This is a genomic window from Sphingomonas sp. UNC305MFCol5.2, from assembly GCF_000712135.1.
GTDB lineage: Bacteria > Pseudomonadota > Alphaproteobacteria > Sphingomonadales > Sphingomonadaceae > Sphingomonas.
Genome location: NZ_JOOE01000002.1, coordinates 799,698 through 854,426, shown reverse-complemented (window position 1 = coordinate 854,426; position 54,729 = coordinate 799,698). Strand labels below are relative to the sequence as shown.

General features: G+C 66.5%; 59 protein-coding genes and 1 tRNA gene (2 of these 60 running past the window's edge). 21 read left to right on the top strand and 39 right to left on the bottom strand.

Annotated elements, in window-relative coordinates:
- The 4 genes from BR78_RS0111335 to map all read right to left on the bottom strand — a co-directional run.
- A protein-coding gene (locus BR78_RS0111335; RefSeq protein WP_231478234.1) for a TonB-dependent receptor crosses the window boundary here: on the bottom strand, positions 1-1,208 show its start. 1,519 nt of this gene lie to the left of the window's left edge; 1,208 of the gene's 2,727 nt are visible here — the first part of the coding sequence; it begins with the start codon at positions 1,206-1,208; its stop codon lies off the left edge, out of view.
- A 243-nt stretch (positions 1,209-1,451) separates the two neighbouring features.
- Positions 1,452-2,864 carry a type I glutamate--ammonia ligase gene (gene glnA, locus BR78_RS0111330; protein ID WP_025560681.1) on the bottom strand — a complete coding sequence of 471 codons (1,413 nt, stop codon included), beginning with the start codon at positions 2,862-2,864 and terminating at the stop codon, positions 1,452-1,454.
- A gap of 93 nt (positions 2,865-2,957) precedes the next feature.
- Positions 2,958-3,296 carry a P-II family nitrogen regulator gene (locus BR78_RS0111325; RefSeq protein ID WP_025560682.1) on the bottom strand — a complete coding sequence of 113 codons (339 nt, stop codon included), beginning with the start codon at positions 3,294-3,296 and terminating at the stop codon, positions 2,958-2,960.
- Positions 3,297-3,750: 454 nt separating this feature from the next.
- On the bottom strand, positions 3,751-4,575 hold the full coding sequence (map, locus tag BR78_RS0111320) for a type I methionyl aminopeptidase (protein ID WP_025560683.1): 825 nt from the start codon (positions 4,573-4,575) through the stop codon (positions 3,751-3,753).
- Positions 4,576-4,628: 53 nt separating this feature from the next.
- On the opposite strand from map, the gene BR78_RS0111315 reads away from it, so the two are divergent.
- Positions 4,629-5,384 (top strand): competence/damage-inducible protein A, encoded by a 756-nt coding sequence (locus BR78_RS0111315; RefSeq protein ID WP_025560684.1) that lies wholly within the window; start codon positions 4,629-4,631, stop codon positions 5,382-5,384.
- Between the two features lie 180 nt (positions 5,385-5,564).
- Here the strand turns inward: BR78_RS0111315 and BR78_RS0111310 are convergent, their stop codons facing one another.
- From BR78_RS0111310 to BR78_RS0111300, 3 genes are all read right to left on the bottom strand, one after another.
- Entirely contained in the window at positions 5,565-6,956 is a 1,392-nt protein-coding gene (locus tag BR78_RS0111310) for a M20/M25/M40 family metallo-hydrolase (protein ID WP_025560686.1), read from the bottom strand.
- A 231-nt stretch (positions 6,957-7,187) separates the two neighbouring features.
- Positions 7,188-7,763 (bottom strand): hypothetical protein, encoded by a 576-nt coding sequence (locus tag BR78_RS0111305; RefSeq protein ID WP_025560688.1) that lies wholly within the window; start codon positions 7,761-7,763, stop codon positions 7,188-7,190.
- A 288-nt stretch (positions 7,764-8,051) separates the two neighbouring features.
- A tRNA-Gly gene (locus BR78_RS0111300) sits at positions 8,052-8,125 on the bottom strand.
- Between the two features lie 107 nt (positions 8,126-8,232).
- Between BR78_RS0111300 and BR78_RS0111295 the strand changes: the two genes are divergently transcribed.
- The 3 genes from BR78_RS0111295 to BR78_RS0111285 are packed head-to-tail and all read left to right on the top strand — an operon-like array spanning position 8,233 to position 11,348.
- Complete coding sequence (locus tag BR78_RS0111295) at positions 8,233-9,720, top strand: DUF5597 domain-containing protein (protein ID WP_025560689.1); 1,488 nt, start codon at positions 8,233-8,235, stop codon at positions 9,718-9,720.
- Between the two features lie 36 nt (positions 9,721-9,756).
- Complete coding sequence (locus BR78_RS0111290; RefSeq protein ID WP_025560690.1) at positions 9,757-10,605, top strand: diacylglycerol/lipid kinase family protein; 849 nt, start codon at positions 9,757-9,759, stop codon at positions 10,603-10,605.
- Complete coding sequence (locus BR78_RS0111285; protein WP_025560691.1) at positions 10,602-11,348, top strand: metallophosphoesterase family protein; 747 nt, start codon at positions 10,602-10,604, stop codon at positions 11,346-11,348. The genes BR78_RS0111290 and BR78_RS0111285 overlap by 4 nt, the downstream gene beginning before the upstream one ends.
- Positions 11,349-11,481: 133 nt before the next feature.
- Here the strand turns inward: BR78_RS0111285 and BR78_RS0111280 are convergent, their stop codons facing one another.
- From BR78_RS0111280 to BR78_RS20950, 3 genes are all read right to left on the bottom strand, one after another.
- The gene (locus BR78_RS0111280) at positions 11,482-11,922 is read right to left on the bottom strand and encodes a bleomycin resistance protein (protein ID WP_025560692.1); all 441 of its coding nucleotides are present in this window, start codon (positions 11,920-11,922) and stop codon (positions 11,482-11,484) included.
- A 61-nt stretch (positions 11,923-11,983) separates the two neighbouring features.
- The gene (locus BR78_RS20955; protein ID WP_025560693.1) at positions 11,984-13,363 is read right to left on the bottom strand and encodes a DUF1501 domain-containing protein; all 1,380 of its coding nucleotides are present in this window, start codon (positions 13,361-13,363) and stop codon (positions 11,984-11,986) included.
- Positions 13,364-13,372: 9 nt separating this feature from the next.
- Entirely contained in the window at positions 13,373-15,055 is a 1,683-nt protein-coding gene (locus tag BR78_RS20950) for a DUF1800 family protein (protein ID WP_081855734.1), read from the bottom strand.
- 228 nt (positions 15,056-15,283) lie between these two features.
- Between BR78_RS20950 and BR78_RS0111265 the strand changes: the two genes are divergently transcribed.
- From BR78_RS0111265 to BR78_RS0111245, 5 genes are all read left to right on the top strand, one after another.
- On the top strand, positions 15,284-15,823 hold the full coding sequence (locus BR78_RS0111265) for a GbsR/MarR family transcriptional regulator (RefSeq protein ID WP_231478233.1): 540 nt from the start codon (positions 15,284-15,286) through the stop codon (positions 15,821-15,823).
- A gap of 62 nt (positions 15,824-15,885) precedes the next feature.
- Positions 15,886-16,566, top strand: a complete 681-nt coding sequence (locus tag BR78_RS0111260; protein WP_025560696.1) for a DUF4166 domain-containing protein — start codon at positions 15,886-15,888, stop codon at positions 16,564-16,566.
- Positions 16,563-16,958, top strand: coding sequence for a thiol-disulfide oxidoreductase DCC family protein (locus BR78_RS0111255; protein ID WP_025560697.1), 396 nt, complete (start codon positions 16,563-16,565; stop codon positions 16,956-16,958). Before BR78_RS0111260 ends, BR78_RS0111255 begins: the two co-directional genes overlap by 4 nt.
- Positions 16,955-18,604, top strand: coding sequence for an SDR family oxidoreductase (locus BR78_RS0111250; protein WP_025560698.1), 1,650 nt, complete (start codon positions 16,955-16,957; stop codon positions 18,602-18,604). Before BR78_RS0111255 ends, BR78_RS0111250 begins: the two co-directional genes overlap by 4 nt.
- A gap of 9 nt (positions 18,605-18,613) precedes the next feature.
- Positions 18,614-19,042, top strand: coding sequence for a hypothetical protein (locus BR78_RS0111245; RefSeq protein ID WP_025560699.1), 429 nt, complete (start codon positions 18,614-18,616; stop codon positions 19,040-19,042).
- A gap of 61 nt (positions 19,043-19,103) precedes the next feature.
- Here BR78_RS0111245 and rpsI read toward each other — a convergent pair whose 3' ends face one another.
- The 15 genes from rpsI to BR78_RS0111170 all read right to left on the bottom strand — a co-directional run bounded on the left by rpsI (position 19,104) and on the right by BR78_RS0111170 (position 30,635).
- Positions 19,104-19,643, bottom strand: a complete 540-nt coding sequence (rpsI, locus tag BR78_RS20495; RefSeq protein WP_037566468.1) for a 30S ribosomal protein S9 — start codon at positions 19,641-19,643, stop codon at positions 19,104-19,106.
- A complete protein-coding gene (rplM, locus tag BR78_RS0111235) occupies positions 19,643-20,122 on the bottom strand; it encodes a 50S ribosomal protein L13 (protein WP_037566466.1) in 480 nt (159 codons plus the stop codon). Before rplM ends, rpsI begins: the two co-directional genes overlap by 1 nt.
- Before the next feature lie 136 nt (positions 20,123-20,258).
- Complete coding sequence (locus tag BR78_RS0111230; RefSeq protein WP_025560702.1) at positions 20,259-21,098, bottom strand: hypothetical protein; 840 nt, start codon at positions 21,096-21,098, stop codon at positions 20,259-20,261.
- Complete coding sequence (gene cutA / locus BR78_RS0111225; protein WP_025560703.1) at positions 21,099-21,413, bottom strand: divalent-cation tolerance protein CutA; 315 nt, start codon at positions 21,411-21,413, stop codon at positions 21,099-21,101.
- Positions 21,410-22,423 carry a COX15/CtaA family protein gene (locus tag BR78_RS0111220; protein WP_029725387.1) on the bottom strand — a complete coding sequence of 338 codons (1,014 nt, stop codon included), beginning with the start codon at positions 22,421-22,423 and terminating at the stop codon, positions 21,410-21,412. Before BR78_RS0111220 ends, cutA begins: the two co-directional genes overlap by 4 nt.
- 41 nt (positions 22,424-22,464) lie before the next feature.
- Positions 22,465-22,869 carry a PIN domain-containing protein gene (locus BR78_RS0111215; protein WP_025560705.1) on the bottom strand — a complete coding sequence of 135 codons (405 nt, stop codon included), beginning with the start codon at positions 22,867-22,869 and terminating at the stop codon, positions 22,465-22,467.
- Positions 22,866-23,099, bottom strand: a complete 234-nt coding sequence (locus BR78_RS0111210) for an AbrB/MazE/SpoVT family DNA-binding domain-containing protein (RefSeq protein ID WP_025560706.1) — start codon at positions 23,097-23,099, stop codon at positions 22,866-22,868. The genes BR78_RS0111215 and BR78_RS0111210 overlap by 4 nt, the downstream gene beginning before the upstream one ends.
- Positions 23,100-23,161: 62 nt before the next feature.
- On the bottom strand, positions 23,162-25,084 hold the full coding sequence (gene dxs / locus BR78_RS0111205; protein WP_029936506.1) for a 1-deoxy-D-xylulose-5-phosphate synthase: 1,923 nt from the start codon (positions 25,082-25,084) through the stop codon (positions 23,162-23,164).
- Between the two features lie 77 nt (positions 25,085-25,161).
- The gene (locus BR78_RS0111200; protein WP_025560708.1) at positions 25,162-25,620 is read right to left on the bottom strand and encodes a Fur family transcriptional regulator; all 459 of its coding nucleotides are present in this window, start codon (positions 25,618-25,620) and stop codon (positions 25,162-25,164) included.
- A gap of 41 nt (positions 25,621-25,661) precedes the next feature.
- Positions 25,662-26,048 (bottom strand): MerC domain-containing protein, encoded by a 387-nt coding sequence (locus tag BR78_RS0111195; RefSeq protein ID WP_331280242.1) that lies wholly within the window; start codon positions 26,046-26,048, stop codon positions 25,662-25,664.
- Positions 26,049-26,285: 237 nt separating this feature from the next.
- Positions 26,286-26,963 carry an RBBP9/YdeN family alpha/beta hydrolase gene (locus tag BR78_RS0111190; RefSeq protein ID WP_025560711.1) on the bottom strand — a complete coding sequence of 226 codons (678 nt, stop codon included), beginning with the start codon at positions 26,961-26,963 and terminating at the stop codon, positions 26,286-26,288.
- Between the two features lie 283 nt (positions 26,964-27,246).
- Complete coding sequence (gene lpdA, locus BR78_RS0111185) at positions 27,247-28,647, bottom strand: dihydrolipoyl dehydrogenase (RefSeq protein ID WP_025560712.1); 1,401 nt, start codon at positions 28,645-28,647, stop codon at positions 27,247-27,249.
- 39 nt (positions 28,648-28,686) lie between these two features.
- Entirely contained in the window at positions 28,687-29,082 is a 396-nt protein-coding gene (locus tag BR78_RS0111180) for an acyl-CoA thioesterase (protein WP_025560713.1), read from the bottom strand.
- Positions 29,075-29,302 (bottom strand): hypothetical protein, encoded by a 228-nt coding sequence (locus BR78_RS0111175; protein ID WP_025560714.1) that lies wholly within the window; start codon positions 29,300-29,302, stop codon positions 29,075-29,077. Before BR78_RS0111175 ends, BR78_RS0111180 begins: the two co-directional genes overlap by 8 nt.
- 10 nt (positions 29,303-29,312) lie before the next feature.
- The gene (locus BR78_RS0111170; RefSeq protein WP_029936505.1) at positions 29,313-30,635 is read right to left on the bottom strand and encodes a pyruvate dehydrogenase complex dihydrolipoamide acetyltransferase; all 1,323 of its coding nucleotides are present in this window, start codon (positions 30,633-30,635) and stop codon (positions 29,313-29,315) included.
- A 172-nt stretch (positions 30,636-30,807) separates the two neighbouring features.
- On the opposite strand from BR78_RS0111170, the gene BR78_RS0111165 reads away from it, so the two are divergent.
- A complete protein-coding gene (locus tag BR78_RS0111165; RefSeq protein ID WP_029936504.1) occupies positions 30,808-31,263 on the top strand; it encodes a universal stress protein in 456 nt (151 codons plus the stop codon).
- Positions 31,264-31,425: 162 nt separating this feature from the next.
- Positions 31,426-32,718 carry a M20/M25/M40 family metallo-hydrolase gene (locus BR78_RS0111160; protein WP_029936503.1) on the top strand — a complete coding sequence of 431 codons (1,293 nt, stop codon included), beginning with the start codon at positions 31,426-31,428 and terminating at the stop codon, positions 32,716-32,718.
- 193 nt (positions 32,719-32,911) lie between these two features.
- On the opposite strand, the gene BR78_RS0111155 is transcribed toward BR78_RS0111160, so the two are convergent.
- From BR78_RS0111155 to BR78_RS0111135, 5 genes are all read right to left on the bottom strand, one after another.
- On the bottom strand, positions 32,912-33,796 hold the full coding sequence (locus BR78_RS0111155; RefSeq protein ID WP_051683302.1) for an RcnB family protein: 885 nt from the start codon (positions 33,794-33,796) through the stop codon (positions 32,912-32,914).
- Between the two features lie 113 nt (positions 33,797-33,909).
- Positions 33,910-34,395, bottom strand: a complete 486-nt coding sequence (locus tag BR78_RS0111150; RefSeq protein ID WP_029936501.1) for a GAF domain-containing protein — start codon at positions 34,393-34,395, stop codon at positions 33,910-33,912.
- A 9-nt stretch (positions 34,396-34,404) separates the two neighbouring features.
- The gene (locus BR78_RS0111145) at positions 34,405-34,878 is read right to left on the bottom strand and encodes an SRPBCC family protein (protein ID WP_029936500.1); all 474 of its coding nucleotides are present in this window, start codon (positions 34,876-34,878) and stop codon (positions 34,405-34,407) included.
- A complete protein-coding gene (gene arfB / locus BR78_RS0111140; protein WP_029936499.1) occupies positions 34,878-35,279 on the bottom strand; it encodes an alternative ribosome rescue aminoacyl-tRNA hydrolase ArfB in 402 nt (133 codons plus the stop codon). The genes BR78_RS0111145 and arfB overlap by 1 nt, the downstream gene beginning before the upstream one ends.
- Positions 35,272-35,922, bottom strand: a complete 651-nt coding sequence (locus tag BR78_RS0111135) for an RluA family pseudouridine synthase (protein WP_029936498.1) — start codon at positions 35,920-35,922, stop codon at positions 35,272-35,274. Before BR78_RS0111135 ends, arfB begins: the two co-directional genes overlap by 8 nt.
- Positions 35,923-36,047: 125 nt before the next feature.
- Between BR78_RS0111135 and BR78_RS0111130 the strand changes: the two genes are divergently transcribed.
- The gene (locus BR78_RS0111130) at positions 36,048-36,851 is read left to right on the top strand and encodes a M15 family metallopeptidase (RefSeq protein ID WP_025561275.1); all 804 of its coding nucleotides are present in this window, start codon (positions 36,048-36,050) and stop codon (positions 36,849-36,851) included.
- Here the strand turns inward: BR78_RS0111130 and wrbA are convergent.
- Together wrbA and BR78_RS0111120 are read right to left on the bottom strand one after the other, a co-directional pair.
- Positions 36,782-37,408: an NAD(P)H:quinone oxidoreductase gene (gene wrbA, locus BR78_RS0111125; protein WP_025561274.1), complete on the bottom strand. Its 627-nt coding sequence runs from the start codon at positions 37,406-37,408 to the stop codon at positions 36,782-36,784. The two genes, BR78_RS0111130 and wrbA, sit on opposite strands and share 70 nt — an antisense overlap.
- A gap of 93 nt (positions 37,409-37,501) precedes the next feature.
- The gene (locus BR78_RS0111120; protein ID WP_025561273.1) at positions 37,502-38,200 is read right to left on the bottom strand and encodes a pirin family protein; all 699 of its coding nucleotides are present in this window, start codon (positions 38,198-38,200) and stop codon (positions 37,502-37,504) included.
- Between the two features lie 222 nt (positions 38,201-38,422).
- On the opposite strand from BR78_RS0111120, the gene BR78_RS0111115 reads away from it, so the two are divergent.
- From BR78_RS0111115 to arsC, 6 genes are all read left to right on the top strand, one after another.
- Positions 38,423-39,337: a LysR family transcriptional regulator gene (locus BR78_RS0111115; RefSeq protein WP_025561287.1), complete on the top strand. Its 915-nt coding sequence runs from the start codon at positions 38,423-38,425 to the stop codon at positions 39,335-39,337.
- A gap of 175 nt (positions 39,338-39,512) precedes the next feature.
- Positions 39,513-40,226 carry a response regulator transcription factor CtrA gene (gene ctrA, locus BR78_RS0111110; RefSeq protein ID WP_025495731.1) on the top strand — a complete coding sequence of 238 codons (714 nt, stop codon included), beginning with the start codon at positions 39,513-39,515 and terminating at the stop codon, positions 40,224-40,226.
- Between the two features lie 181 nt (positions 40,227-40,407).
- Positions 40,408-40,827, top strand: a complete 420-nt coding sequence (locus BR78_RS0111105; RefSeq protein ID WP_029936497.1) for an ArsI/CadI family heavy metal resistance metalloenzyme — start codon at positions 40,408-40,410, stop codon at positions 40,825-40,827.
- Entirely contained in the window at positions 40,827-41,168 is a 342-nt protein-coding gene (locus BR78_RS0111100) for an ArsR/SmtB family transcription factor (protein WP_029936496.1), read from the top strand. Before BR78_RS0111105 ends, BR78_RS0111100 begins: the two co-directional genes overlap by 1 nt.
- Positions 41,120-41,830 (top strand): MIP/aquaporin family protein, encoded by a 711-nt coding sequence (locus BR78_RS0111095; RefSeq protein WP_051683301.1) that lies wholly within the window; start codon positions 41,120-41,122, stop codon positions 41,828-41,830. Before BR78_RS0111100 ends, BR78_RS0111095 begins: the two co-directional genes overlap by 49 nt.
- Positions 41,827-42,234 carry an arsenate reductase (glutaredoxin) gene (arsC, locus tag BR78_RS0111090; protein ID WP_029936494.1) on the top strand — a complete coding sequence of 136 codons (408 nt, stop codon included), beginning with the start codon at positions 41,827-41,829 and terminating at the stop codon, positions 42,232-42,234. The genes BR78_RS0111095 and arsC overlap by 4 nt, the downstream gene beginning before the upstream one ends.
- 3 nt (positions 42,235-42,237) lie before the next feature.
- On the opposite strand, the gene BR78_RS0111085 is transcribed toward arsC, so the two are convergent.
- Positions 42,238-42,921 carry an HPP family protein gene (locus BR78_RS0111085; RefSeq protein WP_029936493.1) on the bottom strand — a complete coding sequence of 228 codons (684 nt, stop codon included), beginning with the start codon at positions 42,919-42,921 and terminating at the stop codon, positions 42,238-42,240.
- A gap of 1 nt (position 42,922) precedes the next feature.
- The gene (locus tag BR78_RS0111080) at positions 42,923-44,581 is read right to left on the bottom strand and encodes an amidohydrolase (protein WP_029936492.1); all 1,659 of its coding nucleotides are present in this window, start codon (positions 44,579-44,581) and stop codon (positions 42,923-42,925) included.
- 60 nt (positions 44,582-44,641) lie between these two features.
- On the opposite strand from BR78_RS0111080, the gene BR78_RS0111075 reads away from it, so the two are divergent.
- Both BR78_RS0111075 and BR78_RS0111070 read left to right on the top strand, forming a co-directional pair.
- Positions 44,642-45,886: a threonine ammonia-lyase gene (locus BR78_RS0111075; RefSeq protein WP_029936491.1), complete on the top strand. Its 1,245-nt coding sequence runs from the start codon at positions 44,642-44,644 to the stop codon at positions 45,884-45,886.
- Between the two features lie 472 nt (positions 45,887-46,358).
- Positions 46,359-47,144: an arginyltransferase gene (locus BR78_RS0111070; RefSeq protein ID WP_029936490.1), complete on the top strand. Its 786-nt coding sequence runs from the start codon at positions 46,359-46,361 to the stop codon at positions 47,142-47,144.
- A 1-nt stretch (position 47,145) separates the two neighbouring features.
- Here the strand turns inward: BR78_RS0111070 and BR78_RS0111065 are convergent, their stop codons facing one another.
- The 4 genes from BR78_RS0111065 to BR78_RS0111050 all read right to left on the bottom strand — a co-directional run bounded on the left by BR78_RS0111065 (position 47,146) and on the right by BR78_RS0111050 (position 52,466).
- Entirely contained in the window at positions 47,146-47,946 is an 801-nt protein-coding gene (locus tag BR78_RS0111065) for a transglutaminase family protein (RefSeq protein WP_029936489.1), read from the bottom strand.
- Complete coding sequence (locus BR78_RS0111060; RefSeq protein WP_029936488.1) at positions 47,946-48,881, bottom strand: alpha-E domain-containing protein; 936 nt, start codon at positions 48,879-48,881, stop codon at positions 47,946-47,948. The genes BR78_RS0111065 and BR78_RS0111060 overlap by 1 nt, the downstream gene beginning before the upstream one ends.
- Positions 48,882-48,891: 10 nt before the next feature.
- Positions 48,892-50,355 (bottom strand): circularly permuted type 2 ATP-grasp protein, encoded by a 1,464-nt coding sequence (locus BR78_RS0111055; protein ID WP_029936487.1) that lies wholly within the window; start codon positions 50,353-50,355, stop codon positions 48,892-48,894.
- A gap of 71 nt (positions 50,356-50,426) precedes the next feature.
- Complete coding sequence (locus BR78_RS0111050; RefSeq protein ID WP_029936486.1) at positions 50,427-52,466, bottom strand: protein-disulfide reductase DsbD family protein; 2,040 nt, start codon at positions 52,464-52,466, stop codon at positions 50,427-50,429.
- 77 nt (positions 52,467-52,543) lie between these two features.
- Here BR78_RS0111050 and BR78_RS0111045 point away from each other — a divergent pair, with 77 nt between their 5' ends.
- Entirely contained in the window at positions 52,544-54,184 is a 1,641-nt protein-coding gene (locus BR78_RS0111045; RefSeq protein WP_029936485.1) for an alkaline phosphatase family protein, read from the top strand.
- A 291-nt stretch (positions 54,185-54,475) separates the two neighbouring features.
- Here the strand turns inward: BR78_RS0111045 and BR78_RS0111040 are convergent, their stop codons facing one another.
- Positions 54,476-54,729 carry the end of a hypothetical protein gene (locus BR78_RS0111040; RefSeq protein WP_029936484.1) on the bottom strand. The gene runs 667 nt beyond the window's last position, so only the last 254 of its 921 coding nucleotides appear in the window; the start codon falls outside the window, past its right edge — the gene reads right to left on this strand; the stop codon is at positions 54,476-54,478.

Genomic DNA, 54,729 nt, shown 5'->3' with positions numbered 1-54,729 from the left:
AAATTGCGATCGCTGAAATCGTAGCTGACGGTCGGGCGCAGTGTGCGCGTACTAGGGCTGTCCCAGGCGATTTCGCCCACGACCGAGCGGTTGTCCTTCGATTCGGTGTAGTTCGCCACCCAGTTCAGGTTCCAGCCTTCGGCGAAGTCGTGATCGCCGGCCAGCGTATTGGTGAAGATCGACTGGCGGAACGCGCGCAGCGTCGAGCGCTGGCGGATGTCGATGCCGTAGATCGTGCCCTTTTGCGGCGTGTTGCCGATGCAGACATCGGCATAGCCGGTGGTGGTCGGCGTGGTATTCACCGTCGTTGGGCAGGCGGCGGTGTTGGCGACGAGATCGGCCTGGCGGTCGTCAAGGTCGAAGCGGTAATTGTCGCGCGCCTCGTCGTCGGTGAAGATCGTATAGATCGAACGCAGCGAGATCGTGTTGCTGTCGTCGGGTTTGTAATCGAGCCTGCCCGAGACCGACCAGTTGCGGCGCGTCAGGCGATAGAGCTTGTTCTCGGCCTCATGCGCCCAGAAGCGCGTTCCGAAGCCGGGGCGCGTATCCTGGGCCACGCGCTCGTAATCGGTCTCGAAATTGTCGGTGACCATCGCGCGCTGATAATAGCTGCCCGAGACGAGCACGCCGAGCTCGCCGCCGCCCACGTTGAAGCGGTCGGAAAGAACCGCCGAGCCTTCATATTGCTTGCGGTCGCCCAGCTCGGCGATGCCGATGCCGGCCTTGCCCGCGAAGTGGAGACCGCTGTAGTCGAACGCCGATCGGGTGATGACATTGACGTTGCCCGCCACTGTCTCGCCCGGCATTTCCGGAGTCACTGCCTTGGAGACGACGATCTGCGAAGCGATCGCCGAGGGGATCGAATCGAAGCGCGCGTCGCGGCCCTCGGGGCTCACTACGTTGATCCCGTCGAACGACAGGGTCGTCCAGTAATTGGGGGCGCCGCGCAACGAGATGTACCGCGCCTGGCCCTGATCGCGCTCGACGGCGACGCCGGGCAAGCGGCCGGTCGCCTGCGCGATATTCTGGTCGGGCAGGCGGCCGACGCCATCCGCCGCTGCGACGGTGATCAGCGAATCGGAATTCTTCTGCACCGCAAGCGCCGAGGCTTCCGATTCGGCGATGGGGCGCGAGCCTTTGACGACGATCTCGGCGCTTTCGGCGGGGCCCTGCTCGGTCTGCGCGAAGGCGGGTGCTCCGATTGCCAAAGCGACCGTGCCCAAACTCGCGGTCAGAAGAAATTTGAAGCCCGATGTCATAACGCCCCCGAATTGATCTGTTTGTTGGGGGCGGCTCTAGGGACGCCGTTTGACAGTTCGATGCGTTACGAATGACTCTTCGGCGTCAGAAAAATTACAATTGCGCAACGCAGCATTTTCGCCACGGTGGCGCAACGGAAAGGGCGTCCGGATCGATCCGGACGCCCCTCGATGTCGGTTTCGCGGGTGCGATTACGAGCTGTAGTACATGTCGTATTCGACCGGGCTCGGCGTCATCTCCCAGCGGGCGACGTCGGCGCGCTTGATCTCGACATAGGCCGCGATCTGATCCTTGGTGAACACGTCGCCCTTGAGCAGGAAGTCCATGTCCGCCTCGAGGCTGTCGAGCGCTTCGCGGAGCGATCCGCACACCGTCGGCACCTGCTCCAGCTCGGCCGGCGGCAGGTCGTACAGGTTCTTGTCCATCGGATCGCCCGGGTGGATCTTGTTCTGGATGCCGTCGAGGCCGGCCATCAGCAACGCCGCATAGCAGAGATACGGATTGGCGAGCGCGTCCGGGAAGCGGAACTCGACGCGCTTGGCCTTGCTGCCCGCACCATAAGGAATGCGGCACGAAGCCGATCGGTTGCGCGACGAATAAGCGAGCAGCACCGGCGCTTCGTAACCCGGGACCAGCCGCTTGTAGCTGTTGGTCGACGGGTTGGTGAAGGCGTTGAGTGCCTTGGCGTGCTTGATCACGCCGCCGATGAAATACAGGCACATGTCGCTCAGGCCGGCATAGCCGTTACCGGCGAAGAGCGGGTTCTTGCCATCCCAGATCGAGATGTGGGTGTGCATGCCGGAGCCGTTATCTTCCTTGATCGGCTTGGGCATGAAGGTCGCGGTCTTGCCATAGGCATGCGCGACCTGGTGCACGACGTACTTGTAGATCTGCATGCGGTCGGCGGTCTGCACCAGCGTGCCGAAGGTCAGGCCGAGCTCGTGCTGCGCGGCGGCGACTTCGTGGTGATGCTTGTCGCAGGGCAGACCCATTTCGAGCATCGTCGCGACCATCTCGCCGCGGATGTCGACGGCGCTGTCGACCGGCGCCACGGGGAAGTATCCGCCCTTGGCGCGCGGACGGTGGCCGAGATTGCCGGCTTCATATTCTTTGCCCGAATTGCCCGGCAGCTCGATGTCGTCGATCGCGTAATACGACGTCGAATAGCTGTTCTCGAAGCGGACGTCGTCGAACATGAAGAACTCGGCCTCGGGGCCGACATAGACGGTGTCGCCGATGCCGAGCGTCTTGAGATACGCTTCCGAGCGCTTCGCGGTCGAGCGCGGGTCGCGGCTGTAGAGCTCGCCGGTCGAAGGCTCGACGATGTCGCACACCAGGATCAGCATCGGCGTGGCCGAGAACGGATCGATCCACACTGCGTCCAGATCCGGCTTGAGGATCATGTCCGATTCGTTGATCGCCTTCCAGCCTTCGATCGACGAGCCGTCGAACATCAGGCCGTCGGTAAGCTCGTCCTCGCCGATCACCTTGGCGACCATGGTGAGGTGCTGCCACTTGCCCTTGGGATCGGTGAAGCGGAGGTCGATCCACTCGATCTCGTTGTCCTTCACCATCTTCAGGATGTCACTGGCCGAATTCGCCATCGTAAAAACCCTTTCGCTCTCTTTCGTCTGCCCACCGAATCGGGCAATAAAATTACTTTTGCGGGCGCAGCACTAGAAGGTTGCTGCGCCGCGTCAAATCGCGTTTTCGTTGCGCTCGCCTGTGCGGATGCGCAGCGCGGTCTCGACCGGGATCACGAAAATCTTGCCGTCGCCGATCCGGCCGGTCTGCGCCGCGGTGGCGATCGCCTCGACCACGCGGTCCGCCAGGCTGTCGTCGACCACGACCTCGAGCTTCACCTTGGGGAGGAAATCCACCACATATTCTGCGCCGCGATAGAGCTCGGTATGGCCCTTCTGGCGGCCGAAGCCCTTGGCTTCGGTTACGGTGATCCCGCTGACGCCGACCTCGTGCAGCGCCTCCTTCACTTCATCGAGCTTGAACGGCTTGATGATCGCTTCGATCTTTTTCACGTGTTCCCCCAACAGGAATGAGGCAGTCCCCGTAGCGCGCGTCTGGCAACATCCGTGCCAGAGGCAGAGTCGGGGATGCCCCTCGGGTCGCACGCCGCGCGAAGCTTAACAAGTGCCTGCCAAATGGGCAGCGGCGGAATGAATGCCTTATTCGGGGGCACGGCGCGGGAGTGAATGGCGGGCGTTGAGTACCGACATCCCCGCTCCCGTCGGGAGAGGGTGCGCAGACTTGGGTCCACTTCTTCGGCGGGGCTTAGGTTGAAGCCCCAAACAGGCCGCTGATATATTTCGTCATCCCGGCCTTGAGCCGGGATCCCGCTTCTTCTGCTCAGCCAAAGGCAGCGGGACCCCGGCTCAGGGCCGGGGTGACGTGAGTACTTCACTTTATCTCTGCTTGGCAGCAAGCTGTGCCACTTCTCCCACCGGCAGAAGGAAGGGGGATGCGGCTTCGCTATCAATAAGGCGGGTTGTGGAGTCCCTTGGGGCTGGTCGTGAAGATCTCGCAACCGGTCTCGGTAATGCCGACCGAATGTTCGAACTGCGCGGAGAGCGAGCGATCGCGGGTCACGGCGGTCCAGCCGTCATCGAGCAATTTCACGTCGGGACGGCCGATATTGATCATCGGCTCGACGGTGAAGAACATGCCCGGGCGCAGCTCGGGGCCGGTGCCGGGGCGCCCGACATGCACCACTTCGGGCGCATCGTGGAACACCTGGCCGAGGCCGTGGCCGCAGAAGTCGCGGACGACGCCGTAGCGGTGCTTCTCGGCATGGTGCTGGATCGCGTGGCTGATGTCGCCGAGATGGTTGCCCGGCTTCGCCTGCTCGAGCCCTAGCATCAGGCACTCATAAGTCACGTCGACCAGCCGGCGCGCCTTGATCGGCACGTCGCCGACCAAATACATGCGGCTGGTGTCGCCGTGCCAGCCGCCGAGCATCGGCGTGACGTCGATATTGACGATGTCGCCGTCCTTGAGCGTGCGCTCGGACGGGATGCCATGGCACACGACATGGTTGATCGAGATGCAGCAGCTGTGCGTGTAGCCGCGATAGCCGAGCGTCGCCGGCACACCGCCGCCCGCAATCGTCATGTTACGGACGATGTCGTCCAGTTCCTCGGTCGAGACGCCGGGCACGACGTGCGGCACCAGCGCGTCGAGGATCTCGGCGGCGAGGCGGCCGGCCTTGCGCATGCCTTCGAAGCCCGCCGGCCCGTGGAGCTTGATCGCGCCGTCGCGCGCCTGCGGCATGTCTTCGGTGACGGTGACATATTCGGTCATGGCGGACGATATAGGCGTTTGCACCGCGGTTTGCGAGGCTCTAGTCCGGGCAAATGAGCGAGCGCATCTGGACCGCGGCACTGGTGGTGATCGGCGACGAGATCCTCTCGGGGCGCACGCAGGACAAGAATGTCGCGCAGTTCGCGAGCTGGCTCAACGTGCAGGGCATCAGGCTCGCCGAAGTGCGGATCGTGCCCGATGTCGAGAGTGCGATCGTCGAGGCGGTCAACACGCTCCGGGCGCGCAACGACTATCTGTTCACCACCGGCGGGATCGGGCCGACGCACGACGACATCACCGTCGACGCGATCGCCGCGGCGCTGGGCGTTTCGGTCATCGTGCATCCCGAAGCGCGGGCAATGCTCGAGCATTATTACGAGACCCGCGGCGGCCTCACCGATGCGCGGTTGCGCATGGCGCGCGTGCCCGAAGGCGCCGACCTGATCCCCAATCGCATGTCGGGCGCACCGGGGATCCGCATCGGCAATCTCTTCATCCTCGCCGGCGTACCGCATATCACTGCGGGCATGCTGGACGCGCTTACCGGCACGCTCGAAGGCGGGCTGCCGGTGCTGTCGCGCACCGTCGGGGCGTGGGTCGCGGAGAGCGAGATTGCCGAGATGCTGCGCGAGACCGAGCACGCGCATGAAGGCGTGGCGATCGGCAGCTATCCCTTCTTCCGCGATGGGCGCGTGGGCGCGAATTTCGTCGTGCGGGCGACGGAGCAGGCGCTGATCGACACGACGGTCGTGGCGCTGATCGCCGGCCTGCGCGCATCGGGCAGGGAACCGGTCGACGGCGGGATCTAGCCTAATTCCCCTCCCTGCGAGGGAGGGGTTAGGGGTGGGTAGCGTTGGGCAGGGCTCGATGCCCTGCTCGACGCTCGGTGCCAGGCGAGGAGTTTTTTGGCGCGCAGACGCGCGCACCCACCCCCAGCCCCTCCCTGCAAGCAGGGAGGGGAGCTAAATGCCGAGGCGCTGGATCCGCCGTTATTTCGAGAGCGCGCTGATCACTGATTTGTAGAAAGTGATCGCGGGCCCGATTTCGCCCACCGGGATCCGCTCGTTGAGCCCGTGCGCGAAGCTGTCGCTCGACTTCATGAAAAGCGGGCTGACACCGTAGCTCGGCACGCCGCGCCCCCGGAACCACATGCTGTCGGTGGCGCCCGCGGACATTACCGGCACTACCGATACTTCGGGAAAGCGCGCGTGCACTGCCCTGGTGATCACCTTCATCAGATCGGGGCGCAGCGGCGACGCGTCGCTCGGCACCGATCCGCTCTCGACCTTGGTCACTTTCACGGTCGGATCTGCGATCAGCGCGGCGAGCTTCTCGCGCACCTCGGGGATCGGTGTGCCGGGGAATATCCGGCAATTGACGTTGGCGGTTGCGCGCTGCGGCAGCGCATTGGTGGCGTGGCCGGCATTGACCATCGTCGCGACGCAGGTCGTGCCGGTCTGGCCGACAAAGCCAGGATCGGCGCGCAGCATCGCGCGGGCCCGGGCATCCTCGGGATTGGCGGCGAAGCGGCGCATCGCGTCCGCGAGCGCGGGGTCCGCGGTCCGGGCGGCAGTGGCGGCCCAGCTCGCCTTGGTGATCTCGTTGACCTGGCCGGGGAACTCATAGGCCTCGATCTTCTGCAGCGCGGCGGCGAGCTGGTAGATCGCATTGGGCTTGCGCGGGGCGCTCGAATGGCCGCCGGGGTTGGTGACGCTCAGCTCGAAATCGGCATAGCTCTTCTCGGCTCCCTGCACGCCGAACATCAGCGGCTTGCCGCTCTCGTCGAGATCGCCGCCGCCGCCGTCGATGTTGAGCAGCAATTCGGCGTCGTGGAACTCGCCGGCGAGCGCGGCGGTGGTCTTCATCCCCGTCTCCTCGTCACCCGAGAATAGCATCACGATATCGCGGCCCGGCTTGAACCCCTCGCGCTTGAGCTGGATCATCGAAGCGACGAAGGTCGAGACGTCGAACTTGTTGTCGCTCGCGCCGCGCCCGAACAGATAGCCGTTCTCGACCACCGGCGTGAACGGATCGCGCTCCCAATCTGCCGGCTTCGCCTCCACCACGTCCATGTGCCCGGAAATCAGGATCGGCTTCGCGCCATTCTTCGCCTTGCCCGTGCCGCGATAGCGCGCGACCAGAAAGGCGGTGTCGCCGAGCCTCTCGACGCGGACGTCGGCGTCGGCGAACCCGCCCGCGACGAGCTGGGACTTCAGATAGTTCGCATAATCGAAGGTCTGGTTGCCCGGCCCCGCTACGCTGCGGAAGGCGATGCCGCGCTTGAGCAATTCGAGCGCCTGCGTCTCGGCCTGCGGATTGTTCCGCGCCTGCGCCGAACCGGCGGCGAGCGCCACTGCGAGGAAAACCGCGAGGTGGCGCATAAGGCGGGGCTCCGATCAAGAGGCTGGAGCGGGTGGGGGATATGCTCGTTATCCCGCCTTCGGCTCCACCGGATTAATTTCCGGATTTTCGCCAGTAGCGAGGCACAGCGCTTCGTCAATCCGCCGCTCCACTTTCAAGGAGGGCACCGCGGGCATTCGGGTCAGGCGATGGCGCGGTGCGGCTGACCGGCGCGCGAAGCCGGGTTGCCGCTGGCCTCGAGGCCTGTTGCACTATTCCCTGGCACCCTGCGGCGACCCGACCGGCGTCTCAAATTTCACCAGCAGCTCCGCTGCGGCTTTCTGGATCTTGGGGAGGTAGTCCGACCCTGCCAGTCGCGGGACGATATCGTTTCCCAGTGTGATGAGGTTCCGCATCCTCGTTGCCAGAGTGCGGTAAAAGCCCACCGCGGCAGGTGCGGGGATGCCCACTTGAACTGCCGCGCCTTCGGACGAAAAGGTGTCGATCAGGGCACTTGCGCCCTGGTAGAACGACACGATCGACATCGCCAATTCCTCTGACAGGTCGCCGATCGAGCTGGCCGATGCTTCATAGACCTTGAAATACCCCTCGCGGGCGGTGATCACGAAGGGATCAACGACCGCTTCCGGGGCATCGGGCGCAGCGTATAATTGGGCGTGATCCTCAAGAAGGCCGATATAGCCGTTCGCTTGGATCAATTGAACGATGGTTGCGATTTCCGTCGCCAGAGCGAGCCGAGTGGCTTTTCTGCGCCTGTGGCGCTCAAATTCGCCATAGCAAGCGGCGAATATGAAGGCGAACACTGCGCCCGCGAATCCCTCCAGCAACTCCGTTCCCCCCCACAAATGACAAAGGCAGGCCGAAGCCCGGTCCTGTCCTCACGACATAAGGAGGAAGCCGAGGCAGAGTGCCCGAAGGCAGACTGCAAGGTCGACCTTGACGTCGATCGTAATCGCCACCGTCTTTTTCGTTTCTGACTCTGGGGCGTGGTGCCACAATCCCTGCGCGCTGTGCAACGCCCGGGGGCAACCCGTTCGGCGCGGTCGCGCGCATCTCCCGCGGCCAATGACGAGTCGCCGCGAAGGTTGTCGGGACAAGGCCAGGTATGACAGTGCTGGAGCGGGCGAAGGGAATCGAACCCTCGTCGTAAGCTTGGGAAGCTTCTGCTCTGCCATTGAGCTACGCCCGCGCGGCAGCCCGGTTGCCACAGGGCGGGGCGGCCGGTCAATCCGCGAATGCGATGTCTGGCAAAGGGTGCGGCTTGACGGCTTTGCTCGCCGCAGGAGATGGAGGGGCATGATCCGTTGGCTCGCTTCGCTCTTCCTGCTGCTCATCGCAGTCCCCGCCGCGGCGCAAATCCCGCACCTGAAGGACGGCCAGCTGATCGTCGACGGCAAACCGTTCCTCATACTGGGGGGCGAGCTCGGCAATTCCAGCGCGTCGGAGCGGGAATGGCTCGGACCACATTGGGCGCGGCTCAAGGCGATGCACTTGAATACCGTGCTCGCGCCGGTGAGCTGGGAGCTGATCGAGTCGCAGGAGGGCCGCTTCGACTTCACGACGGTCGACTGGCTGATCGAGGATGCGCGCGCGCACGATCTGCGGCTGGTGTTCCTGTGGTTCGGCAGTTGGAAGAACTCGATGTCGACCTATGTGCCGGCATGGGTGAAGCGCGATGAACGGCGCTTCCCGCGCACGATCGGCGCCGACGGCAAGGCGCAGGAGATCCTCTCGGCCTTCGGCCCCGCCACCCGCGATGCCGACGCCAGGGCCTTCGCCGCACTGATGCGGCATCTGAAGCAGGTCGACGGCGCCCGGCATACCGTGATCATGATCCAGGTCGAGAACGAGATCGGCTTCCTGCCCACCGTGCGCGAGCGCGGGGCAGCCGCGGACGCGGCGTTCGCGAAGTTCAAGGGATCGGAGGAGGCATTCACCGCCGACGCTTATGCGCGCTTCACCGAAGCGGTGACGCGCGCGGGCAAGCGCGAATACCCGTTGCCGATGTACGTCAACGGCGCGCAAGGGCGTCCGGGCAAGCTGCCGGGAGAGTATCCGAGCGGCGGTCCGCTCGCGCATCTGATGGACGTGTGGCGCGAGGCGGCACCGTCGCTCGATTTCCTCGCGCCCGACATCTATTTCCCCAACTTCGCCGACATCGTCGCGGGCTATGTCCGGCCCGGCAATCCGCTGTTCGTGCCGGAGGCGAACAATGCCGGCGATCCGCGCGCCGCGGCCAATGCCTTCGGCGTGATCGCCCGGCATCGCGGCATCGGTTTCAGCCCGTTCTCGATCGAGAGCGTCGACGGCGCCGGCGCGGCGAAGCTGGGCGGACTATATGGATTGCTGGAGAGCATGGCGCCGGAGATCCTCCGCGCCCAGGCGACCGGTCGCATCCTCGGTTTCTCGCCGCCGGTGACGTTCGCGGGGGCAGTGGACGAAACGCCGCAGATACAGACGCTCGGTGGCTATCGCTTCACCGTCAGCTTCGTCGATCCGTGGACGCCGAAAGACAAGCAGGTTCCCGCGGAGCATGGCGGGATGATCCTGTGGCTCGGGGGCGAGGACTATCTCATTGCCGGGACCGGGATCACCGTCACCGTCGAACCCGCGGACGGAAAGGGGCGTGCCGGGCTCGATCGGGTCGAGGAGGGCAGGTTCGTCGACGGGAAATGGGTATCGGGGCGCGTACTCAACGGCGATCAGACGCATCAGGGGCGTCATGTCCGGCTGCCGCCCGATACACAGGGCGTCCAGCGCGTGCGGCTATATCGTTACGGCTGAGAAGCGACCAAAAAGCCGCTCGCGCGTTGCGGCGACATGCAGAATCTCTGGTTCATCACCAATCCCAATTCCGGAACCGCCACCCGCGCCAAATGCGAGGCCCTCGAGGCATTGTTCGAAGAGAGCGGGCTCGAGCTGGCCGGGCGCACCGAATTTCCCGAGCAGAAGCTGCCCGAAGCAGCGAAACTCGATGGCGCCGGGGTCGACACGGTGGTGCTGTTCGCCGGCGACGGCACGATCAATGCCGCACTCTGCGCGCTGGAGACTTGGGAAGGCGCCTTCCTCATCCTCCCCGGCGGCACGATGAACCTGCTCGCCAGGGGGCTGCATAGCGAGACCGATCCGCACAAAATCCTCCACGCCGCGCGCACATGCGATCGCCGCGTCGCGCTGCCTTATGTGCAGGCGGGCAGGCATCGCGCCTTTGTCGGACTCATCCTCGGCCCCGCCGCTTCGTGGTTCCGCGCGCGCGAGGCGATGCGCAGCGGCACCTTCCGGCGGCTGATCGCCGCGGCGCGCGGGGCCTTGCGCAAGACTTTCGGCGAGCGCGGCATCCGCGTCGAAGGCGCGAAGGGTCTCGGCGATCACTATCAGGCGGTGTTCGTCACTCCCGATCTGCGCGGACTCGAGGTCGCCGCGGTCGACGCGCGCGACTGGAAGTCGATCGTCCAGCTCGGCTGGGAATGGCTGAGCGGCGACTGGGTCGCGGCGCACGCAGTGAGCGAGGCGTGGACCGAGGAACTGCGCGTGCGCGGCGGCAAGCCGGTGCTGGCGCTGTTCGACGGCGAACCGGTGACGCTCGCCCCGCGCGTGCCGATCCGATCGGGCAAGAGCCTCGAAACGTTCATCGCCACCCGCAAGGACGAGGAGGTGCCTGCGACATGACCCGCTTGTTTCACGTCAGCGACGTCCATTTCGGGCGCGAGGATCGCGAGGCGATCGATTGGTTCGGCCGCAAGGTGAAGGAAGAGCAGCCGGATGCGGTGATCATGACCGGCGATCTCACCATGCGGGCCCGATCGCGCGAGTTCACTGCCGCGGCGAAATGGCTGGAGAGCCTAAGGCGGCCGGTGACGGTCGAGGTCGGCAATCACGATCTGCCTTATTTCAACCTGTGGGCGCGCTTCTTCACGCCGTACAAACGCTACCAAGCGCTCGAACACATGATCGAAAAACCGCTCGACGTGAAGGGCGTGAGCGTCGTGCCGCTCAAGACCACTGCGCGTTTCCAGTGGCGGCTCAATTGGGCGAAGGGCTATGTCAGCGCGCGCGCGCTGCAGGAATCGCTGGCGCTGGTGGAGGCGGTGCCGAAGGACGACCTGGTCTTCGTCGCCGCGCATCACCCGCTGGTCGAGGCCGGGACGATGGCCACGTCGATGACGCGGCATGGAAGACGAGCGCTGGAGGCGCTGGCGACGGCCGGCGCGCACGCGGTGCTCACGGGGCATGTCCACGATCCGTTCGACATCGCGCATGAAGTGGACGGGCGCACGGTGCGGTTGATCGGTGCGGGTACTCTCTCCGAGCGCGTCCGGGCGCATCCGCCGTCGTTCAACGAGATTCGGATCGACGGCGCCAGCTTCGAGACGGTGGCGCGGTTCAAGGGCGAGGGGAGCGTGGCGCTTTAGGAATCTCGTCATCCCGGCCGAAGTGCCGGGATCCACCGTGCGGCGAACGACACCCTCGACGCCTCTCGTCTCTTCCCAAGCGGCCTGGTGGACCCCGGCACAAGGCCGGGGTGACGTTGAAGATGCAGAGGCGTCAGCTCCGCGTCAAATCCTGTCCGAACACCAGCAGGTTCCCGTCGGGCGCCATCACCATCAATTCCCGCTGGCCATAGATCTGGTCGATCGGGCCGTAGATGTCGCCGTCGTTGAGCAGCGGGATTTTTGGCCGCAGCTCCTCCGCGACCGCATCGACGTCGCGGACGTCGACATAGTAACAGAAGCGGCGATTGCCCGGCGGAGCGCCCTCGTCACCGGTATTCTCCTTCAACCGGAACGCCGCAGTCTCGCGCTGGACATAGGCATAGCTGCCCTGGCGGAAGCGGCACTCGAACCCGAGGATATCGGTGAAGAAGCGTACCGCCGCATCGATGTCGGGCACATGCATGAAAGGCGTGATGCGAAAGAGGTTCGACACAGGCGCCTCTCCCGTGTCGGCGATATCCGAGCCCGTCATGCCGCGGTAGTGAAGTTCCATGCCTCGCTCCCTCCGGCCCAACATAGCAGCGGGATGGGGAAGGAAGGGTGTAGGAACGCCGTTAAGCGCGGAACAACCCTAAGGGGCCGCGGCCGCCGGTGCTCCATGTCGACCAGTTGGGGAAGACATAGGGCATGTCGGCATCGCTGACGCCGTGCCAGCGTGCGATCGCGCCGATATATTCCTCCTGCGCGACCGCGGGAATGAAGCGGCCTTCGTTGCTGACGTCCTGCAGGCCACCGATCACCGGATCGGGATAGGCACCGAAGATGCCGCCAGGAGTGACGTTGCCGCCGACGACGAGGTGGTTGCTGCCCCATGCGTGATCGGTGCCGTTCTGGGCATTGCCTTTGAAGGTGCGGCCGAAATCGCTCATCGTGAAGGCGGTTACGTTCTCGGCCATGCCGATCGACTGCATCGCGCGATGGAAGCCGGCGAGTGCCATGGCGAGCTCGCGAAGCAGGTTCGCATGCGTGCCGGTATCGTTGTTGCCGCCGTTCACCTGGCCCGAATGATTGTCGAACCCGCCCTGGCTGACCATGAAGGTCTGGCGGTCATGGCCGAGCGTCGAGCGCGCGTCGATCATCCGCGCGACGCGCATCAGCTGGCGGGCGACGTCGCTGGTGAGCGCCGCACCGGTATCCGGATTGACGAAATAGCCGTCGAGCGCGCTGGCTGCGCTGATGATCGTATTGGCGGTGACCGCCTGGCCATAAGCGCCGTTGATGTCGCGCGCGGTCGTCTCGGTCATCGCACCATAGGCCGCTCCGCCGGCAAAGGCGTCGATGCCGGCGTTCTTCGCCTGATTGGCGGCGCTGCCGCCGGTGGTGTAGCCGCTGCGGGCGAGCGTGCCAGTGGACGGCAGCACCAGTGCCGCGCTGGTCCGGCCGATCGTCGCGAGATTGGAGCCCGCGAGCGAGATCATCGACGGCGTCGAGGTTGCGGTCATGCGGTCGGTCATGCGGCCCATGAAGCCGTCGATGCTGACGTCGCGCGCGCGCAGACCCTGCCAATGGGCCTGCTCGTCGGAGTGGCTCATCAGGTTGGTCGGACGCAGATCGGGGCGCGACTGATAAGCCGCCTTGGTGAGCGGCGCGAACAAGGTACCGGCGTTGAGCACCAGCGCGAGGCTGCCTTCGTCCCAGAGCGGGCGGAGCGCCGACATCGACGGGTGCAGGGCGTAGGCGGCGTTGGTCAGCGGGGTCAGCGCCGGCGCCTTGATGCCGACCGAGCCGCGCGAGGCGAGATAGGTGGTGTGGCGGGCATCGGTGGGGATCACCATGTTCCAGCCGTCATTGCCCCCGAACAGGAACACGCCGACCATCGCGCGATAGCTGCCATTGGGGGCGGCCATCGCGCTGGTGCGGCCGAGCTGGCCCATGGCCGCCAGAGCGCCGGTGCCGGCGACGAGGCGCGTGAAATCGCGGCGGGAAAGGGACATCTGTATTCCTTACCGGTCGACGAGGAAGAGCGGGCTCGATGCCGCGATATAGAGCATCATCTGGGCGCGCTTCCGCGCCTGGATCAGCGGGTCGGCATGCGTGATCGCAGCGGCCGCGGCCTTGAGTGCATCCTTCTGCGTCTGGGTCAGCGTGTTCGCGAACATCAGCAGGTCGACCCGCGCGACCATCGAGTCGAGATCGGTGCCGAACGCTTCCCATCCGCTCCACAGCGGCTGGGTCAGAGACGAATTGGGCAGCCCTGCGTCGAGCGCGAACTCCGCACGGGTGGCGTCGCCGCCGATCGTCCAGTCATAGACGAAATTGTGCCAGCGCAGCACGTTCGAGGTGTTGAGCAGCTTCGACGCCGGGCTCTTCAGCGTAATGCTGCCGGGCAGCGGATAATCGGTCGGGTAGAAGTTGAACACCGAAGGCGCACGCATCACCGGCTGGCCCATGCTGGTGTCGCGATTGACGAAGACATAGCCGTCGGTGGTGAACCCGATCACGCGGGCGAGGCCGGCCATCAGCAGCACCGGCTCCTTGACCTTGCCCGAGGCTGCGCCGGGTGCGCCCCGCGCCTCGGCGTCGGTCAGGATCGCGCGGACCACGGCCTTGAGGTCGCCGCGCACGCCGCTGCCGTTATTGGCGAACACCGCCGCCACGCGGCCGACATAGGCCGGGGTCGGATTGGGCGTCACGAGATGGGCGATCAGGAACTTCGCGACGAAGGGGGCGGTCGAGGCATTGTTGAACGCGGCGTCGACGACCGCGGCCACGCTGGCTTCCTGCGTCGCGCCGGCGGCCACCGAAGTGCCGAGGAAGGACTTGGCGGTGTTGTCGTACCGCGTCGGCACCGAGATCATCGGCTGCGAATAATCGCGGGCGTTGCCGTCGGTGATCGCCGCGCCGCCGAGGCGGGCATAGGTCCAGCCGGTCAGCGCGCGGGCGACGCCGCGAATATCTTCGGAGGTGTAGTTGGGTTGGCGGGCACCGGTCGCGTCGAGCTTTGGCGTGCCGTCCATGTTGAGCTGGTCGGGGCCCATCGAGAAGAGCTGGAGGAACTCGCGGGCATAATTCTCCGACGGCGCCGATTTGTTGCTGTCGGCCATGTCGAGATAGTCGCCCATATAACCGAGCATCGTCGCGCGGGCGAGCACGTCGCGGAAATTGCCGAAGGCGTTGTCGAGGAAGATCTGGTTGAACGCAGCGATGCCGGCGGCCGAATTCACTTCGGCTTCCGAGGCCACGACCATCTGGCCGAGCGCGAAGGCGACGCGCTGGCGGAGCTGATCGGGCGCCATCACGGCATCGGCATAGAAGCGCATCGCGGCGGGCGTGCGCGAGAAATGCTGGCGGGTGCAGACGGTGTCGCCGCTGGTGCAGAAGTCGCGCCGGACCTCGACGGCGAGATCGGAATAGGTGCTTCCGGTGGCGGCGAACTGCTCGTCGAGCCAGCCGTTGACGCCGAGCTCCTTGATCCGGGCGACGAGTGCAGGCGTGGGTCCGAAGCTCGCCTGTTTGGCGAGCCGCGCGGCGTCGCCTTCCGTGAAGGTCGGTGTAGGGGTGGGTGCGGGCGTGACAGAGACCACGCCCCCGGCGGACGTGCCGGTGCTGCTGCTCCCGCCGCCGCAACCCGCAAGCAACGTGACAAGCGCTACGCCGAGCGCAGCCGATACGCGTGGTCCAAACACTGGATAATCCCCCGCCGCTGCGCCCCGCGCAACCTGCACCCTTATGCATAGAGGGGCGTGGTTAATCCGACAACGTGTAGAAATACCTAAGGAAATTTTAGCCAGAGCTTCATTCCTCGTCGGGCGATCCGCTTGCGGCTCTGATCGGTGAAAGCGTACGAGCCCATTGACTTCCACATCTGCTTGTCATAGATTTCTGTCATGACAGAAATTAAAGATAACAGCGCAATGCTCCCGACTGCCGTCCAGCAGTTCGTGCTGCATTGGGGCGAGATGGGCAGCCAATGGGGCGTCAACCGCTCGGTCGCGCAGATCCATGCCTTGCTCTATCTCAGCGATCGGCCGCTCAATGCCGAGGAGATCAGCGAGACGCTGCGGATCGCGCGGAGCAATACCTCGAACAGCCTCAAGGAATTGCTCGGCTGGAAGCTGATCCGGCGCGTGCCGGTGATGGGCGAGCGCCGCGACCATTATGAGGCCGAGGTGGATCTGATGCAGATGCTCACCCGGATCGCGCAGGGCCGCAAGGAGCGCGAGATCGATCCCGCCGTCGCGGCGCTCCGCATATGCACCGACGAGGCCAAGGCCGATCCGCGGATCAGCCGAGTGGCGCGCGAGCGGATCGCGGCGATGCACGACTTCGTCGTGACGGTCGACGACTGGTACCAGCAAATGATCGCGATCCCGCCCAACCGGCTGATGCTGTTGATCAAGATGGGCAAAAGGGTCCTGTCGTTCCTGCCGGGAGGGCGTTCCAAGGAGAGCTGAGTGGAAGGCGGCCGCAGTGGAGCTGCGACCAGGAGTTTCCGTCCTTACAGAAAGAGCTGACAATGGGGATTGCAGTCGAAGCGGCGCTGGGGCGCTATGTGGCGTGGCAGCCGGCGGTGGCACCGGTCCGGCCCGAAGGCGACAGCCCGTTCGCGCGGCTGCTCGGCGCGCGTTGGCTGTTCCTCCCGCCGGCGGTGCGCCGGCGCTTTCTGCGGAAGATCGGCGAGGGCGCGTGTGTCACCTATGTTGGCGAAGTCGCCGAGTGCCGGATGAGCCGGGCGGGCTGGCTGTTCGCCCAGCTCGCGCGGGTGGTAGGAGCGCCCCTGCCGCTCGGCACCGATACCGGCGTCGCGGCGAGTGTCAGCGTGACCGCGGACCGCGACGGCTGGAACCAGTACTGGACTCGCCAATACGGCCGGCGGCACGGTTTTCCACAGGTTATCCACAGCGCCAAAAGGTTCACCGGACCAACCGGGCTCGAGGAATATCTCGGGCTCGGCCTCGGCATCGCGCTTCGGCTCGAAGAGGAGGGCGGGGCGCTGCTGTTCGTCAGCGACCATTATTTCCTGCGGCTCGGCGCGCTGCGGCTGCGCATCCCGAATGCGGTGCTGGGGCATCTCGTCGTTGGGCACACCGATCTGGGACACGGCCATTTCGCCTTCACGCTGGACCTCGTCCACCCGTGGCTGGGCGAGCTCGTCCACCAGCTCGCGATCTTCGCCGATCCGCGGGAAGCCGCGTGACCCGGCCCGTCATCGTCTTCGACGCCATGTGCGTATTGTGCTCGGGCCATGCGCAGTTCGTGCTGCGCCACGATCGCGCGGGGCATTTCCTGCTCGCCTCGATGCAGAGCGAAGCGGGTACGGCGATCTATCGATCCCTCGGCATCGACCCGGCGAATCCCGACACGTTGATCCTTGTCGAGGGTGACCGGGCTCTGCGCGACAGCGATGCTGTCCTCGCGATCTGGCGAGGGCTGGGCTGGCCGTGGCGTGCCGCGGGGGTGTTCGCCATCGTTCCGAGAGCGTTGCGCGATCCGGCATATCGCTGGGTGGCGCGGCATCGCTACCGGCTGTTCGGGCGGCGCGAGACCTGCTGGTTGCCCAATGCGGCGCAGCGGAGCCGCATTCTGTGAGCCGCGTCCTCGTCATCGGCGGCTATGGCGGCTTCGGTGCACGGCTGACGCGGCGGCTGCTCGCGGCCGGGCATGAAGTGGTCGTCGCCGGGCGCAGCGCGGACAAAGGCGTCGCGTTCTGCGCGGGGCTCGACCGTTGCGAGGCGGTGGTAGCCGATCGCACCAACGGAATCGGTATGGCGATGGCGCGGATCCGGCCCGATCTGGTGATCGATGCCGCGGGGCCGTTCCAGGACTGCGGCTACACAGTGCCCGAGGCCTGCATCGCGATGCGGATACCCTATCTCGACCTCGCCGACGCACGCGCCTTCGTCACGGGCATCGGCAGGCTGGACAAAGCGGCGAAGGCGGCTGGGGTCGCGGTGATTGCCGGCGCCTCCAGCGAGCCGGCGCTGTCCGGCGCCGTGGCGCGCAAGCTGGCGGAGGGGATGAACTCGGTCGCGCAGGTCGAGATCGTGATCAGCGCGTCCAATCGCGCGGTGGGCGGTGCGTCGGTGGCGCGGGCGATCCTGAGCTATGTCGGCAAGCCGCTGCGGTTGTGGCGCGGGCGGCGGTGGGGCGTGGGATATGGCTGGCAGGAATTGCGCCGCGAGCGTTTCGCGGTTGCCGGCCAGCCGGCGCTGCGTCGGTGGGTAGCACTGGCCGACGTCCCTGCGCATGATCTGCTGCCCGCGATGCTGCCCGGGCGCCCGGCGGTGACCTTCCGTGCCGGCACCGAGCTGGGCTTCCAGATGCTGGCACTATGGCTGGCGAGCTGGCCGGTGCGTTGGGGCTGGGTTGCCTCGCTCGATCGGACCGTGCGCTGGCTGATCCCGATCCAGCGGTTGACGCGGCGGATCGGCAGCGATTGCTCGGCAATGTCGGTGACGCTGTGTGGCGGGCGCATCGAGCGGAACTGGACATTGGTCGCCAGCCGCGGTGACGGGCCCGAAATCCCCACCTTCGCCGCCGCGATCCTCGCCGAAGAGATATTGTCGGGCCGCATCGCACCCGGCGCTCGCGACGCGGCCGATCTGCTGACGCTCGACCAGTTCGAGCCGCTCTTCGCGCCGCTGGCGATCGGCCACGAGATGCACGAGCGGGAAGTGGCCCCGCTTTATGCCCGGGCGATGGGCGCGCGTTTCGACGTGCTGCCGCGAGCGGTTCGCGCGATGCACGAGGTGCATGGCGATGGCGGCGCGGCGGGCGAGGGGCATGTGGCGCGCGGCGGCCATCCGCTTGCGCGATTGATCGGCAGCATCATGCGCTTCCCGCCGAGCGGCGACTATCCGGTCCATGTCGGCTTTACGGAGCGCGGCGGCAAGGAACGCTGGACCCGCGACTTTGGCGGGCATCGCTTCGCCAGCGAGCTCGCGCAGGCCGGAGAAGGTGTCGCTGAACGCTTCGGTCCGCTGCGTTTCGCGTTCGATCTTCCCTCCGATGAAACGGGGCTGCGGATGGTTCTGCGACGCTGGACCCTGTTCAGGCTGCCGATGCCCCGCGCGCTGGGCCCGCGCATCGCGGCGCGCGAATGGCAGGAAGACGGACGTTTCCGCTTCGAGGTCGGCGTGCGCCTGCCGCTGATCGGCGAAGTGATTCACTATGCGGGCTGGCTGGATGCCACTGCCGACCAAGGCCCCGCGCAGCACGAAATCCGGCTTCACTGAGGAAACCCAATGTACCGACCCTATTCGCGCTTCGGCCTACTCGTGAAGGCATTGGCGGGCGCCAGCATTGCTGCGTCGTGGCCGGGGATGCTGGCGCTGACGATGGCGTTCTATGCGCCTCGCCTGCTGCTAGTTCCGCTGACGACATTCGCTATCGCCTTCGGGCACGCGTTGGTGCTGGGACTGCCGCTCTATCTCCTCCTCGATCGGCGGGGATGGGCCAATGGCTGGCTCGCCGCTTTGGCGGGTGCCTGCATAGGCATGGTGCCGGTCTTGATCTTCACAACGATCGACCATTTCCAGTACCCCTCGGATCGCTATGCGGCGGGCTGGCTGACGCAGGTGAGCGGCGCGCTATGGTTGTTCGGCTTCCTGGGCCTGTGTGGGGGCCTGACCTTCTTCGCCATAGTCTCGGGCGACAGAGCGGCCGAGGAATGACCAGACAGCAAAAGGGCGGCCCGTTGCCGGACCGCCCCTTCGTTTTGCCTGAGCCTGAAGCTTAGCGCTTCGAGAACTGGAAGCTGCGGCGTGCCTTGGCGCGGCCGTACTTCTTGCGCTCGACGGTACGGCTGTCGCGGGTCAGGAAGCCTGCCGCCTTGACCGGCGCGCGGAGCACCGGCTCGAAGCGGGTCAGCGCCTGGCTGATGCCGTGCTTGACTGCGCCGGCCTGGCCCGAAAGCCCGCCGCCCTTGACGGTGCAGACCACGTCATACTGGCCCTCGCGCTCGGCGACACCGAACGGCTGGTTGATGACGAGACGCAGCGTCGGACGCGCGAAATAGACTTCCTGATCGCGGCCGTTGATCGTGATCTTGCCGGTGCCCGGCTTGATCCACACGCGGGCGACGGCGTCCTTGCGGCGGCCGGTCGCGTAAGCGCGGCCGAGGCTGTCGACGATCTTCTCGCGCAGCGGCGTGGTCGACACGGGCGCAGAGGCCGGTGCGTTCAGATACTCGTCGGCGCTGGCCGGGGCACCCGCGGGCGCTTCACCGGCGGCGATGGCGCCGAGATCGGAAAGGGACTGGCGGTTGTCGGACATTATGCGCCCACCTTGTTCTTGCGGTTCATCGACGCGATGTCGAGGATCTCGGGGTTCTGCGCGGCGTGCGGATGCTCGGTGCCGGCGAAGATGCGCAGGTTGCGCATCTGCTGGCGGCCGAGCGGGCCGCGCGGGATCATGCGCTCAACGGCCTTTTCGAGCACGCGCTCCGGGAAACGACCCTCGAGCACCTTGCCCGCGGTGATTTCCTTGATGCCGCCGGCATAGCCGGTGTGCTTGTAATAGACCTTGTTCGCCAGCTTCTTGCCGGTGAAACGGATCTTGTCCGCGTTGATGACGACGACATTGTCGCCGCAATCGATGTGCGGAGTGAAGCTCGTCTTGTGCTTGCCGCGCAGCACATTGGCGATGATCGTCGCAGCGCGACCGACCACCAGGCCCTCGGCATCGACGAGATGCCACTTCTTCTCCACTTCGGTCGGCTTTACCGACTTGGTGGTCTTCATCAGCGCCTTCATGGCCTGTGACCTTTCGAGGTTTAAACGCAAGCGCGCCAGCCTTGCGGCCAGCGCGGTTGAGCGGGCGTTTGGCTGAGGCGGCCCCGAAAGTCAAGCAAATCGGGGCGTTTGCTGACGGGTATTATAATACCTGTACCTATTCTGGCCAGGCGGCAGGGCTCGCATTCTCGATACGGATGCGCGTGACGAGCACCGTCTCGCGCGCTGCGGCACCGGTTCCGCTGACGTTGCGGACGGTGTCGGTGGCGGTGCTGAGCATCCCGGTTCGGGGATCGAACGCCCGCTGCCGGTCGAGCGATACCGAACCGGTACGCGCGGGGGCGCCGGCTTGCGCGGGCAAGTCGATGGTCGCCGATGCGGTGGTGGAGGCTCGCAGCAGGCCCCCATCGGCGGCGGCTACGCGGCGCGTGCCTTCCAGCGTGACGGGGTTGCCGAAGGGAGAAGCGCCGGGAAGCCGGACCGGCGTGGCGGTGCCAGCAGCCTCCCATGGGTCGGTCATGATCGCGGCGGTGACGAGCGTGGCGAGGAGCACGCGCTGCCGCTCGGGCGGGAGGGCGCGAAGCGGTGCGACGAGCCTGGCCGAGGCGGCGTCGGAGGGAAGGCCGCGCCGCGAGGCGGCGGCTTCGGCGATGCGCTGACAGACTTGCTCCCACAGCGTCGCCATGTCGTCGACCGTCACAACCTGTCCGCGTTCGTCGAGGTGGAGGACGATTGCGCGGCCGGCGAGCGCGGAGAGACCGCGCTCGACCAGGTTGCCCAAGGCTTCGGGCGCGGCGCTGCTATTGGCGAGCAATACCGCCTCGGCGCGATAGCCCGCGCCCTCCCTGCTGAAGCGAACCAGCCGCTCGAGCCGGTAGCGCCGCTCGGCCGGCGAGCTCTCGGTCCGTTCGGTGACGATGCGCAGCGGCGTGCCGAGCGGCGGCGCGAAGGCGGGCGCGGCGATGCTCGCCTGGAGCAGGACGGCCGCGAGCAGCACTCAGCCGGTCTCCGCGGCGACCCAGTCGCTCACCGCCGCGGCGGCGCTCACCGGCCACGCCTCGACGGTCGGAAGGTCGTAGGGATGAAGCACCTCGATCCGGTCGCGCAACCGCTCGGCGAGCTGCGGAGTCGTCTTGAACAATGCGGGGACTTCCTCGCCACGCTCGACGGCGCCCTGCCAGCGGTAGATCGAAAGGCAGGGCGCCAGGATGTTCACGCAGACGGCGAGGCGCTCGGCGAGCACGATTTCGGCGATGCGCTCCGCCTCGACCCGGCTGGGAAAGGTCGAGAACAGGAGCGCGATGTCGCTCATCCGCGCCGGCCGACGGCGTGCACGCCCCAGGTGGTGGCAATGACGAGCAGCGCGCCGGTGAGCTGGTGGAGCGCGGCGAGCGTGATGTTCATCCCCGACATCACCGTCGCGATGCCGAGCAGGATCTGCAGCCCGAAGGCGGTGTGGATCGCGATCGAGGCGCGGCGATCCACGCCTCGGGTGGCGCGGGCGAGCACGATCAGGGCGGCGACCGTCACCCACGCCCACCAGCGATGGACGAAATGGACGATCGCCGGATCGTTGAACAAGGCGTCGAGGAAGGGGCGTCCGGCAGTCGTCGCGCCGGGGAAGAAGCGGCCGTTCATCAGGGGCCATTGGTCGGTGACCAGACCCGCATTGAGCCCCGCGACCAGCGCGCCGAACAGCAATTGGACGAACAGGACCGCGCCGGTGAAGGCGCCGAGCCCGGTCAGCCGTGCCGGGCGGGCCTGCGGGTTCCGCACCAGCGTGCGCAGATCGAGCGCGGTCCAGACGATCCCGGCCAGCGTGAACAGCGCCACGAGCAGATGCACGGCGAGGCGGACATGGCTGACATCGGTGCGGACGCTCAGTCCCGATTTGACCATCCACCAGCCGATCGCGCCCTGCAGCCCGCCGAGCGCGAGCAACGCCACCAGCCGCCAGCCATAGCCGCGCGGAATCTGCCGGCGGATCGCGAACCAGATGAGCGGCACCGCGAAGGCGATGCCGATCAGCCGGCCGAGCAGCCGGTGGAAATATTCCCAGAAGAAGATCGCCTTGAACCCGGCGAGCGTCATGCCCTGGTTGAGCTGCTGATATTCGGGGATGCGCTTGTAGTTGGCGAACTCGGCTTGCCACTGTGCATCGTTGAGCGGCGGCACGATCCCCGTGATCGGCTTCCACTGGGTGATCGACAGCCCGGATTCGGTAAGCCGGGTGATGCCGCCGATCACGACCATGAGGACGATGAGCGCGGCGACGGAATAGAGCCAGGTAGCGAGGGAACGGGGGCGGGCGGTGGACGTCATCTGAAGCACGCGGGAGGTTTAGCGGCGCGTGGGCCGGAAAGCTATTCACGAAACGGATTGGTCACGCGCAATTGGCCTTCCACGAGGAGGCCGTGATGCAAATCCTCGGAATAGAGCGTGTCACAGCCCGCAATTCTCGCTGCCGCCACGATCATTCCGTCATGGACGCCGAGCCGGTATTTCTCCGCCAGGCCGAGGCCCATTGCGTGCAGGGTCGCATCCAGCGGTATGATCGGTGCGCACAGCGCACAGATCAAGTCGATCGCCTCGCGAATCTCAGGCCAGGGCATATTCAGTTTGCGCAGCGCTACGTTCGCAAACTCGTTAAGGCACTGTACGCTTATCGCGCCTCCCTCGCTGATGAGCTTTTGCGCGCTTCCCATGCGCATATCGTTCGACGAATACGCATAGACGAGAATATTCGTATCCAGGAACGAACGCGTCACCGCGCGTTGGCTTCCTCGCGATCGAACTTATAACCGGCCGGCAGAGGGCGGGCCAATTCGCCCATTCGCGCGACGATCGCCGCCCTTCGCTGTTGTTCGGTGACGACTGCCACTGCGCCGCTGTCCAGCGCGCATAACTCGATCTCATCACCTTCTTTCAGGCCCAGAGACCTGACCACATCAGCGGGAATGCGAACGGCGAGACTGTTACCCCATTTTGCGATCTGCATGAACGATCTCTAGCTGATATACATGGCGCCAATGTATATCGTTCAAGAGTGACCTGCAATCATCAGGCGCGCGCGTCGGTGACCGCGGCTTCGTTGTAGCGCAGCGCCTTCAGCACCGTATCGACGATGTTCTCGCCGTTCAGCCCAGCCTCGGCATATTGGAGCTCGGGCTTGTCCTGGTCCTGAAAGATATCCGGCAGGCGCATCGTGCGGAGCTTGAGGCCGGCGTCGATCAGGCCCTGATCGCTCGCCATAGTGAGCACGTGTGCGCCCAGTCCGCCGACCGCACCTTCCTCCACCGTCACTGCCACTTCGTGGCTGGTGAGCAGCTTGCGGATCAGCGCCTCGTCGAGCGGCTTGGCGAAGCGCAGGTCGGCGACGGTCGTCGAAAGTCCCTTGGCCTCCAGAGCGTCGGCCGCCTTGAGCGCTTCTGCCAGCCTTGTTCCCAGCGACAGGATCGCCACCGTCTTGCCCTCGCGCACCATACGGCCCTTGCCAATCTCCAGCCGTTCGGGAACCGCGGGGAGCGCGACGCCCACCCCGTTGCCGCGCGGATAGCGCACCGCGATCGGGCCGTCGTCATGAAGTGCCGCAGTGTGCGTCATATGCACCAGCTCGGCTTCGTCGGCCGCTGCCATCACGACAAAATTGGGGAGCGTCGCCAGATAGGTGACGTCGAAGCTGCCGGCATGCGTCGCCCCGTCGGCGCCGACCAGCCCCGCGCGGTCGATCGCGAAGCGGACGGGCAGGTTCTGGATCGCCACGTCGTGGACGACCTGGTCGTAGGCGCGCTGGAGGAAGGTCGAGTAGATCGCGCAGAATGGCCGCATGCCCTGGGCGGCGAGGCCGGCGGCGAAGGTGACCGCATGCTGCTCGGCGATGCCGACGTCGAAAGTGCGGTCCGGATGCGCCTTGCCGAAGCGGTCGAGCCCGGTGCCCGAAGGCATCGCCGCGGTGATCGCCACGATCCGCGGATCCGCATCGGCTTCCCTGATCAGCTGGTCGGCGAAGACATTCTGATAGGCCGGCGGCCCCGGAGGCGCCTTGTCCTGCGTGCCGGTGATCACGTCGAACTTCTGGACGCCGTGATATTTGTCCGCCGACGCCTCGGCCGGGGCATAGCCCTTGCCCTTCTTGGTGACGACGTGGACGAGAATCGGGCCCTGCTCGCTGTCGCGGACATTCTCGAGCACCGGGATCAGATGGTCGAGATTATGCCCGTCGATCGGCCCGACATAATAGAAACCGAGCTCCTCGAAGAGCGTGCCGCCGGTCGCCATGCCCCGCGCGAACTCCTCGGCCTTCTCGGCGGCGTTGTGGACACGCTTCGAGATGCGCCGGATCGCGCGCTTGGCGAAGCTGCGCAGCCCGAGATATTCGTTCGAGCTCACCATCCGCGCCAGATATGCCGAAAGCCCCCCCACCGGCGGCGCGATCGACATGTCGTTGTCGTTGAGAATCACGACGAGGCGGTTGCCCGCGGCCTCGGCATTGTTCATCGCCTCATAGGCCATGCCGGCGCTCATCGCGCCGTCGCCGATCACGGCGATCGCCTTGCCGGGCTGGCCGTTGAGCTTGTTGGCGATCGCGAAGCCCAATGCCGCCGAGATCGAAGTCGACGAGTGCGCCGCGCCGAACGGATCATATTCGCTCTCGCTGCGCTTGGTGAAGCCGGAGAGCCCGCCGCCCATGCGCAGTGTGCGGATCCGGTCGCGGCGGCCGGTGAGGATCTTGTGCGGATAGCATTGGTGCCCGACGTCCCAGATCAGCCGGTCGCGCGGGGTATCGAACACATAATGGATCGCAGTGGTCAGCTCGACGACGCCGAGCCCCGAACCGAGATGGCCCCCGGTAGTGCCCACAGCCGAGATCGTCTCGGCGCGCAGCTCGTCGACAAGCTGGCGGAGATCGGCGGGCTTGAGCTTGCGGAGATCGGCGGGCGTGTCGACAGTGTCGAGCAGCGGCGTGCTTGGTAGGTCGGCCATCGACAGTCCCTTACGCGAGTGCTTCGCCTAAGTCGAACGCTCGAATCGCTGAAAAGTCGTGCAGTTTCCGTGCAGAGCTATTCGCAGTCGGAACATTTCCCGCGAACTTCGATCACCGGGCGCACTGGCGAAAAGCCGGTATCCTTGGCCGCGGCGCGCACGGTCTTGGTGATCGTGTCGTCGTCGATATGCGTGGTCTGCCCGCAATTGTCGCAAACCAGAAAGATGCAGTCGTGCAGGCAGTCGGGATGGGTATTCGCCATATAGGCGTTCGCGCTCTCGACTCGCCGGGCGAGGTTCGAACCGACGAACAAATCGAGGATGCGATAGACGCTGTTCGCGGCGACGCGGCGGCCCTCGGCCTTCGAGACCGCCTCGGCGATGTCATAGGCCGAAGCGGGCTTGTCGAAGCCGGCCAGCGCCTCGAACACGCGCTCGCGCATCGCCGTCCATTGCTCGCCCGATTTCTCGAGCGTGGTCTGCGCGACTCGGGTCAGGTCGCTGCCGTGATGCTCATGATGATCGTGCGCGGGCATTGCCTGGATTTAGGGATGCGGATGCCCCGCGGCAAGCTGACTCAGTAGGTTGCGCGGCGGTTGAGGTCGTGGCCGAGCGCGACGAGGCTCACGCCGATCAGTGTCCAGAAGATCTCGAACCCGCCATGCGGGAGCGACAGCGCGCCCGCCATGATGCCGATCCCGAAAGCGCCGACCAGGGCCGGGGCCATATAGCCGTGCGAGAGAATGCCCTTGCCCAGCGCGATGATGCCGAAGCCGATCGCGAGGGTGAGGCCGATTTCGTGGATTGCCGGATGGACCAGCGCGCCGGCGGAGGAAAGAAGCGTCAGCAGGACGGTGGTCGCGACGCAGTGCACCAGGCACAGACCACTGATCCCCATCGCGATTCGATCGAGACGCGCATCGATACCGCCCCAATAGCGGGATAGCGGGAGACTCACCGGCATGGCCGTCATATAGGCCCGAACAGGTAAAGGTACAACATATCATGCGGCAGGCCGTTGCGCGCGGCAAAGAGTGGTCGGCGGGGTGTGGGAAGATGGCTTGCGCGGTGCGGGTAGGCCGGGTGACGCTCTAGGGCACGTCACCCGGCCACGCCCGCTATCACCCTATGTAGGACGATACGGCGCGTTTTCCACCCCGGCATCCGCCGGTACGGAAAATTGTCGGGCCGGCTGGCCGGTTCATGCGCGCTGCCCGTAATAATGCGCCTGTGCCGCATCGGTGGCGCTCACCGCCAGCAGCGAACGGGCTTCGTTGGCCGAACGCACCTTGCCCGTGCGATCCGACGCGGCGTCGAGCACGCGATCGAGCAAGCTCTGCCCCTCTTCCCACCAGCCGATGCCGCTGGCGGCGTTGAGGTGTCCCTGCGGACCCGCGTCGACGAAGTGGCTACCCCAGCCCCCGGCGAGCTCGCGGGCCTTTTCGGGCGCGATCCACGGATCATCGCTGCTCGCCACTACGATCGAGGGGAAGGGAAGGGGTTTGGAAGGCGTCGGGTGGAAGGCGGCGAGTTCGGGCCGCACATTATCCCGATCGACATCGGCCGGGGCGACCAGCAGCGCACCGGCGACGGGCCAGCCGAACGGCTGACCGGCCAGTTCGGCCCACCATGCGACCGCCAGGCAGCCGAGGCTGTGCGCGGCGAGCACCACCGGCGCCTGGGCTTGACGGATCGCCTGGTCGAGCTTGGTCACCCAGGTGTTGCGATGGGGCGTATCCCACATGCCGAGCTCGACCCGGTGTGTGTCGGGGCGCGATTGCTCCCACAGGGTCTGCCAGTGCGAGGGGCCCGAGCCGCCGAGCCCGGGGACGGTGAGGATGATCGGCGAAGTTTCGTCGAGAGGCGAAAAGATGGACATATATTCCACTCCATAGGGAGGGAGGCCGGATCGCCGATATATATCCCATCAAATTAGTAGGCAATAGTGTGTGCGCCAGGTTGTCGCCGGTTTGCGGCGATCCGAAACCTGCGCAAATTACTCCGTCACCCCGGACTTGTTCCGGGGTCCACGGTGCCGCGAGCGGGAACCTGCGAAGCTCTAGCTATTCGATCGGATGCGCGGTGGACCCCGGAACAAGTCCGGGGTGACGTCCTGAGGAGAGGCGGGCGCAGCCTCCATCAGGCCACACTCGCGCTTCGAATCAAATATGCAGCACGCGCCCATAGGCGGCGAGCACGCTCTCGTGCATCATTTCGCTCAGCGTCGGGTGCGGGAAGACCGTCTCCATCAGCTCGGCCTCGGTGGTCTCGAGCGTCTTGCCGATGGTGTAGCCCTGGATCAGCTCGGTAACCTCGGCGCCGATCATGTGCGCGCCGAGCAGCTCGCCGGTCTTCGCGTCGAACACCGTCTTCACAAAGCCTTCGGCCTCGCCCAGCGCGATCGCCTTGCCGTTGCCGATGAAGGGGAAATTGCCGACCTTGACCTCGTAACCCGCCTCCTTCGCCTTGGCCTCGGTGAGGCCGACGCTGGCGATCTGCGGGTGGCAATAAGTGCAGCCCGGGATGTTGCGCGGGTCCATCGCGTGCGGATGCTTGCCGGCGATCGCCTCGGCGGCGATCACGCCCTCATGGCTCGCCTTGTGCGCGAGCCAGGGCGGCGCGGTGATGTCGCCGATCGCGTAGAGGCCGTCGACATTGGTCTTGCAGGCCGGATCGGTCTTGAGGAAGCCGCGATCGTCCATCGCGACGCCCAGTTCCTTCAGGCCGATATTCTCGGTGTTCGGGACGATGCCGATCGCGACGATGACATGGCTGTATTCGCCGTTGATCGCCTTGCCGTCCTTGCCGGTGATCGTCGCCTTCACGCCATTCGTATCAGCTTCGATCTTATCGATCTTTGCGCTTGTGAGGATGTTCATGCCCTGCTTCCTGAGGGCTTTCTCCAGGAAGGTCGAGACGTCGGCGTCTTCGACGGGGACGATGCGGTCGAGCATCTCGACCACGGTCACTTCGGCGCCCATGTCGTTGTAAAAGCTAGCGAATTCGATGCCGATCGCGCCCGAGCCGATGACCAGCAGCTTGCTCGGCATCTCGGGCGGCGTCATCGCGTGGCGATAGGTCCAGACGCGCTTGCCGTCGGCGGGAAGATTGGGGAGATCCCGCGCGCGCGCGCCGGTGGCGAGGATGATGTTCTTCGCCTCGAGATCGGTCTTCTTGCCGTCCTTGTCGGTGACCGAGAGCTTGCCCTTGCCGGTCAGCTTGCCCTCGCCGAAATGCACGGCGATCTTGTTCTTCTTCATCAGGTGCGTGACACCCTGATTGAGCTGCTTCGCCACGCCGCGCGAGCGCTTGACCACCGCCTCGATGTCCGCGCTGATCTTCTCCGCGGCAAGGCCGTAATCCTTGGCGTGCTGCATATAGTGGAAGATCTCGGCCGAGCGGAGCAGGGCCTTGGTGGGGATGCAGCCCCAGTTGAGGCAGATGCCGCCGAGCAATTCGCGCTCGACGATCGCGGTCTTCAAGCCCAGCTGCGCCGCGCGGATCGCGGCGACATAGCCGCCGGGTCCCGAGCCGAGGACGATGAGGTCGTAGGATTCAGCCATGTGCGTGCGCCTTGTTCTGTCGTTGGCGAGATAGGGTGTTCAGGAAATGGTTCCAGCCGCCTCGATCGGGCGCGGCCGCTTGTGCTCATCGACCGCGACGAACACGAACTGGGCCTGAGTGACGAGGCAGCTTTCCTCGGAATGGCGGGCGCGGCGCCAGGACTGGACGTCGATCGTCATCGACGTGCGGCCCACCCTGACGATGTCGGCGAACACCGAGACTTCGTCGCCCACTGCAACCGGCGCGTGGAACTTCATGCCCTCCACCGCGACGGTGACGGCGCGCCCGCGCGCATGGCGCGCCGCGACCAGGCCGGCGGCGAGATCCATCTGGCCCATCAGCCAGCCGCCGAAAATGTCGCCATAGGCATTGGCGTCCGCCGGCATCGTGCTGACGCGGATCGCCGGTTGCTGCTGCGGCGGGCCGTCAGCCATTCACGGTTTCCTCCGGCTTGCGGTCCAGCTTGGCGCGATCGATCGCGTAGGCGCGGCGGATCGGGCCGATCCCCATCAGCACCACCAATGCCATCGCGACGAAGGTGACCAGCCAGATGTCGCCGGTGGCGCGCGGATAGGACCATGCCGAGGCCCAGGCGATCAGCGCCGCCGCGATCAGGCCGATCGCGATATGGACCACTTCGATGAGGACGCGCACCGCGGCCGCCTCAGGCGATCATGCCCAGCGGCGATTCGACGAGCGCCTTGAACGTCTTCATCAGCTCAGCGCCGTCGGCCCCGTCGATCGCGCGGTGATCGAAGCTGCCGGTCGCGCTCATCACCGTGGCGATGCCGAGCGCATCATCGATGATGTACGGGCGCTTCTCGCCCGCGCCGATCGCCATGATCATGCCCTGCGGCGGATTGATCACTGCATCGAACTGCGTGATCCCGAACATGCCCATGTTGGAGATCGAGGCGGTGCCGCCCTGATATTCCTCGGGCTTGAGCTTGCCTTCCTTGGCGCGGCTCGCGAGGTCCTTCATCTGGGTCGAGATCGCCGAAACGCTGATTCCCGCCGCGTCGCGGATGATCGGCGTGATCAGGCCGGTCGGGGTCGAGACCGCGACCGAGACGTCGGCGCGGCTGTACTTGATCAATTTGTCGCCGGTGTAGGTGACGTTGCACTTGGGCGTCTGGATCAGCGCGACGCCGAGCGCCTTGATCAGCAGGTCGTTGACCGAGAGCTTCACGCCGCGCGCTTCGAGCGACTTGTTGAGATCGGCGCGCAGCTTGAGCAGCGCATCGAGGCGGATGTCGACGGTGAGATAGATGTGCGGGACGGTCTGTTTCGACTCGGTGAGGCGGCGCGCGATCGTCTTGCGGATGTTTGAGAGCTTCTCTTCCTCGTGCGGAATGCTCTCGTCGTACCAGACCGGCTTGTGCTCGGCGGGCGCAGCGGCGGCCGGCGCGGGCGAGGTTGCGGCAGTGACCGCAGGCTGGGCAGCCGGCGCAGTGCCTGGCTTCGCGCCTTCGAGATCTGCCTTGACGATGCGGCCGTTGGGGCCCGAACCGCTCAGCGCAGCGAGATCGACGCCCTTCTCGGCGGCGATGCGCCTGGCGAGCGGGCTCGCCTTGACGCGGGCACCGTCCTGCGCGGCGCCATTGGCCTTGGCGGGTGCAGGTGCAGGAGCGGCTGCAGGCGCCGGGGCGGGTGTCGGAGCCGCGGCGGGCGCCGGAGCAGGCGCCGCTTCCGTCTTGGCTGTGGGTGCGGGTGCCGGAGTCGGCGCAGGCGCCGAAGCATCCTCGCCTTCGCCGGCCATCACGGCGATCACGGTGCCGACCTTCACATTGTCGGTGCCCTCGGGGACGGTGATCTTGCCGATCACGCCTTCATCGACGGCTTCGAACTCCATCGTCGCCTTGTCGGTCTCGATCTCGGCAAGGAGGTCGCCGGACTTCACCGTGTCGCCTTCCTTCACCAGCCATTTGGCGAGGGTGCCCTCCTCCATCGTGGGGGAAAGCGCAGGCATCTTGATTTCGATCGACATGGAGGTTCCCGTCGTTGGTCCCTGGGGTAAGGCTCGCCCCCCCTTTGCCGCCGCCACCGCATCGGTCAAGACCTTGGGCTTGCGCAGGACGCAATCGCACGGCACCTGAGGGAAAGCCTCAACGCGCGAGGCGCCGAAAGGATGGCCGCGAAGCGCGGCAGGGGAATGCATCATGCGCACATATCTGGTGGTGATCGACGAAAGCCCCGAATCCGAGATCGCATTGCGCTTCGCCGCGCGGCGCGCAGTCAAGACCGGCGGCAATGTCGAGATCCTCGCGCTCACCGCGGCTCAGGAGTTCGTCCAATGGGGCGGCGTGATGGCGACGATCGAGGAAGAGAATCGGCAGCGCGTCGAGGCGCTGGTGACGCGCGCGGCGGGGACTTTGTTCACCGAATCGGGAATCAAGCCTTCGATCACCGTGCGCGAGGGCGACGGCGCCAAGGTGGTGCGCGAGATGATCGCGGCGAACGGCGAGATCGCGGCATTGGTGCTGGGCGCGGCGGCGAGCGGCCCGCCGGGAACTTTGGTGTCGCACTTCACCGGCGCCGATGCGGGGACGCTGAGCGTGCCGGTGATGATCATCCCGGGCTCGCTGGATGTGGCGGCGATCGACCGGTTGAGCTGAGGCCAGTTCGTCACCCCGGCCTTGGGCCGGGGTCCACCGTGCCGCATATGTTGGTCTGGAGCCGCCTGTCTTTCCTCTGCCGCGTGGTGGACCCCGGCCCAAGGCCGGGGTGACGGTTAGGAGGCGATTGACCCGCCACCCTGGGCGCGTCACTTCTCCGACATGCGCATCCCTGCTCTCGCACCGCTGACCCTGCTCGCTATCCCTGCCGCCCATGCGCAGGAACAGCCCGATCCGGCCCGGCTGAAGGCTAGCGTCGAGAAGCTGGTCGGCTTCGGCACACGCCACACCCTCTCCGTGACCGATCACCCAACGCGCGGCATCGGCGCGGCGCGGCGCTGGTTCGCGACCGAGCTTTCGCGGATCGGCGAGGCATGCGGCGGCTGTATCGAGACGGCGAACCTCGCGCGGACCTTCACCAATGATCGCGCGCCGAACGGAGTCGAGGTGGTCGACGTGCTCGGTTTCCAGCCCGGCAGGAATGCGAAGCGCGTGGTCATCGTGATGGGGCATATCGACAGCCGCGTGACCGATCCGATGAACGCGACTTCGGACGCGCCCGGCGCCAATGACGATGCCTCGGGCGTCGCTTTGGTGCTCGAGGCGGCGCGGATCCTGTCGAAGGAGAAGTTCGACGCGACGATCGTCTATGCCGCGCTTTCGGGCGAGGAGCAGGGGCTGTTCGGCGGGCAATTGCTCGCCGAGACCGCGAAGGAGCGCGGCTGGACGGTCAGCGCGGTGCTCAACAACGACATCGTCGGCAATACGATCGGGCAGAGCGGCGCGCGGGTGGCGGACCGGGTGCGGGTCTTCTCCGAAGGTATCCGTCAGGTCGAGTCGCTCGACGACCAGTTCGCCCGCCGCGCCGAAGGGGGCGAGGACGACGGCCCTTCGCGCGCGCTGGCCAAGGCGGCGGATGACGTGGCAGGCAAGCTGTCGGGCGGGCTGGACGTCGTGCTGGTGCGCCGGCCGGACCGGTTCGGCCGCGGCGGGGACCATACCCCGTTCCTCAAGCTCGGTTATCCGGCAGTGCGCTTCACCGTGGGCGTCGAGAATTACGACGCGCAGCATCAGGACCTGCGCACCGAAGGCGGCCGGGTCTATGGCGACACCGTCGACCGGATGGATTTCGGCTATCTCGCCAAGGTGACGGCGATCAACGTCGCGACGATCCGCCGGTTAGCCAGTGCGCCCGCGGCACCGGCGAGCGTGACGATCGGCGGCGCGCTGGCGAGCGACACGTCGGTCAAATGGGAGCCGGTGCCCGGCGCGTCACGCTACCGGGTTCATTGGCGCCGCGCCGACGCGCAGGACTGGCAGCGGCATGTCGACGTCACCGGCAGCGAGACGGTCCTCAAGGACGTGATCGTCGACGATAATTTCGTCGGCGTCTCGGCGCTGGCCGCGGGCGGCTCCGAAAGCCTGGTGACCTTCGGCGGCCGCGCCCGGCACTAGGCTCTCGGCATCTCCCCTCCCTGCAAGGGAGGGGTAGGGGGTGGGTGCGACCCCGGCGAAGACTGGGGGCGCCCATCGAGCTGCGTGGAATAAAGAAAAGGCCGGGCATCGAGCCCGGCCTTTTCTTACCCACCCCTAACCCCTCCCTTGCAGGGAGGGGGAAAGTCGAATGTCGATATGCTTTGACGCCAGCTCAGCAGCCGCAGCGCGGCCGCACCTTGCGCCACACGCGCTTGGAAGGCGCGCGGCGGTACGATTTGGTCACATATTCGGTGACCGTGGTGGTCGTGGTCGTCGCGCCGGGGATGACCACGACGGTCGTCCCCGCGCCATAATTGCCGACCCAGGCGCCGTTCTGCCACGTCATGCCGTTATAGCCGCCTTGCCAGCCGCCGCAGACCTGCACGCAGGACGGGGCCATCTGCACCACCGGCGGCAGGGCCACCGGTGGTGCATACCCCCCTGGGTATGGGCCATGATAGCGGCCGGGTTCGTCGTGCCGGCGCGGCGGCGGCGGCGCGTCATAAGGCGGCGGCGGAGGGCCGTCGTCATATCCGCCGTCGTCATAATAATCGTCGGGATCGACCGGCTCGATCCGCGGCGGCGGATAGCCCGCGCCGGCGCGGCTGTCGGCGCGCGCATAGCCTGCGTCGGCGCTCGCCATGGCGACTGCGCCGCCCCACGAAATGCCGTCGCGCGAATCCCAGACGCCGCCGTCGCGATCGACCAGCACGGCGTCGTCATAATAGCGCACCCACGAATAGCCCGGGGGCGGCGCGGCGAGACCGAAGCTCAGATAGTCGTGGACGCGGAAATCGGCGCCCATCCAATAGCCGGGGAGCCTGCCGCCGCGATGGAGCCGGCGATAGGCGTTCCAGCCGCCCGGCGCGCGATAGCCCGCATCCCAGCGCCCGTCGCGCATCGCCCAGCGGTGCGGATTGGTGCGCATCACCATCGGCGCCGACGTCCGCGGCATCACGACCCAGCGGCCGTCCTGCCAGACGCGCTGCGCGGCGGCGGGCGTCGCCCCCGCGACTCCGACGATCACCGCTGCTGCCAACCAAGTGCCGCGTACCATGCTCACTCCTTCGTGCCAGCGCCCTCTGCCGCGCTTTACGAAGAAGTAACCGTTACGGCGCGCGCACGAAATCGCGGGTGCGGCTCAAACCTGTCCCAATGCGGGGCAGCGTTTCATCCTGAGATTCGTGGAGCCAGAATCCGCATCAGCGCCTCGCAGCCCGCGGCGTCCCCGGCGTCGAAGCGGGCAGGCAGCGGGCTGTCGAGATCGAGCACGCCGAGCAGTTCGCCCTGGTGGACGATCGGCACCACCAGTTCCGAGCGGCTGGCGGCGTCGCAGGCGATGTGCCCCGGAAAGGCATGGACATCCTCGACGAGCTGGGTCTCGCGAGTCGCCGCGGCGGCGCCGCACACGCCCTTGCCGAACGGGATGCGGATGCACGCGGCCTTGCCCTGGAACGGGCCGAGGACGAGCTCGTCGTTCACGTTTCGATAGAAGCCGGACCAGTTCAGGTCGGGAAGATACTGGCCGATCAGCGCGGAGACATTGGCCATGTTGGCGATGGCATCGGGCTCGTCGGCGGTGAGCGAATCGAGCGCGGCGGCAAGGTCGCGATAGAGTTCGGATTTGCTGCCGGCGGCGATGGTGAAGTCGTACATGGCGCCTAGCTAGGCGTTCGCGCCGGGCTCTTCCAGCAGCGCAGCGAGGTTTTCGAGCGAGGAGGCGAGACCGGCGGCATGGTCCTCGGCCGAAATGCCCGAAGGCACGTCGCGGCATTCGACCAGGACCTCGGTGCCGCCCGGCGCGTCGCGGAGCATCCAGTCGATCGTCATCGTGCCGGTGAAAGCGGGATCGTCGGATTCGAAATCGGCGGCCTGGACGATCTGCACGCCGGGGGTGAAGGACACGAAGCGGCCCTCCACGACATCCTCGCCGCCGCCTGCCTTGCCCGCGCTCGCGTCGGGATAGCGCAGGATCATCCGATAGCGCCCGCCCGGACGCGCATCGAACGCTTCGAACCGGCCGGTCATGCCCTCGGGCGGCAGCCAATGGAGCAGCAGTTCGGGATCGACCAGCGCCCGGTAGATCGCGTCGCGCGGCGCGGCGATCGTGCGAACGGCCCGATCCGTGCGCCCGGCCATCAGTCGAGCCTCACCTTGCCGCGGCCGGCCTTCACTTCGCTGCGGCCCTTTTTGGTGTCGACGCGCCGCGCCCTGGCGGCCCTGCTCGGCTTGGTCTTCACGCGCCGCGTCTGGCGTTCGAGCGCCTTGTCGATCAGTTCCGCCACGCGCTCGCGCGCATCGCTGCGGTTGGCGTCCTGCGTGCGGAATTTCCGCGCGGTGATCACCAGCTCGCCCGCCGCCGTCATCCTGGTGCCGGCGAGGGTCTTGAGCTGCTGATAGGCATAAGGCGGCAGGCCGAGCGCGAAGACGTTGACGCGCAGCTGGACCGCGGTGGCGACCTTGTTGACGTTCTGCCCGCCGGGCCCCGAGGCGGCGAGGAACTTTTCCTCGACGATCGCCTCCTCCGGCAACTCAGCCACGGCCGAAGCCCATATTGTGGAAGCGCACCGGCAGCGGCGCCTCGGCATGGATGTCGGGCTTGCCTTCGCGGGGCACGGTGAGTTCGGCGGCGTGGAGCATCACCGCGGGGCCGCCTTTGCCATAGACCGGGTCGCCGAGGATCGGCAGGCCGAGCCCCTCGGCGGCGTGGACGCGGATCTGGTGGGTGCGGCCGGTCTCGGGGAAGAAAGCGAGCATCGCCTTGCCGCGCGCGCGCTCGACGACTTCCCAGCGGGTGCGCGCGGGCTTGCCGTTCGCGTCGCCGGTCATCCGCCAGCCGGTCTCCTCGGTCGAGACCTTGATCAGCGGCAAGTCGATCGTGCCGCTGTCTTCCGCGGGGTCGCCGTCGAGGATCGCGAGGTAGCGCTTGACCACCGTGCCCGCCTCGAAGGCCTGGCCGAAGCGCTTGTGCGCCTTGGGATTGCGCGCGAGCAACAGGCAGCCGCTGGTGTCGCGGTCGAGCCGGTGGACGGGCAAGGGGAGGCGCTGGAAGCCGAAAGTGAGCTGGTCGAGCATGTCCTCGAGGCTCTGCGAGCGGTCGCGCGGGCGATCGACCGGCAGGCCCGCGGGCTTGTCGATCACGATCGCTTCGCCGTCGATGAAGAGTACGCGGTCCTGGAACATGCCTCGCCCATGCCACTGCACGGCCGCCAGCGCCAGCGCGGCAATCGTGCGCGACTGCATGATCCTTTCCACGCGTGCGGCGTTTCCTAGGGTGATGCCATCCCGGCAGTGTCGTGAGGGTGCGCATGCGTTTTTCGGCCCTGGCTCTGCTCCTGCTCGCGCCGCCCGCCGCGCATGCCGGGGAGGTGATGCCCCAAGCTGCGCCCGCTCCGCTCGCGGACGTCGTGCGCCTCTTCAACCATCTGCCTTATGGCGAGGCGGATCCGGCCTCGCTGGCGCCCGTACCTAGCTTGCCGGGCTGCATCCTGGTGCGCGAGGCGACCTACGATCTCGAACGCCTGCTGGCTGCTGCCCGCGCGGAAGGGATCGATCTCGGCGCGATATCGTGCTTCCGCTCGATCGCGCACCAGCGCCGCGTCTTCTGCGCCGGACCCGACAATTGCGATTCAGTCGGCGGCGCCGCGCTCCGCGCGCGGTTCACCGGCCCGCCCGGACATAGCGAGCACGCCACCGGCTATGCGATCGACTTCGCCCAGCGCGGCACCGGCTGCCGTGCAGTCGAGCAATGTTTCATGCTCACCCCCGGCGGAAAATGGCTGATGAAGCGCGGACCGGATTTCGGGTTCGAGCTCTCCTTCCCCGCGGGCAACAAACAGGGCGTGGGGTGGGAGCCGTGGCATTGGCGCTGGGTCGGCCGGAGCAGCGATACCGGTGCGCAGGCGCAGGCGGCGCGTGCGCGTTTCGCAGCGGCACAGGCGCGCTTCCCCGCGCTCCCCGCCGTCGCTCGCCCGCAAACGAAGACGGCGGCCGGAACCGGGGTTCCAGCCGCCGCCGACGCGAGACCGCGAGGGAGGGGGGATTACGCGATCTCGATCTCGCGGACAGGGGCCGCGATCTTGTTGGCCAGCTCGGCGACGCGGCGGCCCTGATAGCGCGCGCCGTCGAGCTCGCTCGCGCTCGGCAGGCGGCTGCCGTCGCCGTCCGAGATCGTCGTCGCGCCATAAGGCGATCCGCCCTTGACCTCGTCGACGCCCATCTGGCCCTGGAAGCCATAATCGAGCCCGACGATGGTCAGGCCGAAGTGGAGCAGATTGGTGATGATCGAGAAGAGCGTCGCTTCCTGGCCGCCATGCTGGGTCGCGGTCGACGTGAAGGCGCCGCCGACCTTGCCGTTGAGCGCGCCCTGGTACCAGACGCCACCGGCGCGATCCCAGAAGCTCGCCATCTGGCTCGACATCCGCCCGTAGCGGGTCGGCGCGCCGACGATGATGCCGTCATAATTGGCGAGCTCGTTGACGTCGTCGAGCACCGGGTGGCTATGGTCGGGAATGAAGCCCGATGCCGTGGCGACTTCGGCGGGCACGGTCTCGGGGACGCGGCGCACATCGACTTCGGCGCCCGTGCTGCGCGCGCCCTCGGCGACGGCGTCCGCCATCTTCGCGAGGTGGCCGTAGGACGAATAATAGAGAACCAGGATCTTGGACATGGCAATTCCTTCAATTCAGGCCGTCGCCCCGGCGAAAGCCGGGGTCTCAAGCCGCATGAGATCCCAGCTTTCGCTGGGATGACGATTGGGTGGTCATTCGGCGTCGACGAGCACGATCTCGGCGTCTTCGAGCGCCTTGATCGTTACGGTCTGGCCGCCCGAGAGCGCCGCGCCGTCGCGGGCGTCGAAGCGCTGGCCGTCGATCTCGATCGCGCCGACGGCGGGGACGAGATAGGCGTGGCGCGCATCGCCGACCTGGTGCTCGACGCTTTCGCCGGCCTTGAGTGTGGCGCCGAGGACGCGGGCATTGGCCCGGATCGGCAGCGCATCGTCGTCGCCGTCGAAGCCCGAAGCGAGCGTCACGAACTTGCCCGAGCGATCGCCCTTGGGGAAAGGCTTGGCACCCCAGCTCGGCTGGCCGCCGGTTTCGCGCGGCAGGATCCAGATCTGGAACAGCGTCGTGGTCTCGGGCTCGAGATTGTACTCGGCGTGGCGCACCCCGGTGCCCGCGCTCATCACCTGGACGTCGCCGGCCCCGGTGCGGCCCTTGTTGCCCATCGAATCCTGATGGGTGATCGCGCCGGTGCGGACATAGGTGATGATCTCCATGTTCTGGTGCGGATGCGCCGGGAAGCCGCTGTTCGCGGCGATCTCGTCGTCGTTCCAGACGCGGAGCGAGCCCCAGTTGGTGCGCGCCGGATCATAATAATCGGCGAAGCTGAAATGGTGCCGGGCATTGAGCCAGCCATGGTCGGCATGGCCTAGGCTTTCGAAGGAGCGTTTCTCGATCATCGCTGATCTCCCTTGGTGTTGGTGCCAAGATAGGAAGCGGGATCATGCGGTAAATGGAAACGTTGGAAACCGATCGTTTCCCTATCTTCCCCTCCCTGCAAGGGAGGGGTAAGGGGTGGGTGCGAACTTCGGGGCTCGATGCCCCGGAGTTCGGCGGAGGGGCTCGCTGCGCTCGCCACCCACCCCCGGCCCCTCCCTTGCAGGGAGGGGAGGAGAAGAAAGATGAAGCTACCCGATTTCGAAGCATGGGCGATCTTCGCCAGCGTGGTCGAGCATCGCTCGTTCAGCGGCGCGGCCGACGCGCTGGCGGTCTCCAAGGCGACGGTGTCCAAGGCGATCACCCGGCTCGAGGCGCGGCTGGGCACCTCGCTGTTCCACCGCACCTCGCGGCGGCTGACCTTGACCGACAGCGGCCGCGCGCTCGCCGATCACGCCCAGCGGATCCTTTCCGAAGGCCAGACCGCCGAGGAAGCGGCATTCGAATCCGCCAGCGCGCCGGTGGGCGTGGTGCGCGTCGCGGCGCCGCTGACCTTCGGCGTCCGCCATATGGCGCCGGTGCTCGCCGAGTTCATGGCGCTGCATCCGGGGATCAAGATCGACCTGCGCCTGTCGGACGCGTTCGTCGACATCGTCGGCGAAGGCGTCGACATCGCGGTCCGCATCGCCGAATTGCCCGATTCTTCGCTCCGCGCGCGCCGGCTGGGGCCCGTCACCGGCCATATCGTCGCCTCGCCGGCCTATTTCGACCGCATGGGCCGCCCGCGCCACCCCGCCGATCTCGCGAGCCACGCCTGCTTCGTCTACACCAACACCGCGAACCCGGAGGTGTGGCGCTTCCGCCGCGCCGGCGGCGAGGAAGCGGCAGTGCGGATCGACGGCCCGATCCGCACCGACAGCGGCGATGCGATGCTCCCGGCGTTGCGTGCGGGGCTCGGTGTGGCGCGGCTCCCCGATTTCCTCGTCGACGAGGAACTGGCGGCCGGGCGGCTGGAATCGGTGCTCGACGATTGGGCCGGAGGTGCCTCCGGACTGCACCTGATCACGCCCCCCGGAACCTTGCGCCCGGCCCGGGTCGAGGCGCTGATCGATTTCCTCAGCGATCGGCTCAAGCGACTCTGCGGCGAAGCGCATTTATGACTCGACTCCGAAACGAATTTGAGTCCGCGAATAGGTAGATTCCCTACGACTCGTGGAACAAGGCCGGTTAGTCAGAAATTAACCTTTTGCCTTCAGAGGTGCTTAGGTTAATGAATTGGTCCAACGCGTCGGCCGAAGGGGCTCACAACGCGTGCTTGGGACAGGGGAACCGACGATGCGCGTGCTGCTGATCGAGGACGAGCCTTCGACTGCCAAGGCGATCGAGCTGATGCTCTCGACCGAAGGGTTCAACGTCTACACCACGGATCTGGGCGAAGAGGGCCTGGATCTGGCCAAGCTCTATGATTACGACATCATCCTGCTGGATCTCAACCTGCCGGACATGCACGGTTACGACGTGCTCAAGAAGGTCCGCGTCGCCCGCGTGCAGACGCCGGTGCTGATCCTGTCGGGCATCAACGAAATGGATTCGAAGGTGCGCAGCTTCGGCTTCGGCGCCGACGACTATGTCACCAAGCCGTTCCACCGCGAAGAGCTGGTCGCGCGCATCCACGCCGTCGTCCGCCGCTCGAAGGGCCACAGCCAGTCGGTCATCCGCACCGGCAAGCTGGCGGTCAATCTCGACGCCAAGACGGTCGAAGTCGACGGTGCCCGCGTGCACCTGACCGGCAAGGAATATGCGATGCTGGAGCTGCTCTCGCTCCGCAAGGGCACCACGCTCACCAAGGAAATGTTCCTCAACCACCTGTATGGCGGGATGGACGAGCCCGAGCTCAAGATCATCGACGTCTTCATCTGCAAGCTGCGCAAGAAGCTCAGCATGGCCTGCGAAGGCGAGAATTACATCGAGACCGTCTGGGGCCGCGGCTATGTGCTGCGCGAGCCCGATGGCGGCGAGATCACGGAGCCGGTTTCGGCAGTCGCCTGAATCGGTTCATTGGGGGCAGGGAAGCCGCGGTCCGCAAGGGCCGCGGCTTTTTCGCGTTCGGGGCCCTTCGTGAAAGGCCGCGAACGCAGGCAAGGCTCAATCTCCGATCCCTCGCACTGGCCACTTGTCGAATCGATATTTCTGGAATAGTCGAAATATCGAAGCAACGGAGGATACGACGATGAAGCGTCTTCACATGCACGTCAGCGTGCCGAACATCGAACAGGCGGTCGCATTCTACAGCACCTTGTTCGACGCCTCCCCCGTCGTCGTGAAGGACGACTACGCGAAGTGGATGCTTGAAGACCCGCGCGTCAATCTCGCCATTTCGTCGCGGGCTCGGGCAACCGGGATCGATCATGTCGGCGTCCAGGTCGATAGCGTCGATGAACTCACCGAACTCGCCACGCGCTTGAAGGCCGCAGGATCGACGACGTTCGATCAGGAAGCAACGACGTGCTGCTATGCGAAGTCGGACAAGTCATGGGTGACGGACACCGCGGGCGTTCGCTGGGAAACCTTCTTCACGCACGGCGAAGCTACCGCATATGGCGAGGACGAAGTGATCCCCGTCGCGTCCGCGAAGTCGGCGTGCTGCTGATGCAATTGTCCACAGCCGTAGAGGCGCTATCGGCGCTCGCGCACGCCAGTCGCCTTGCCGTGTTCCGCCTGCTGGTGCGCGCGGGCGCGGAGGGCATGGCGGCGGGCGACATCGCTCGCGAAATCGGGGCGCTCCCCAACACGCTCTCGACGCATCTGACGATCCTCGGCAATGCGGGGTTGATCCGATCGCGGCGCGACGGGCGTTCGGTGATCTATTCGGCCGACTATGACGGGATGCGCGATCTCCTCGGCTTCCTTGTCGCCGACTGTTGCGCAGGCCGTCCCGAGATATGCGGCGCGCTTGGCGAGCTCGCTGCCGACACCGATTGCTGTTCGTGACACCATCGCGGCGCATCGTAGCCGAGTTCGTCGGCACGGCGATGTTGCTTGCGATCGTCGTCGGTTCGGGGATCATGGGCGAGCGTCTTGCGGCCGGGAATGATGCGGTCGCGTTGCTCGGCAACACGCTCGCAACCGGGGCGGGGTTGATCGTCCTGATCCATATGTTCGGACCCGTTTCCGGCGCACACTTCAACCCTGCGGTGACGTTGGCCGTCCTTCTGAAGCGCGAGACGACGGCTCGTGTCGCAATCCTCTACGTCGCTGCGCAGCTAGCCGGGGCGATCATAGGAGTGTGGGCAGCACACGCCATGTTCGCGGAACCGATCCTTCAGATATCGGGCAAGGCGCGCGACGGGCTTCCGCAAGGGTTCGCCGAATGCGTCGCCACCTTCGGTCTGATGGGGACGATCTTCAGCACGCAACGCTATCGGCCCGAGTTCACCGCCGTGGCGGTCGGGCTCTACATCGTCGCCGCTTATTGGTTCACGGCTTCAACGTCCTTCGCGAACCCCGCGGTGACGATCGCCCGAAGCTTGTCGAATAGCTTCGCCGGGATCGCACCCGCGTCAATTCACGTCTTCATCGCAGGGCAGCTTGTCGGCGCGCTCGCGGCCATCGCGTTCTTCGGCTGGCTATTGAAGGAGGAAAGCCCACAATGACCGCCTTCCCGATCACGATCTATCACAACCCCGATTGCGGTACCTCGCGTAACGCGCTCGCGATGATCGAAGCGGCCGGATACGCGCCGGAGGTTGTCGAGTATCGCAAGACCGGTTGGACGCGAGCGAAGCTTGACGAACTGCTAGCCGCTATGGCGGTGAAGCCCCGCGAGGTTCTGCGCGAGAAGGGCACGCCAGCGGCGGAACTCGGCTTGCTCGATCCGTCGGTGTCCGATGAAGCGATCATCGAAGCCATGATGGCGCACCCGATCCTGGTGAACCGGCCGATCGTGGCGACGTCCAAGGGCGTGAAGCTATGTCGGCCGTCCGAGGCCGTATTGTCGCTGTTGGACCGCGTTCCGGTCGAATTCACGAAGGAAGACGGCGAAGTCGTGCGGCCGTAGCGCCTAGGTACGCGCCCGCCTGCCCGTCGCGATGCGGCGGGCCTCGGCGTGGCGTTCGGCGCGGTCGAGCAATGCCTCGAGATCCTCGCGGCTGACGTCGAAGGTCTCGCCCGACTCCGCCAGCGCGGCGTCCACGTCTTCCATCAGCAGCCGCGGCCGATCGGCGATCTTCATCGGGCGGTGCGGATAGCTGTGGCCGGAGACCCGGTGGAAGGCGATGCCGATCGCAGTGAGCGCGACGGCGTTGAGGCCGACCGGAAGCAGCGCGAACCCATAGCCTTGCGCCAGCACCGCGGGGGCGAGCACGGGCAGCAAGACGGTGCCGCCGCCGGGCGGGTGCAGGCAGCGCAGCGCCGACATCGCCAGGATCGTCGCGCCGACCGCGACGCCTACAGCGAGCGCCCCGTTCCCCAGCAGATGGGCGACCGCGACGCCGACCAGCGCCGAGACCATGTTCCCGCCAATGATCGGCCAGGGCTGGGCGAGCGGGCTGGAAGGTACCGCGAACAGCAGGACCGCCGACGCGCCGAGCGGTGCCGCCAGCAAAAGTCCATGGCTCGGCACCAGCAGCGTCGAGATCGCCGCACACAATCCGATCCCGATCACTGCGCCCGCGCCGGCGATGCTGCGCTCGCGCCAGTTCGCCCCCGCCAGCAGCAGGGCGAAACGCCTTGGCCGTGCGGTCATCCTATTTGCGCTGCCAGACCCGGTCGCCGCCGACCCAGGTCTCGATCACCTTGGTCGCGCGCAGGTCGGCCGGCGAGGCGAGCAGGGGGTCGCGATCGATGATCAGGAAGTCGGCGCGCATGCCCAGCGCGATCCGGCCGATCTTGTCCTCGGCGAACCCGGCATAGGCTGCGCCAGTGGTGAAGCCGGCCCAGCCCTGCTCGCGCGTCACCGCTTCCTCCGGCCGCCAGCCGCCAAAGGGCTGACCGCTGGCGTCCTGCCGCGTGAAGCTCGTCGCCCAGCCCGCCCAGGGATCGGGGCTCTCGACCGGGAAGTCCGATCCGAAGGCGAGCCGCGATCCGTTCTGCAGCATCGAGCGCCATGCATAGGCACCGCCCAGCCGCGCCGTGCCCAGCCGCGCCTCGACCATATGCATGTCGCTGGTCTGGTGGACGGGCTGCATCGACGCGATCGTGCCGAACTTGCCGAAGCGCGGCAGGTCCTTGGGATCGACGATCTGGGCATGCTCGATGCGCCAGCGGCGATCGCCCTTATAGGTCTCCGACAGGACCTCGATCGCGTCGAGCACCTGCTGGTTGGCGCGGTCGCCGATCGCGTGGACCGCGATCTGGAAGCCGTCCATCGAGCCGCGGATCATAAGGTTGAGCAGTTGATCGTCCGAGAAGAAGATCAGCCCCTTGTTGCCGGGCGCGTCGGCATAGTCGGCCTTGAGCCACGCCCCCCGCGAGCCGAGCGCGCCGTCCCCGATGATCTTGATTCCGCCCATCCGGAGCCTGTCGGCATAGAGCCAGGGCGTCGGTCCCTGGCCCGCGACGGCCAGCGCAGTGTCGACGCCGCTGGCATAGCTGAGGATGCGCATCTTGAGCAGGCCGAGATCGCCCATCCGGCGATACGTCATCCAGTCGGCCAGCGTCGTGCCCATGTCCGCCGCGGTGGTGACGCCCAGCGAGAAGAGCTTTTCCTGCGCGGCGAGGAAAGCGGCGTTCTGCTCGCGCGGCGTGGGGGCGGGAATGTTCCTCGTGATCAGGTCCATCGCCCCGTCGACGAACACGCCGGCGGGCTTGCCGGCGGCGCGCTCGATGCGGCCGCCATTGGGGTCCCTGGTCGCTGCCGTCACATTGCCTGCGGCGATTGCGCGGCTGTTCGCCCAGCCGGCATGGCCGTCGACGCGCTCGAGCCAGACCGGGCGGTCGCTCACCGCGGCATCGAGCTCGGCGGCGGTGGGGAAGCGGCCGAGCTTCCAGCGCTCCTGGTTCCATCCGCTCCCGAGGATCCACTTGTTCGGATTCGACGCGGCATAAGTGCGGATCTTCGCGAGCGCCTCGTCGAGCGAATTGGTCTCGGAGAGGTCGAGCCGGACGAGCTGCGCGCCGAGGCCCATGACATGGCCGTGCGCGTCGATCATGCCCGGTACCAGCGTCTTGCCGCCCATGTCGACTTTCCAGTCGGCTTTCTTGGGGCGTCGCTCGCCGCTCTTCAGGATGAGGCTGATCTTGCCGTCGCGGTTGATCATCAGCCCGGTGAAGCGGACCACCTGGCCCTTCTCGTCGAGCGTCATCCCGTTGACGTTGTCGATCAGCGCGTCGGCGCGGGCGGCGACAGGAGCGGCGAGCGCGAGGAGCGGGGCCAGCAGGCGCGCGAGCAGGTGCAGCTTTGGCATAGGCGATTGCGCATAGGGCCTGTTCCCCCGCCGCGCCAGATGGTCTAGGTCCGCCTGACTATGGCCACCAAAGCAGCACCGGCGAACGCGCCGCTCCCCGTATCGATCACCGACGTCCGCGAAGCCGCCGCACGGATTATGGGGTCGGTCGTGCGGACGCCGACCCTGGTGAGCAGGACCTTGTCGGAGCTGACCGGCGCGACGGTCTATCTCAAGTTCGAGAACCTACAGTTCACTGCGGCGTACAAGGAGCGCGGCGCGCTCAACACGTTGCTCCAGCTCGACGAGGACGCGCGGTCGCGGGGCGTGATCGCGGCGTCGGCGGGCAATCACGCGCAGGGCCTCGCATATCACGCGACACGGCTCGGAATCCCGAGCACGATCGTGATGCCGCTCAACACGCCGACGATAAAGGTCACCCAGACGGAGAGCCACGGCGCCAACGTCATCCTCCACGGCGAAACCTTCGACGAAGCCTATGCGCATTCGCGCAAGCTCGAGGCCGAGAAGGGCTTCACTTTCGTCCATCCGTTTGACGATGCGCGGATCATCGCGGGGCAGGGGACGGCGGCGCTCGAGATGATCGAGGACGTGCCGGAGATCGACACGCTCGTGATTCCGATCGGCGGCGGCGGACTGATCTCGGGAAGCGCGGTCGTCGCCAAGTCCGAGGGCCGCGCGATCGAAGTCGTCGGAGTCGAGGCCGAGCTCTATCCGTCGATGTACAATCGCATCCACGGCACCGACATGCCGTGCGCGGGCGACACGCTAGCCGAGGGCATCGCCGTCAAGGAGCCCGGCGGAATCACTTCGAAGATGGTCGAGGCGATCGTCGACGACATCATCCTCGTCAGCGAGCGGCGGCTGGAAGAAGCCGTCAGCCTGCTCCTCCAGATCGAGAAGACCGTGGTCGAGGGCGCGGGTGCCGCGGGCCTCGCCGCGCTGCTCGCCGAGCCAGGGCGGTTTCGCGGCAAGACCGTCGGCACGATCCTGTGCGGCGGCAATATCGACACCCGGCTGCTCGCCAATGTGCTGCTGCGCGATCTCGCCCGCTCCGGCCGCCTCGCGCGACTGCGCATCCGGCTGCAGGATCGCCCGGGCGCGCTGTTCAACGTGGCGCGCATCTTCCACGAACAGGGCGTCAACATCATCGAGGTCTATCACCAGCGCGTGTTCACGACGCTGCCGGCCAAGGGCCTGATCACCGACATCGAGTGCGAGACTCGCGATCGCGATCATCTCGACCGGCTGATGACCGCATTGCGCCGCGCGCAATATGAAGTGAGCCAGGTCGAACTGGCTTAGTTCACCTGTTGCCCGTTCTCTGCTCGTCACCCCGGACTTGTTCCGGGGGCCACCGGGCATCAAGCGACGGGCAAGAGGCGCAAATACTTCCGGTGCGGCTTGGTGGACCCCGGCACGAGGCCGGGGTGACGAAAGGGTTGTAGAGGCCTTTTATCGCCCTGGGACGTGACGAACCGAATCGCTGGCGCGGCGAATCGAGTCGCGGCGGGATTCACACGCGAATCGCGCGGCAATATACCGGTCTTCGGAACGGGAGCCCGACACGCATGCGCGTCGCCGAGGCGTCCCGCCATGGTTAACGACCCTCGTTCGCGTCCTGGCGCGGAACGATGCAAGCCTTTGGTTTCGCGCGTTTGCCCTAATGGCTAATCGTTAACTCTCTTTCTTGGTAAAGCGGCTTTTCATCATGCATCCGCCGTTCCATAGTCGTGTTTGAAAGGGCCAGATGGGCCTGACTAAGGGCGACTCAGCGGTGACTGCACTTTCCCGTTTCCCGCGCTTCTTCGTGACCAGCCCGAGCCCGTGCCCCTATCTCCCGGGCCGGCAGGAGCGGAAGATCTTCACCGAACTGACCGGCCAGCATGCCGGCGAGCTGAACGACGCGCTGGGCCGGATCGGCTTTCGCCGCAGCCAGTCGGTCGCCTATCGGCCGAGCTGCGCGGGCTGCACGGCGTGCGTTTCGGTGCGTGTGGTCGCTGACGAGTTCAAGCCGAACGCGAGCCAGCGCAAGCTGCTCAAGCGCCATTCCGATCTTGAGGTCACTGCCTGCAAGCCGTGGGCGACCGAGGAGCAGTTCGATCTGCTGCACCGCTATCTGAAGACGCGTCACCCCGGTGGCGGCATGGCGGCAATGGACGAGAACGACTATGCCGACATGGTCGAGCAATCGCCGGTCAGCTCCTATGTGATCGAATATCGCGAGCCTTCGGTCGACGGGGTCCGCGGTCGTCTGGTGGGCGCGTGCATCACCGATCAGCAGGCCGACGGCCTGTCGATGATCTACAGCTTCTTCGAGGCCGATGAGGCGGGCCGCCAGGGGCTCGGCAATTTCATCATCATGGATCATATCCTGCGCGCGCGTGCGGCCAGCCTGCCCTATGTCTATCTCGGCTATTGGGTGAAGGGCTCCGAGCGGATGGCATACAAGACGCGCTATCGGCCGATCGAAGTGCTCGGCCCCAATGGCTGGTCGCTGCTCAGCGACGAGGACATAACGGTCTCGACGCCGGTCCCTGCGCGGATGCCCGAACTGGCCTGATCTATTCCTCGGAGACGACTCGCAAGTCGACGTCGAGTTCTTCGTCCCCATTGCCCATCCGCGTGCCCGCGATCGATGCGGCGCCGAGCGCGTCGAGCCCCACCGCGACGCGGACATAGGAATCATCCGGGGAAAGTCCCGTCACCGGATCGAACCCGACCCAGCCCAATTTCTCGACATGCGCCTCCACCCAGGCATGCGGCGCCGAGTGCGCTTCGCCGTTGCGGAAATAGCCCGAGATATAGCGGGCCGGGACTTCGAGACTGCGCGCCGCCGCGAGGAACATCTGGGCCACGTCGCGTGAGGTCGCCTTGCCGCGCACGAACGCCTCCGCGGCGGTGAGGCCGGTATCGGGGGCATCGGGGACGCAGGGAAAGCGCGCATGGAGCGCCGCGTTGAGTCGGTGCATCCGGTCGAGCGTGTCTCTCGCCCCTGCGACGCTCTCCGCCGCGAAGGCAGGCAGCCCATCGCCGAGCGTCGTCCGCGGCGTGGTGCGCAGATAGAGCATCGGCGGCAGCGGCTCGATCGATCCGTGGATCACGCCGTTGGTGTCGCTGGTCAGCACTTCGCCGGTGACGGTGATGTCGATCGCCTCGATCGGTCCCTCGGCATAGAGCATCGTCACGGCATTGCCGAAGCCGTCGATTGCGTCGCGCATCCGGGCGTCGCAATCGACGCCGATCATCCAGCTCACCACGGTCTGGTCGCGCGTATCGCACGGCGTCAGCCGCAGCATCTGCACAAGCCGGGCCTGCGGCTCGGAGAAGCGATAGCGCGTGCGGTGGTCGATCGCGATCCGCATCAAATGAACCTGAATTGCCGCGCGACGGCGGCGTTGAGCATCGCGTTCTCATGGATGAACGCTTCGAGATATTCGTGGAGCCCGCTGACGATCACTTCGGAGGTCCGCGTCTTCTGCATCCGCGCCATCCGCGCGCGCGCCATGCGATCGGCCTCGCCCTGGAGGCCGGTGCGCTTGGCGAGCTGGCTGAGCAATTGCACCGTCTCCTCGACGCACGCGGCGAGGCTGCGCGGCAATTCGAAGCGGCTGATCAGCAGGTCGATCACGTTCGCGGGCTGGAGCCCGTCGCTATAGAGCCAGCGATAGGCGGTGACCGCCGAGACGGTCTGAAGGATCGTCGTCCATTGGTCGCGATCGACCACGCCGCCCACATCTTCGCCCTCGGGCAGCAACAGATGATATTTGACGTCGACCAGCCGCGCGGTGTTGTCGGCGCGCTCGACCGTGGCGCCCAGCTGGATCAGGAAGGTTGCCTCGTTGCGCATCATCCGGTGGATAGAGCCTTCGAACCCGCGGGTCTCGCCCTTGACCTGCTCGACGAGGTTGAGTGTCGCGGTGGCGCCGCCGGTCGAGGCGCGGTTCTGGAACAGCCACCAGGCGCGGTTGATCGCGGTCCATGCCTCCCGGGTCAGCGCGGTGCGGACGGCACGGGCATTGTTGCGCGCCATCTCGAGGCACCGGATGATCGAGCCGGGATGGCTGGCGTCGAGCGTGAGGAAGCGCGCGACATGGCTCTGGGTGTAGCTCTGTCCGGTCGCGGCGAATGCTTCGTCGGTGTCGGTGACCGATAGCGCACTCTGCCATGCCGCCTCGCCTGCGGGGCGTGCCGAGAGTGCGTCGAGCCGCACGGTCGCCTCGACCAGCCGCGCGATGAAGTCGGCGCGCTCGACATAGCGGCCCAGCCAATAGAGCGCCGCCGCGGTGCGCGAGAGCATCAGCATGCGCCTAGCTCCGCCTCTGCGATTGGGATTGCGACGCTGTGCCCTCCATCAACACGAAGCTGTCCTTGGTCCCGCCGCCCTGGCTCGAATTGACCACCAGCGAGCCTTCGCGCAGCGCCACCCGAGTGAGGCCACCCGGTACGACATGTACTCCGTCGCTGCCGGTCAGGACGAAGGGGCGGAAATCGACATGGCGCGGGGCGAGCCCGGAATCGCTCATCGTCGGCACGGTCGACAGCGCCAGCGTCGGCTGGGCGATGTAGCGATGGGGCTCGGCGATCAGCGCCGCGCGGAAATCGGCGATCTGCGCCTTGGTCGCGGTCGGGCCGACGAGCATGCCATAGCCGCCCGATCCGTCGACCAATTTGACCACCAGTTGATCGAGATTGTCGAGCACGTATTTCAGCGCCTGCGGCTCGCGGCAGCGGAAGGTCTCGACGTTGGGCAGCCTGGCCTCGCCGCCCGAATAGAATTTCACGATTTCGGGCATGTACGAATAGATCGCCTTGTCGTCGGCGATGCCGTTGCCGGGCGCGTTGATCAGCGCGACATTGCCCGCGCGATAGGCGGCGATCAGTCCTGGAACGCCGAGCAGCGAATCCGGTCGAAATGTGAGCGGATCGAGGAAATCGTCGTCGATCCGGCGATAGATGACGTCGACCTTCACGCGTCCGGCGATCGTCTGCACCCAGACCACGTCGTCGTCGACCACCAGATCGGCCGCCTCGACCAGCTCGATCCCCATCGAATCGGCGAGGAAGCTGTGCTCGTAATAGGCCGAATTGAAATGGCCGGGGGTGAGCACGACGCAGACCGGGTGCGGATTGTTGCCCGGCGCCACCGAGCGCATCGTCTCGAGCAGCATATCGGGATAGGAATCGACCGGCGCGACGCGGAAATCGCGGAACAGTTCGGGGCAGAGCCGCAGCATGGCCTCGCGATTCTCGAGCATGTACGAAACGCCCGAAGGCGTGCGGGCATTGTCCTCGAGCACATAGAATTCGTCGGGCCCCACGCGGACGAGATCGATCCCGCAAATATGCGCCCACACCCCGTGTGGCGGGCGGATGCCGGCGACTTCGGGGCGGAACTGCTCGTTGCGATAGATCAGTTCGGGCGGGATGAGCCCTTCCTTGAGGATGCGGCGCTCGCCGTAAATGTCCTCGAGGAACGCGTTGATCGCCTCGACGCGCTGGACCAGCCCTTCGCACAGCCGCGACCATTCCTGATGGAGGAACACGCGTGGGACGATGTCGAACGGGATGATCCGCTCGGCGGCGTCGCTGTCGCCATAGACCGCGAAGGTGATGCCCAATTGACGGAACGCGGCCTCGGCAGATTGCTGGCGGCGCTGGAGTTCGGAAGCCGGGGTGTCGGCCACCCATTGCGACAGCGCGGCGAATTCGGGCCGCGGTGCCTCAGGCCCGCCATGCCCCCAGATCTCGTCGAACGCTCCGCCTGTCGCCATCAACGCTCCCAAGTGCAGCAGATCGCCGCAAGTTCCATGCTGCAACGCTTTGCTGCGTTGCACAAGGGGGGCTATTTTGCGGCGGCCCGGTCGGCGAGCAGCGATTGGCTGAGAACCTGTGGGAGGACCTCGGGCTCCCCGCTGCCCGGCTTGTACCAAAGGTAGAGCGGGACGCCCGCACGGTTGTGCGCCTCGATGAAGCGGCCGAGCGCCGGATCGCCATTGGTCCAGTCGCCGACCAGCACCGCGACATTGCCCTTGGCGAAGGCATCGGCAACCGCACGGGTCTCGATCACGGCCTTTTCGTTGACCTTGCAGGTCAGGCACCAGTCCGCAGTGAAATAAGCGAAGATCGGGCGGCCTGTCGCGCGCAGTTCCGCCAGTCGCGCTTCGCTGAACGGCTCGGCACCGGCGATTGCGGGACGCTCGGCACCGGCGGGCGCCGGGCGGACGACCACGACCGCGGCGAGCGCGAGCAGGAACAGCGGCAATGCGGGAAGCCAGGCGCGGCTGAGCCCGCGTGCCTGCCGCCGGCCCGCCCACCACAAGCCGAGCGACGCCAGCAATGCAGCACCCAGGCCGATCGTCATCCCGTCGGCGCCCGCCTGACGCCCCAGCACCCAGGCGAGCGCCAGCGCTGTGAGGAACATCGGCACCGAGAGAATGCGCCGCATCGTCTCCATCCACGCGCCGGGTCTGGGCAAGCGGCGGCGCAATGCGGGGACGAATCCGAGCAGGAGGAACGGCAGGGCGATGCCGAGCCCCAGCCCGCCGAATATCGCGAGCGCCGCGGGCCGGGGGAGGATCAACGCGCTGCCCAGAGCTGCGCCCATGAACGGCCCGGTGCACGGCGTCGCGACGAAGGCGGCGAGCGCGCCGGTCATGAACGCGCCGCCATGGCCGCGGGCCGAGGCGCGATTGACGAAGCCGGGGGCGGGAACTTCGAACAGACCGGCGAGGTTGAGCGCGATCGCAGTCACCAGCAGCAGCAGCACGAGGATCACGCGCGGGTCCTGCAGCTGGAACGCCCAGCCCACCGCCACGCCACCTGCGCGCACCGCCAGCAATGCGCCGCCTAGCGCGAGGCATGTCAGCACCACGCCTGCGGTGTAAGCGAGGGCCTCGCCGCGCGGATTGCCTTCCGCGTCACCCGCTTTGGCGAGGCTGAGCGCCTTGAGGCTGAGGATCGGGAAGACGCAGGGCATCACGTTGAGGATCAACCCGCCGAGCACGGCGCCGAGAAAGGCGATCAGCGCGGTCCACAGCCAGTCGCTCGCCCCCGCGGCCGAGGTCGTTGCCGGCGCCACGATGCCGGGCGTGGCATCGAGTGTGAAGCCCAGACTGCCGAAAGCGAGCACGCCGCGGATCGGTCCCGCCGGACGTTTGGCGGGCGCCTCGATCACTACCCGGTCGCCGTCGCGCACCACGCGCTGGGGCGCGGCATATTCGATCGCGCCGTCGGTCAGCGGGAAGAAATAGCCTTCGCCGGCCACCGAGGCCGCGGCGGGGAAGGGGACGCCCAGCCGGAATGTCTTGCCGTCGACCTGATACGTCGCTTGTGCGCCGAGCGGCCTGGGCAGGGCCGCACGCCAGCCGTCGAAACGTGTGCGGCGATCGGCCGGGACTGCCCCGTCGCCGATCGTCAGCCTCGTCTCGAGCTCGGCCTTTTCGGGGACGCAGATCTGGTCGGTGCAGACGAGATAATCCAGCTTCACGTGGACGGGAAACGGATCGCCGGCCTTGGCGTCGGCGGGGATCTTGAGCGTCACGAGCGGCGCGAACGGGCCTTCGTAGACATAGTTCATCAGCTCGCCGATGATCAGCCGCTGCGGCACGGGGTACCGCAGCGGCCCCGCGCTCGCGCCCGCCGGCAGCGTCCATTCGGCACGGGCAGGGAGCCCGGCATCGCCCGGATTTTCCCAATAGGCATGCCAGCCGGGCTCGGGCGTCGAGGCGAAGGCGAGCGTGACTTCACTGCCGGGCGCGGGATGGTCGGTTTCCGCGATCAGCGCGATGCGGACATGTGGTCCCTTGCCCGGCGCTTGCGCCGAAGCGGGCGCAATCGCGAGCCAGAGCGCGAGCGACATCAACACGAAACGTAGCCAGGCCATGTCGCGTCCTTGCCCAGGATCGGCCAATGGACAATAGCTGGGCACGGATTTCCTCACGCCTCGGAGCCTCGTTCTCGATGAAGTTCGCTCTTCCCACCGCGCTGGCGCTGCTCGCCGCCACGCCTGCCGCCGCTCAACAGGCTTCCGCACCCGCTGCCGCCGCGCCTGCTGCGCCTCCCAAGCTCGTCGTGGTGATCTCGGTCGACCAGTTCTCGGCGGACCTGTTCGCCGAATATCGCAGCCAGTTCCGCGAGGGCTTCGCGCGGCTGATGTCGGGCGCGGTGTTCCCCTCGGGCTATCAGAGCCACGCCGCGACCGAGACCTGTCCCGGCCACTCGACGATCCTCACCGGCGCGCGGCCCGCCCGCACCGGGATCATCGCCAACGACTGGACCGATTTCTCGGCGCCGCGCGAGGACAAGACGGTCTATTGCGCCGAGGACGAGAGCGTTCCCGGCAGCACCTCCAGCAAATACACCGTGTCGGACAAGCATCTGAAGGTGCCGACCCTCGGCGAATGGATGAAGGCGGCCGATCCAGGGAGCCGCGTCGTCTCGGTGGCGGGCAAGGACCGCGCCGCCGTGATGATGGGCGGGCACAAGGTCGACGAACTCTGGTGGTGGGACGGCAAGGGCTTCGTCTCCTATGCCGGCCGCGCCGAGCCGGCGATGGTCACCCGGGTCAACGCCGGCGTCACCCAACGGCTTGCCGAGGCGCAGGAGCCGATGGAGCTGACGCCGTTCTGCCAGGCTCGCAGCCGCGCCGTGCCGGTGACTCCCGCATTTTCGGTCGGTGAAGGGCGGTTCGCGCGCGCCGCCGGCGACGTCCGCGCCTTCCGCGCCTCGCCCGAATTCGACGAGGCCATCCTCGCATTGGGCGCCGGGCTCGCCACCGACATGAAGCTGGGGCGGGGCGCGCACACCGATCTGCTGATCCTGGGCGCCTCGGCCACCGACTATGTCGGCCACAGCCTCGGCACCGAAGGCAGCGAGATGTGCCTTCAGATGACCGCGCTCGATCAGGCGCTGGGCAAATTGTTCGCCGTGCTCGACAGGACCGGCGTCGATTATGCCGTGGTGCTGACCGCCGATCATGGCGGGCACGATCTCCCCGAGCGCAACCGCGATCATGCCGCCCCGATGGCGGCGCGCGTCGATCCGGCATTGGCGGCGAGCGCGCTCGGCAAGGAGATCGCGGCCAAGCTCGGCATCGCGGGGCCGACCTTGGTCGGCAGCACGGCGGGCGACGTCTATTTCGACCCGAAGCTGACCAGGGCGCAGCGCGCCGCGGTCGAGGCCGAGGCGATCCGCCGCTATTCGGCGCATCCGCAGGTCCAGGCGGTGTTCACGCGCGCCCAGATCGCCGCGACCGGCGCGCCCAAGGGTCCGCCCGAGACCTGGACTCTGCTCGAGCGCGCGCGCCAGTCCTATGATCCGGCGCGTTCGGGCGATCTGGTCGTCGCGCTCAAGCCGCGCGTGACGCCGATCGCCAGCCCCGGCCCCGGCTATGTCGCGACGCATGGCAGTTTCTGGGACTATGACCGGCGCGTGCCGATCCTGTTCTGGCGCAAGGGCATGACCGGGTTCGAGCAGCCGCTGTCGGTGGAGACGGTCGATATCGCGCCGACGCTGGCGTCGCTGATCGGAGTGCCGGTGCCGGTGCAGATCGACGGGCGCTGCCTCGATCTCGATTCGGGGCCGGGAAGCACCTGCAAATAGGATTTGGTCAGCTTAACTTCGCACTTTTCCCGCGATTTCGCTAATTTCGTTGCGCGGTGGCGCACGAATATTACGCGCGTGTGCGGGTGGAATCTCGACGGTTCAAAGAGCGGGGACGCAAGGCTGGCACGGCAAATCCTACATTGCCAGTGCCGCGCTTCGGCGGCGATGAGCAGCACCCTAGTCAAAGTCCATGCTCCTGCGAAGGCAGGAGCCTGGGGTCTCGAGCGATGTCCCCTGTAACCCTGGGCTCCTGCCTTCGCAGGAGCACGGAGGGCGGAGGCGCGGGATTTAGCGTCGCTCGAACGACCGCATCCCGGTGAGGCGGTTGTTGCTCAGCTCGATCGTCTCGCCGCTCAGGTCGGCGACGAACGCCGGATTCGGCGGCGCGCCGGGGGCCATGCTGGCGACATTGTCCTCGATCCGCAGTCCGCGCGCGGGATAGGTCTTCCCCTCGGCCGCGACGACGATCAGCCCCGAATGATTGTCCTTGCTCTTGCCCTGGACGAAGGTGTTGCGCGCGATCAGCCCGGTGCCGCCCTCGG

Bases quoted from the DNA above. Each gene is read 5' to 3' on its own strand.
- BR78_RS0111260 (WP_025560696.1), top strand. From the start codon at position 15,886: ATGGGGATTGCAGTCGAAGCGGCGCTGGGGCGCTATGTGGCGTGGCAG.
- BR78_RS0111245 (WP_025560699.1), top strand. From the start codon at position 18,614: ATGTACCGACCCTATTCGCGCTTCGGCCTACTCGTGAAGGCATTGGCG.
- BR78_RS0111075 (WP_029936491.1), top strand. From the start codon at position 44,642: ATGGCCACCAAAGCAGCACCGGCGAACGCGCCGCTCCCCGTATCGATC.
- rplM (WP_037566466.1), bottom strand. From the start codon at position 20,122: ATGAAGGCGCTGATGAAGACCACCAAGTCGGTAAAGCCGACCGAAGTG.
- BR78_RS0111130 (WP_025561275.1), top strand. From the start codon at position 36,048: ATGCGTTTTTCGGCCCTGGCTCTGCTCCTGCTCGCGCCGCCCGCCGCG.
- cutA (WP_025560703.1), bottom strand. From the start codon at position 21,413: ATGAGCGACATCGCGCTCCTGTTCTCGACCTTTCCCAGCCGGGTCGAG.
- BR78_RS0111170 (WP_029936505.1), bottom strand. From the start codon at position 30,635: ATGTCGATCGAAATCAAGATGCCTGCGCTTTCCCCCACGATGGAGGAG.
- BR78_RS0111290 (WP_025560690.1), top strand. From the start codon at position 9,757: ATGCAGAATCTCTGGTTCATCACCAATCCCAATTCCGGAACCGCCACC.
- BR78_RS0111180 (WP_025560713.1), bottom strand. From the start codon at position 29,082: ATGGCTGACGGCCCGCCGCAGCAGCAACCGGCGATCCGCGTCAGCACG.
- BR78_RS0111315 (WP_025560684.1), top strand. From the start codon at position 4,629: ATGAGCGAGCGCATCTGGACCGCGGCACTGGTGGTGATCGGCGACGAG.
- BR78_RS0111195 (WP_331280242.1), bottom strand. From the start codon at position 26,048: ATGCCGGTGAGTCTCCCGCTATCCCGCTATTGGGGCGGTATCGATGCG.
- BR78_RS0111065 (WP_029936489.1), bottom strand. From the start codon at position 47,946: ATGCGGATCGCGATCGACCACCGCACGCGCTATCGCTTCTCCGAGCCG.
- glnA (WP_025560681.1), bottom strand. From the start codon at position 2,864: ATGGCGAATTCGGCCAGTGACATCCTGAAGATGGTGAAGGACAACGAG.
- BR78_RS0111155 (WP_051683302.1), bottom strand. From the start codon at position 33,796: ATGGTACGCGGCACTTGGTTGGCAGCAGCGGTGATCGTCGGAGTCGCG.
- BR78_RS20955 (WP_025560693.1), bottom strand. From the start codon at position 13,363: ATGTCCCTTTCCCGCCGCGATTTCACGCGCCTCGTCGCCGGCACCGGC.
- ctrA (WP_025495731.1), top strand. From the start codon at position 39,513: ATGCGCGTGCTGCTGATCGAGGACGAGCCTTCGACTGCCAAGGCGATC.
- rpsI (WP_037566468.1), bottom strand. From the start codon at position 19,643: ATGTCCGACAACCGCCAGTCCCTTTCCGATCTCGGCGCCATCGCCGCC.
- BR78_RS0111310 (WP_025560686.1), bottom strand. From the start codon at position 6,956: ATGCGCCACCTCGCGGTTTTCCTCGCAGTGGCGCTCGCCGCCGGTTCG.
- BR78_RS0111100 (WP_029936496.1), top strand. From the start codon at position 40,827: ATGCAATTGTCCACAGCCGTAGAGGCGCTATCGGCGCTCGCGCACGCC.
- BR78_RS0111295 (WP_025560689.1), top strand. From the start codon at position 8,233: ATGATCCGTTGGCTCGCTTCGCTCTTCCTGCTGCTCATCGCAGTCCCC.
- dxs (WP_029936506.1), bottom strand. From the start codon at position 25,084: ATGGCCGACCTACCAAGCACGCCGCTGCTCGACACTGTCGACACGCCC.
- BR78_RS0111160 (WP_029936503.1), top strand. From the start codon at position 31,426: ATGCGCATCCCTGCTCTCGCACCGCTGACCCTGCTCGCTATCCCTGCC.
- BR78_RS0111060 (WP_029936488.1), bottom strand. From the start codon at position 48,881: ATGCTCTCGCGCACCGCGGCGGCGCTCTATTGGCTGGGCCGCTATGTC.
- BR78_RS0111200 (WP_025560708.1), bottom strand. From the start codon at position 25,620: ATGCCCGCGCACGATCATCATGAGCATCACGGCAGCGACCTGACCCGA.
- BR78_RS0111095 (WP_051683301.1), top strand. From the start codon at position 41,120: ATGCGGCGCGCTTGGCGAGCTCGCTGCCGACACCGATTGCTGTTCGTG.
- BR78_RS0111085 (WP_029936493.1), bottom strand. From the start codon at position 42,921: ATGACCGCACGGCCAAGGCGTTTCGCCCTGCTGCTGGCGGGGGCGAAC.
- arsC (WP_029936494.1), top strand. From the start codon at position 41,827: ATGACCGCCTTCCCGATCACGATCTATCACAACCCCGATTGCGGTACC.
- BR78_RS0111190 (WP_025560711.1), bottom strand. From the start codon at position 26,963: ATGTCCATCTTTTCGCCTCTCGACGAAACTTCGCCGATCATCCTCACC.
- lpdA (WP_025560712.1), bottom strand. From the start codon at position 28,647: ATGGCTGAATCCTACGACCTCATCGTCCTCGGCTCGGGACCCGGCGGC.
- BR78_RS0111115 (WP_025561287.1), top strand. From the start codon at position 38,423: ATGAAGCTACCCGATTTCGAAGCATGGGCGATCTTCGCCAGCGTGGTC.
- map (WP_025560683.1), bottom strand. From the start codon at position 4,575: ATGACCGAATATGTCACCGTCACCGAAGACATGCCGCAGGCGCGCGAC.
- BR78_RS0111045 (WP_029936485.1), top strand. From the start codon at position 52,544: ATGAAGTTCGCTCTTCCCACCGCGCTGGCGCTGCTCGCCGCCACGCCT.
- BR78_RS0111055 (WP_029936487.1), bottom strand. From the start codon at position 50,355: ATGGCGACAGGCGGAGCGTTCGACGAGATCTGGGGGCATGGCGGGCCT.
- BR78_RS0111165 (WP_029936504.1), top strand. From the start codon at position 30,808: ATGCGCACATATCTGGTGGTGATCGACGAAAGCCCCGAATCCGAGATC.
- BR78_RS0111220 (WP_029725387.1), bottom strand. From the start codon at position 22,423: ATGACGTCCACCGCCCGCCCCCGTTCCCTCGCTACCTGGCTCTATTCC.
- BR78_RS0111280 (WP_025560692.1), bottom strand. From the start codon at position 11,922: ATGGAACTTCACTACCGCGGCATGACGGGCTCGGATATCGCCGACACG.
- BR78_RS0111210 (WP_025560706.1), bottom strand. From the start codon at position 23,099: ATGCAGATCGCAAAATGGGGTAACAGTCTCGCCGTTCGCATTCCCGCT.
- BR78_RS0111050 (WP_029936486.1), bottom strand. From the start codon at position 52,466: ATGGCCTGGCTACGTTTCGTGTTGATGTCGCTCGCGCTCTGGCTCGCG.
- BR78_RS0111120 (WP_025561273.1), bottom strand. From the start codon at position 38,200: ATGATCGAGAAACGCTCCTTCGAAAGCCTAGGCCATGCCGACCATGGC.
- BR78_RS0111135 (WP_029936498.1), bottom strand. From the start codon at position 35,922: ATGTTCCAGGACCGCGTACTCTTCATCGACGGCGAAGCGATCGTGATC.
- BR78_RS0111265 (WP_231478233.1), top strand. From the start codon at position 15,284: ATGCTCCCGACTGCCGTCCAGCAGTTCGTGCTGCATTGGGGCGAGATG.
- wrbA (WP_025561274.1), bottom strand. From the start codon at position 37,408: ATGTCCAAGATCCTGGTTCTCTATTATTCGTCCTACGGCCACCTCGCG.
- BR78_RS0111285 (WP_025560691.1), top strand. From the start codon at position 10,602: ATGACCCGCTTGTTTCACGTCAGCGACGTCCATTTCGGGCGCGAGGAT.
- BR78_RS0111145 (WP_029936500.1), bottom strand. From the start codon at position 34,878: ATGGCCGGGCGCACGGATCGGGCCGTTCGCACGATCGCCGCGCCGCGC.
- BR78_RS0111105 (WP_029936497.1), top strand. From the start codon at position 40,408: ATGAAGCGTCTTCACATGCACGTCAGCGTGCCGAACATCGAACAGGCG.
- BR78_RS0111080 (WP_029936492.1), bottom strand. From the start codon at position 44,581: ATGCCAAAGCTGCACCTGCTCGCGCGCCTGCTGGCCCCGCTCCTCGCG.
- BR78_RS0111150 (WP_029936501.1), bottom strand. From the start codon at position 34,395: ATGTACGACTTCACCATCGCCGCCGGCAGCAAATCCGAACTCTATCGC.